The organism is Petralouisia sp. (genome assembly GCF_056822245.1).
Genome location: NZ_JBQIOP010000007.1, coordinates 1 through 57,671, shown reverse-complemented (window position 1 = coordinate 57,671; position 57,671 = coordinate 1). Strand labels below are relative to the sequence as shown.

Annotated in this window: 52 protein-coding genes and 2 pseudogenes (1 of these 54 running past the window's edge); 10 read left to right on the top strand and 44 right to left on the bottom strand. The window is 46.5% G+C overall.

What is annotated here, in order from left to right:
* The 22 genes from ACTO17_RS04365 to ACTO17_RS04260 all read right to left on the bottom strand — a co-directional run.
* A protein-coding gene (locus ACTO17_RS04365; RefSeq protein WP_172537990.1) for a rod shape-determining protein crosses the window boundary here: on the bottom strand, positions 1-799 show its 5' portion. It extends 221 nt beyond the left edge of the window; the window shows 799 of its 1,020 coding nt (coding positions 1-799); the start codon lies at positions 797-799; its stop codon lies off the left edge, out of view.
* Positions 800-816: 17 nt separating this feature from the next.
* Positions 817-1,509 (bottom strand): RadC family protein, encoded by a 693-nt coding sequence (gene radC / locus ACTO17_RS04360; RefSeq protein ID WP_172537991.1) that lies wholly within the window; start codon positions 1,507-1,509, stop codon positions 817-819.
* 260 nt (positions 1,510-1,769) lie between these two features.
* A complete protein-coding gene (locus ACTO17_RS04355) occupies positions 1,770-3,044 on the bottom strand; it encodes a methionine gamma-lyase family protein (protein WP_482557026.1) in 1,275 nt (424 codons plus the stop codon).
* An 18-nt stretch (positions 3,045-3,062) separates the two neighbouring features.
* Complete coding sequence (miaA, locus tag ACTO17_RS04350; protein WP_172538201.1) at positions 3,063-4,007, bottom strand: tRNA (adenosine(37)-N6)-dimethylallyltransferase MiaA; 945 nt, start codon at positions 4,005-4,007, stop codon at positions 3,063-3,065.
* Positions 4,007-5,953 carry a DNA mismatch repair endonuclease MutL gene (gene mutL / locus ACTO17_RS04345; RefSeq protein WP_482557025.1) on the bottom strand — a complete coding sequence of 649 codons (1,947 nt, stop codon included), beginning with the start codon at positions 5,951-5,953 and terminating at the stop codon, positions 4,007-4,009. The genes miaA and mutL overlap by 1 nt, the downstream gene beginning before the upstream one ends.
* 56 nt (positions 5,954-6,009) lie before the next feature.
* The gene (gene mutS, locus ACTO17_RS04340; RefSeq protein ID WP_482557024.1) at positions 6,010-8,655 is read right to left on the bottom strand and encodes a DNA mismatch repair protein MutS; all 2,646 of its coding nucleotides are present in this window, start codon (positions 8,653-8,655) and stop codon (positions 6,010-6,012) included.
* Positions 8,656-8,670: 15 nt separating this feature from the next.
* A complete protein-coding gene (locus ACTO17_RS04335; protein ID WP_482557023.1) occupies positions 8,671-10,266 on the bottom strand; it encodes an NAD(P)/FAD-dependent oxidoreductase in 1,596 nt (531 codons plus the stop codon).
* Entirely contained in the window at positions 10,263-11,561 is a 1,299-nt protein-coding gene (locus ACTO17_RS04330; protein ID WP_482557022.1) for a BaiN/RdsA family NAD(P)/FAD-dependent oxidoreductase, read from the bottom strand. The genes ACTO17_RS04335 and ACTO17_RS04330 overlap by 4 nt, the downstream gene beginning before the upstream one ends.
* A gap of 55 nt (positions 11,562-11,616) precedes the next feature.
* Complete coding sequence (locus ACTO17_RS04325) at positions 11,617-12,024, bottom strand: hypothetical protein (protein ID WP_172538205.1); 408 nt, start codon at positions 12,022-12,024, stop codon at positions 11,617-11,619.
* Positions 12,025-12,080: 56 nt separating this feature from the next.
* Positions 12,081-13,736 (bottom strand): putative polysaccharide biosynthesis protein, encoded by a 1,656-nt coding sequence (locus ACTO17_RS04320; protein WP_172538206.1) that lies wholly within the window; start codon positions 13,734-13,736, stop codon positions 12,081-12,083.
* Between the two features lie 62 nt (positions 13,737-13,798).
* Entirely contained in the window at positions 13,799-14,932 is a 1,134-nt protein-coding gene (locus ACTO17_RS04315; RefSeq protein ID WP_482557021.1) for a DUF3048 domain-containing protein, read from the bottom strand.
* Positions 14,933-15,039: 107 nt separating this feature from the next.
* Entirely contained in the window at positions 15,040-15,573 is a 534-nt protein-coding gene (ybeY, locus tag ACTO17_RS04310) for an rRNA maturation RNase YbeY (protein ID WP_172538207.1), read from the bottom strand.
* On the bottom strand, positions 15,570-16,811 hold the full coding sequence (locus ACTO17_RS04305) for a hypothetical protein (RefSeq protein WP_172538208.1): 1,242 nt from the start codon (positions 16,809-16,811) through the stop codon (positions 15,570-15,572). Before ACTO17_RS04305 ends, ybeY begins: the two co-directional genes overlap by 4 nt.
* Positions 16,812-16,820: 9 nt before the next feature.
* Entirely contained in the window at positions 16,821-17,834 is a 1,014-nt protein-coding gene (locus ACTO17_RS04300; RefSeq protein ID WP_482557020.1) for a PhoH family protein, read from the bottom strand.
* Positions 17,835-18,016: 182 nt separating this feature from the next.
* A complete protein-coding gene (gene yqfD, locus ACTO17_RS04295; protein WP_482557019.1) occupies positions 18,017-19,285 on the bottom strand; it encodes a sporulation protein YqfD in 1,269 nt (422 codons plus the stop codon).
* A gap of 12 nt (positions 19,286-19,297) precedes the next feature.
* Positions 19,298-19,600 carry a YabP/YqfC family sporulation protein gene (locus tag ACTO17_RS04290; RefSeq protein WP_172538210.1) on the bottom strand — a complete coding sequence of 101 codons (303 nt, stop codon included), beginning with the start codon at positions 19,598-19,600 and terminating at the stop codon, positions 19,298-19,300.
* A gap of 131 nt (positions 19,601-19,731) precedes the next feature.
* Positions 19,732-21,036 carry a pyrimidine-nucleoside phosphorylase gene (locus ACTO17_RS04285; RefSeq protein WP_482557018.1) on the bottom strand — a complete coding sequence of 435 codons (1,305 nt, stop codon included), beginning with the start codon at positions 21,034-21,036 and terminating at the stop codon, positions 19,732-19,734.
* A gap of 18 nt (positions 21,037-21,054) precedes the next feature.
* The gene (locus tag ACTO17_RS04280) at positions 21,055-22,872 is read right to left on the bottom strand and encodes an HSP90 family protein (RefSeq protein ID WP_172538212.1); all 1,818 of its coding nucleotides are present in this window, start codon (positions 22,870-22,872) and stop codon (positions 21,055-21,057) included.
* Positions 22,853-23,860, bottom strand: coding sequence for a tRNA dihydrouridine synthase (locus ACTO17_RS04275; protein WP_482557017.1), 1,008 nt, complete (start codon positions 23,858-23,860; stop codon positions 22,853-22,855). The genes ACTO17_RS04280 and ACTO17_RS04275 overlap by 20 nt, the downstream gene beginning before the upstream one ends.
* 41 nt (positions 23,861-23,901) lie before the next feature.
* A complete protein-coding gene (locus tag ACTO17_RS04270) occupies positions 23,902-24,678 on the bottom strand; it encodes a response regulator (RefSeq protein WP_482557016.1) in 777 nt (258 codons plus the stop codon).
* 15 nt (positions 24,679-24,693) lie between these two features.
* Positions 24,694-27,777, bottom strand: a complete 3,084-nt coding sequence (locus ACTO17_RS04265) for a response regulator (RefSeq protein WP_482557054.1) — start codon at positions 27,775-27,777, stop codon at positions 24,694-24,696.
* A 25-nt stretch (positions 27,778-27,802) separates the two neighbouring features.
* Positions 27,803-28,021, bottom strand: a complete 219-nt coding sequence (locus ACTO17_RS04260; protein ID WP_172538199.1) for a hypothetical protein — start codon at positions 28,019-28,021, stop codon at positions 27,803-27,805.
* A 66-nt stretch (positions 28,022-28,087) separates the two neighbouring features.
* Here ACTO17_RS04260 and ACTO17_RS04255 point away from each other — a divergent pair, with 66 nt between their 5' ends.
* Genes ACTO17_RS04255 through ACTO17_RS04245 form a run of 3 tightly spaced genes read left to right on the top strand, consistent with a single transcriptional unit; the run spans position 28,088 to position 29,384 of the window.
* The gene (locus ACTO17_RS04255) at positions 28,088-28,546 is read left to right on the top strand and encodes a spore coat associated protein CotJA (protein ID WP_482557015.1); all 459 of its coding nucleotides are present in this window, start codon (positions 28,088-28,090) and stop codon (positions 28,544-28,546) included.
* A complete protein-coding gene (locus ACTO17_RS04250; RefSeq protein WP_172538217.1) occupies positions 28,543-28,809 on the top strand; it encodes a spore coat protein CotJB in 267 nt (88 codons plus the stop codon). Before ACTO17_RS04255 ends, ACTO17_RS04250 begins: the two co-directional genes overlap by 4 nt.
* Positions 28,809-29,384 carry a manganese catalase family protein gene (locus ACTO17_RS04245; protein WP_482557014.1) on the top strand — a complete coding sequence of 192 codons (576 nt, stop codon included), beginning with the start codon at positions 28,809-28,811 and terminating at the stop codon, positions 29,382-29,384. Before ACTO17_RS04250 ends, ACTO17_RS04245 begins: the two co-directional genes overlap by 1 nt.
* Positions 29,385-29,465: 81 nt before the next feature.
* Here the strand turns inward: ACTO17_RS04245 and ACTO17_RS04240 are convergent, their stop codons facing one another.
* From ACTO17_RS04240 to ACTO17_RS04220, 5 genes are all read right to left on the bottom strand, one after another.
* The gene (locus ACTO17_RS04240; RefSeq protein ID WP_016286628.1) at positions 29,466-30,128 is read right to left on the bottom strand and encodes a FlxA-like family protein; all 663 of its coding nucleotides are present in this window, start codon (positions 30,126-30,128) and stop codon (positions 29,466-29,468) included.
* A gap of 48 nt (positions 30,129-30,176) precedes the next feature.
* Positions 30,177-30,962: a DUF6033 family protein gene (locus tag ACTO17_RS04235; RefSeq protein ID WP_482557013.1), complete on the bottom strand. Its 786-nt coding sequence runs from the start codon at positions 30,960-30,962 to the stop codon at positions 30,177-30,179.
* Positions 30,963-31,015: 53 nt separating this feature from the next.
* A complete protein-coding gene (locus ACTO17_RS04230) occupies positions 31,016-32,269 on the bottom strand; it encodes a M56 family metallopeptidase (RefSeq protein WP_482557012.1) in 1,254 nt (417 codons plus the stop codon).
* The gene (locus tag ACTO17_RS04225; RefSeq protein ID WP_172535996.1) at positions 32,266-32,673 is read right to left on the bottom strand and encodes a BlaI/MecI/CopY family transcriptional regulator; all 408 of its coding nucleotides are present in this window, start codon (positions 32,671-32,673) and stop codon (positions 32,266-32,268) included. The genes ACTO17_RS04230 and ACTO17_RS04225 overlap by 4 nt, the downstream gene beginning before the upstream one ends.
* 99 nt (positions 32,674-32,772) lie before the next feature.
* Positions 32,773-32,982 carry a hypothetical protein gene (locus ACTO17_RS04220; RefSeq protein ID WP_482557011.1) on the bottom strand — a complete coding sequence of 70 codons (210 nt, stop codon included), beginning with the start codon at positions 32,980-32,982 and terminating at the stop codon, positions 32,773-32,775.
* 290 nt (positions 32,983-33,272) lie between these two features.
* Between ACTO17_RS04220 and ACTO17_RS04215 the strand changes: the two genes are divergently transcribed.
* The 5 genes and pseudogenes from ACTO17_RS04215 to ACTO17_RS04195 form a co-directional block, all read left to right on the top strand.
* The gene (locus tag ACTO17_RS04215; protein ID WP_172535997.1) at positions 33,273-33,452 is read left to right on the top strand and encodes a hypothetical protein; all 180 of its coding nucleotides are present in this window, start codon (positions 33,273-33,275) and stop codon (positions 33,450-33,452) included.
* 79 nt (positions 33,453-33,531) lie between these two features.
* Positions 33,532-35,040, top strand: coding sequence for a recombinase family protein (locus ACTO17_RS04210; RefSeq protein WP_482557010.1), 1,509 nt, complete (start codon positions 33,532-33,534; stop codon positions 35,038-35,040).
* 131 nt (positions 35,041-35,171) lie between these two features.
* Positions 35,172-35,342, top strand: coding sequence for a hypothetical protein (locus tag ACTO17_RS04205; protein WP_172535999.1), 171 nt, complete (start codon positions 35,172-35,174; stop codon positions 35,340-35,342).
* Positions 35,342-35,683: a type II toxin-antitoxin system RelE/ParE family toxin gene (locus ACTO17_RS04200; RefSeq protein WP_172536000.1), complete on the top strand. Its 342-nt coding sequence runs from the start codon at positions 35,342-35,344 to the stop codon at positions 35,681-35,683. Before ACTO17_RS04205 ends, ACTO17_RS04200 begins: the two co-directional genes overlap by 1 nt.
* Positions 35,684-35,697: 14 nt before the next feature.
* Positions 35,698-35,790 (top strand): annotated as a pseudogene (locus tag ACTO17_RS04195) (manganese catalase family protein); the annotation flags it as partial.
* 90 nt (positions 35,791-35,880) lie between these two features.
* On the opposite strand, the gene ACTO17_RS04190 reads toward ACTO17_RS04195, so the two are convergent.
* From ACTO17_RS04190 to ACTO17_RS04120, 15 genes and pseudogenes are all read right to left on the bottom strand, one after another.
* Positions 35,881-36,345 carry a cyclic nucleotide-binding domain-containing protein gene (locus ACTO17_RS04190; RefSeq protein ID WP_172536001.1) on the bottom strand — a complete coding sequence of 155 codons (465 nt, stop codon included), beginning with the start codon at positions 36,343-36,345 and terminating at the stop codon, positions 35,881-35,883.
* 399 nt (positions 36,346-36,744) lie between these two features.
* Positions 36,745-37,452 (bottom strand): annotated as a pseudogene (locus ACTO17_RS04185) (amino acid ABC transporter ATP-binding protein); the annotation flags it as partial.
* A gap of 56 nt (positions 37,453-37,508) precedes the next feature.
* Positions 37,509-38,519 carry an ABC transporter substrate-binding protein/permease gene (locus tag ACTO17_RS04180; RefSeq protein ID WP_482557053.1) on the bottom strand — a complete coding sequence of 337 codons (1,011 nt, stop codon included), beginning with the start codon at positions 38,517-38,519 and terminating at the stop codon, positions 37,509-37,511.
* Between the two features lie 7 nt (positions 38,520-38,526).
* Positions 38,527-39,408 (bottom strand): substrate-binding periplasmic protein, encoded by an 882-nt coding sequence (locus ACTO17_RS04175; RefSeq protein ID WP_482557052.1) that lies wholly within the window; start codon positions 39,406-39,408, stop codon positions 38,527-38,529.
* A complete protein-coding gene (locus tag ACTO17_RS04170; RefSeq protein ID WP_482557009.1) occupies positions 39,372-39,761 on the bottom strand; it encodes a hypothetical protein in 390 nt (129 codons plus the stop codon). Before ACTO17_RS04170 ends, ACTO17_RS04175 begins: the two co-directional genes overlap by 37 nt.
* A gap of 510 nt (positions 39,762-40,271) precedes the next feature.
* The gene (locus tag ACTO17_RS04165) at positions 40,272-41,036 is read right to left on the bottom strand and encodes a nucleoside phosphorylase (protein WP_172536003.1); all 765 of its coding nucleotides are present in this window, start codon (positions 41,034-41,036) and stop codon (positions 40,272-40,274) included.
* Positions 41,002-41,622 (bottom strand): TetR/AcrR family transcriptional regulator, encoded by a 621-nt coding sequence (locus ACTO17_RS04160; protein WP_482557008.1) that lies wholly within the window; start codon positions 41,620-41,622, stop codon positions 41,002-41,004. The genes ACTO17_RS04165 and ACTO17_RS04160 overlap by 35 nt, the downstream gene beginning before the upstream one ends.
* Before the next feature lie 67 nt (positions 41,623-41,689).
* Entirely contained in the window at positions 41,690-41,908 is a 219-nt protein-coding gene (locus tag ACTO17_RS04155; RefSeq protein WP_482557007.1) for a hypothetical protein, read from the bottom strand.
* Entirely contained in the window at positions 41,905-43,302 is a 1,398-nt protein-coding gene (locus ACTO17_RS04150; RefSeq protein ID WP_482557006.1) for a radical SAM protein, read from the bottom strand. The genes ACTO17_RS04155 and ACTO17_RS04150 overlap by 4 nt, the downstream gene beginning before the upstream one ends.
* A gap of 332 nt (positions 43,303-43,634) precedes the next feature.
* The gene (locus tag ACTO17_RS04145) at positions 43,635-43,841 is read right to left on the bottom strand and encodes a Nif11 family protein (RefSeq protein ID WP_482557005.1); all 207 of its coding nucleotides are present in this window, start codon (positions 43,839-43,841) and stop codon (positions 43,635-43,637) included.
* A 143-nt stretch (positions 43,842-43,984) separates the two neighbouring features.
* Positions 43,985-46,186, bottom strand: coding sequence for an NHLP bacteriocin export ABC transporter permease/ATPase subunit (locus ACTO17_RS04140; protein ID WP_482557004.1), 2,202 nt, complete (start codon positions 46,184-46,186; stop codon positions 43,985-43,987).
* Positions 46,187-46,204: 18 nt separating this feature from the next.
* Complete coding sequence (locus tag ACTO17_RS04135) at positions 46,205-48,385, bottom strand: NHLP family bacteriocin export ABC transporter peptidase/permease/ATPase subunit (RefSeq protein WP_482557003.1); 2,181 nt, start codon at positions 48,383-48,385, stop codon at positions 46,205-46,207.
* 15 nt (positions 48,386-48,400) lie between these two features.
* Complete coding sequence (locus tag ACTO17_RS04130; RefSeq protein ID WP_482557002.1) at positions 48,401-48,883, bottom strand: hypothetical protein; 483 nt, start codon at positions 48,881-48,883, stop codon at positions 48,401-48,403.
* Positions 48,884-49,264: 381 nt separating this feature from the next.
* The gene (locus ACTO17_RS04125) at positions 49,265-49,948 is read right to left on the bottom strand and encodes a DUF2461 domain-containing protein (protein WP_172535458.1); all 684 of its coding nucleotides are present in this window, start codon (positions 49,946-49,948) and stop codon (positions 49,265-49,267) included.
* 16 nt (positions 49,949-49,964) lie between these two features.
* A complete protein-coding gene (locus ACTO17_RS04120; protein WP_172535461.1) occupies positions 49,965-50,816 on the bottom strand; it encodes an RNA polymerase sigma factor in 852 nt (283 codons plus the stop codon).
* A 260-nt stretch (positions 50,817-51,076) separates the two neighbouring features.
* Between ACTO17_RS04120 and ACTO17_RS04115 the strand changes: the two genes are divergently transcribed.
* Positions 51,077-51,463: a BlaI/MecI/CopY family transcriptional regulator gene (locus ACTO17_RS04115; protein ID WP_172535459.1), complete on the top strand. Its 387-nt coding sequence runs from the start codon at positions 51,077-51,079 to the stop codon at positions 51,461-51,463.
* 1 nt (position 51,464) lies between these two features.
* Positions 51,465-53,252, top strand: a complete 1,788-nt coding sequence (locus ACTO17_RS04110) for a BlaR1 family beta-lactam sensor/signal transducer (protein ID WP_482557001.1) — start codon at positions 51,465-51,467, stop codon at positions 53,250-53,252.
* A 253-nt stretch (positions 53,253-53,505) separates the two neighbouring features.
* Here ACTO17_RS04110 and ACTO17_RS04105 read toward each other — a convergent pair whose 3' ends face one another.
* A complete protein-coding gene (locus tag ACTO17_RS04105) occupies positions 53,506-54,528 on the bottom strand; it encodes a penicillin-binding transpeptidase domain-containing protein (RefSeq protein WP_482557000.1) in 1,023 nt (340 codons plus the stop codon).
* A gap of 65 nt (positions 54,529-54,593) precedes the next feature.
* The gene (locus tag ACTO17_RS04100) at positions 54,594-57,476 is read right to left on the bottom strand and encodes a penicillin-binding transpeptidase domain-containing protein (RefSeq protein ID WP_482556999.1); all 2,883 of its coding nucleotides are present in this window, start codon (positions 57,474-57,476) and stop codon (positions 54,594-54,596) included.
* Positions 57,477-57,671 lie beyond the last annotated feature (195 nt).

Genomic DNA, 57,671 nt, shown 5'->3' with positions numbered 1-57,671 from the left:
GCGTCTTTTCCAAAATCATCTTAATGGAATTGCAGATGGAATTCAGATTGTCCTTGATGGCCTCGTATATCACAGGAGATGAAATTTCCATCTCAATGGGCAGACCGCTGACCACATCCCGCCCCACAATCACTGCGCTGGTCTCCTCTTCCTCCGGCAGCGCGCAGCCGAGGGTCTCTTTGAGATACATGGCGGTTTTCTGGCCGATAACCAGTCCAAAATTGCGTTTTAAATGGTTGATGATGGATTCATCAATACGTTTTCCGCCGAAATGAAGCAAATCGCTCAATACCAGTCCTCCCAGAGAAATCACAGAGATCTCCGTGGTGTCCGCGCCGATATTTACAATCATAAATCCGGTGGGAGAATTCACATCCAGATCCAGGCCCACTGCGTCTGCAATGGGTTTTTCACAGAGCAGCACGCTCTTTGGCTTAAACCGGCTTTTGTAAAACAGGTCAAAAAACGCCTTTTTCTCCACTTCCGTAATATCCGTAGGCACGGCAACGATAAATTCCGCTCCCTTGATATGGTTTTTCACATGCTTGTCCAGCACTTCGCCGATCATATTCTGCATATTATTGTAATCTGCAATCACTCCATTTACCACTGGAAATGATACTTTGATGGAATCCGGCGCCTTCTCATACATGGCATATGCATCATTTCCGAATGCATAAAGCTGGTTCTTGTTCACAATCGCAATGGTATTCTTCTCATTGATTACTTTACCGGTTCCTTTGCAAAATACTTTTAAATTGCAGGTACCCAAATCAATTCCATAAACATTTGTTGACATAATCTACGTTCCTTTCCTCAACCTAAAAGGCCATTTTCTCTAAAGCTGATATATCTGTTATCGCCGATGATAATGTGATCCGCAAGAACAATCTCCAGAATCCTTCCGCCCTCCGCCACACGCCTGGTTACGGCAAGATCTGCTTCGCTGGGCGTCGGGTCTCCGCTGGGGTGGTTATGGAGAAGCACAATATGGGCCGCTCTGTACTCCATGGCTATCATAAAGATCTCCCTTGGAGAAACCAGGGAATTGGTCACTGTCCCCACGGATATGGTTTCTTCCCCCAACAGATGGCTTTTGGCGTCAAACATCGCTAACAACAGATTTTCTTTTGTCTTGTGCCGAAGAGATTCCATGTAATAGCCTGCGACGCTGGCTGGTTCATTCAATCTTACGTCCCTCAGCCTGCTGGTTTTGGCAATGCGTTCTGCCAGTTCTGCAATGCACTTCAATTGTGCCGCTTTTACCTGTCCGATTCCCGGAATTTCTTTCATCTCCTCCGGCCGCATATTCACCAGGTTCAGAAGATTCTTCTCTTTCCGGGACAGAAAAAACTGGGCAAGCTGCAGCGCTGTCAGATTCCTTGTGCCTGTTTTCAGTATCACTGCCAGCAGCTCCGCATCCGAAAGGGCCCTGGCTCCGTAGCGGATGCATTTCTCCAAAGGCTGCTCAGATTCCGGCATTTCTTTCATCGTAATATGTGTTTTCATAATCTTCCTTCCGCTCTCTCAAAGCAAAGGAAAAAGTTTTACGTTTTATTTTAGCACAAATATATGGTTGTGTATACTAATTTATTGTTAAAAATTCATAAACATTGCCGTAATAATTTACAAAAGCCCCGCCAGGCCGGCTGTTTCTGAGTACCAGGAGGTATATTTTTCATTGTAAACCCTCATCATGCTCAGCCTGCCGTCCGGCGGGCCGCATGGCCATCCATACTATGGAAGCCAAAGGCTTTCATGGTAAACTGTTAAAGTTCCACCAGGCCGGCCTCATACAGTTTCTGCAAAGACATTAAAATTCCCAGCTTGCCATGGTACCAGGTCAGCCCGCCCTGAAAATAAACGGCATAAGGCTCCCGCAGAGGCCCGTCTGCGCTCAGTTCGATGGAAGAACCCTGGACAAAGGCGCCTGCCGCCATAATAACTTCATCGTCATACCCGGGCATTGCCCAGGGTTCCGGAGTTACATGGCTGTCCACCGGCGCCGCCGCCTGAATGCCCCGGCAGAATGCAATCAGCGCTTCTTTTGAGTTCAAAGTCACCGCCTGAATAATGTCGTGACGGCTTTCGCTGCCGTCTGGTATCACCGGAAAGCCCAGGCTTTCATAGATATTTGCGGCAAAAACTGCGCTTTTTAACGCGGCGGCTGTTACCGTTGGGGCCAGAAACAACCCCTGATACAAGGACTGAATCACCCCCAGGGAAGCGCCCACCTCTTTGCCCAGTCCCGGAGAAGTCAGCCGATAAGCCGCCTGTTCAATGCATGTTCTTTTTCCGACAATGTATCCGCCGATGGGGGCAAGGCCGCCGCCGGGATTTTTAATCAGGGAACCTACAATCATATCCGCCCCTGCTTCCAGAGGCTCCTTCTCTTCCACAAATTCCCCGTAGCAGTTGTCCACCATGCAGATCACCTCCGGTTTTATCTGTTTGATAAAAGAAATCAGCTCTCCAATCTGCTGTACCGAAAAACTGGGCCGGGTCTGATATCCCTTGGAGCGCTGAATCGTTACCAGTTTGGTGCGCTCTGTCAGGGCTTTTTTGATAGATTCATAATCAAAAGTTCCATCGGCGCACAGATCCACCTGCCGGTAGGTAATTCCGTATTCTGCCAAAGAGCCTTTGGACTTGCGTATGCCGATGACTTCCTCTAACGTGTCATAGGGTTTTCCCACCGGGGACAGCAGCTCGTCTCCCGGCCGGAGATTGGACATAAGGGCCAGCGCCAGCGCATGGGTGCCGCAGGTAATCTGAGGACGCACCAATGCCGCTTCGCCCCGAAAACACTCTGCATACACTTCTTCTAACGTGTCCCTTCCCAAATCATTATACCCATATCCATTGCTTCCCATGAAACATTCTGCGCTGACTTTTTTTGACTGCATGGCTTTTATCACTTTTAACTGGTTGTATTCCGCTATGCGGTCAATTTCCTCAAAACGCTCTTTTAATTTTTTTTCCTGCTTCTGGCCGAAATCCAGGACTTTTTCTCCGATTCCAAGCCTTTGATACATTTCCTTCATCGTTTTTTCCTCTTTTTGTCAAATCATTTGCTTTTCTTTCAGAATTTTCTGCATATATTGCAGCATTCTGTCGTTATTGTAATCAAACTCCGGCTTGTGAATCCAGATGACCTCCCGTTCCCGCCGGAACCAGGTCAGCTGACGCTTGGCAAAATGCCTGGTGTCCCGTTTGATCCGATAGACGGCCTCCTCCAGAGTGCAGTCTCCTTCCAGATAGTCCAGAATCTCTTTATACCCTAAGCCCTGCATGGATACCATCTCCCGTCTGCAGCCAAGTTCCCGCAGCTGCTTCACTTCTTCCACCAGCCCCTCTTCCATCATTTGTTCCACCCGCCGTTCAATCCGTTCATAGAGACAGCTCCTGTCGTCATTCAGCACAAAATAGGCAGACTGATAAGGGGAACTGCGCATCCGCTCCCGCTCATTGTGTTCTGAGATTTTCCTGCCGGTGAGATGATGAAATTCCAGTGCGCGTATCACACGCTTTATATTATTTTCGTGAATGGTTTCCGCAGACTTTTCATCTACCTGAGCCAGCATTTCATGCAGCTTTCCGGGTCCCATACTTTCTGCAATCTGTTCCAGCTCCTTCCGGTAGGCTTTGTCCTCCGGCTGTTCTGTGAAATCAATTCCGTACAGCAATGCCTGAATATAGAATCCGGTGCCGCCTGCAACAATGGGAATCTGCCCCTGTTCATAGATTTTTTCCATGGCGGCTTTTGCATATTCCTGAAACCGCACCACATGAAATTCTTCCTCCGGCTCTAAGATATCCACCAGATAATGGGGAATCCCCTGCATTTCTTTTGGTTTTATTTTGGCAGAGCCGATATCCATATGCCGGTATACCTGCATGGAATCTGCGGAAATCACCGCGCCGTTTACCAGTTTGGCCAGGCCAATGGACAATTCTGTTTTTCCAACTGCCGTAGGCCCTGTTAAAATGATCAATGGCTTCTTCATCACAACACCCGCTTAAATTTCTTTTCCAGTTCGTATTTTGTCATGGAAATAATGGTTGGCCGTCCGTGGGGACAGTGATAGGGATTCTCAAGGGTCAAAAGTTCTCCGATTAAGGCTTCCACCTCCGGCCTGGAAATGTTCTGATTTCCCTTTACCGCTGCTTTGCAGGACATGGAGGCTATTTTTTCTGTAATCATCTGAGGCGTTTCCTTTCCGTGGAAATCAGCCAGGCTGTCTAAAATTTCAATCACCAGTTCCTGCCCGTTCAGCCCAAACAGGTTGGCTGGAACAGCGGTAACGGAGTATTCCTTTCCCCCAAAATGCTCGATTTCATAGCCTAGCTTCTGAAAATAGCCCATATATTTCTTAAGCAGAGATTCCTCCTGCAGATTCAGCGTCAGCAGAATGGGCGGATAAATCACCTGGGAAGTGAATTCTTTGTTCTTAAGCCCTGCCAGCGTCCGTTCATACAGAACTTTTTCGTGGGCCGCATGCTGATCGATAATATAGAGCTGATTGTCAAATTCCACCAGCCAGTAAGTGTCAAACAGCTGACCGATGATTTTGTGGGCCGGGCGGGAGGCTTCTTCTAAGAGCTTTCGCGGCTGTTCTCCCGTTTCTTCGGAAGGGCCCGTTCCCTGTAATTCTTCCAAAAAGTCCTGTTGTTTTGCCGTTTCCGGCTCCTGCCGGGACTGGGAATCCAGTGTTCCATAGGTGATTTCTTCCGCTACAACGGCATGCTGACTTTCAGACTTGTCCCGGCGGGATGTTGCCGCAGTTTTCTCATATTTCGGCTCATAGGGGCTGTCCTTTCGGATCGCCGCCTTTACCGCCTCCAGCCGTTTTGTCTCAAAAGGCTCCGGGGCTTTGCGGCCAGACCCCATCCGTTCTTTTTTCTCCTGGGCCTGTCTTGCCTTTTCTTCCCGCTCCTGTTCCAGACTCACCTGATAGACCAGCTCATTCTGGTTGATGGCGTCCCGGATTAACTGTGTCAGGTATTGGTAAATTTCCTCTCCATTGCTGAACCGCAGCTCCATTTTGGTGGGATGGACATTGACATCCAACAGACTGCCGTTGATGGAAATATGCAGAACGGTAAAGGGATATTTGTGCTGCATGACAAAGGATTTATAGCCCTCCTCAATGCTTTTGGCAATCAGGCTGCTTTTAATATACCGCCCGTTGATAAAATAATTCTCAAAATTCCGGTTCCCTCTGGAAATCAGCGGCTTGCCGATAAAGCCCTGAATGGAAAACCATTCATTTTCTCCCTGAAGCTCCAACAGGTTTGCAGCAATGTCACGCCCGTAAATATGGTAAATCACTTCTTTCAGGTTGGAATTGCCGGAGGTGTGCAGCTTGGGCTGATTATTTACGATCAGCTTAAAAGAAATCTCCGGGTGGGACAGGGCCAGGCGTTCCAGTAAATCTCCGATATATCCGGCTTCTGTCTGGGCTGTCTTTAAGAATTTTTTCCTGGCAGGGGTATTGTAAAATAAGTTGCGCACCAGAAAAGTGGTGCCCTCCGGCGCGCCGATTTCCTCCGAGGACTTCTCCTTTCCCCCTTCAATGACATACCGGGTGCCGCTGAACTGGGAAATAGTTTTGGTAATCAATTCCACCTGGGCCACCGCCGCAATACTGGATAACGCCTCTCCCCGGAATCCCAGAGAGGATACGGTCAGCAAATCCTCCACATTGCGGATTTTACTGGTGGAATGGCGCAGAAACGCCAGGGGAACCTGCTCTCTTTCGATTCCGCACCCATTGTCTGTAATGCGGATGAAGGAGATGCCCCCTTCTTTGATTTCCACGGTTATGGCGCTGGCCTTGGCGTCTATGGCATTTTCCACCAGCTCCTTCACCACGGAAGAGGGACGCTCAATCACCTCGCCCGCTGCAATTTTGTCTATGGTCTGTTGGTCTAAAATCTCTATATTCGGCATAAGCGCTCTCCTTTGGTTCTGAATCCGGCCGCCGGTTCTGTGTCAGGAAAAGCAGGCTACCACCGGTTCTTTATTTTGCTCTGAAGCTGATACAGTTTATTCAACGCATCAATAGGCGTCAGATTTCCCAAATCCAGCTCCCTCACTTCTTTAATGATATCATCATCTTTCACTGTATCAAAGAGAGACATCTGTGTCAAATCCACTTCATCCAGTTTTTCTTTCTTTTTCCGGGGCTTATGGTGTTCCGCAATGAGATTTCCGGTCAGCTCTGCTATATCATGGGCGCTCAGCTCCTCTGAGATTTCTTTGGCCCGTTCAATGACGCTCTCCGGCACCCCGGCAAGTTTGGCCACCTGGATGCCGTAGCTTTTATCTGCGCCGCCGGGGACAATTTTCCGCAAAAATACAACATCGTCTCCATTTTCCTTGACAGCAATGCAGTAATTATTTACGTTATTCAGCTTGCCCTCTAATTCCGTCAGCTCATGGTAATGGGTGGCAAACAAGGTTTTGGCTCCCAGAAGTTTTGGATTGCTGATATGCTCCACCACAGCCCAGGCAATGCTCAGCCCGTCAAAGGTACTGGTTCCCCGGCCGATTTCATCCAGCACCAGAAGGCTGTTACTGGTGGCGTTACGGAGAATATTGGCAACTTCTGTCATTTCCACCATAAACGTGCTCTGGCCGCTGGCCAGATCGTCGGAAGCCCCTACTCTTGTAAATATCCGGTCCACAATTCCGATTTTCGCCTGTTCCGCCGGAACAAAGCTGCCGATCTGGGCCATCAAAACAATCAGAGCCGTCTGACGCATATAAGTGGATTTTCCGGCCATATTGGGGCCGGTGATAATGGAAATGCGTTTTTTGCTGTTATCCAGATAGGTGTCGTTGGAGATAAACATATCATTGTTTATCATCTGCTCCACCACCGGGTGACGGCCGCTTTTAATATCAATCACACCGGTTTCATTGATGGAGGGCCGGCAGTAATTATTCCGTTCCGCCACCAGGGACAGGGCGGACAGCACATCGATTTTTGCAACTGCCTTGGCGGTCTTTTGAATCCGCAGCACCTCATCTGCGATTTTATCCCGGATTGTCCGGAAGGTTTCGTATTCCAACGTTACCAGTTTATCTTCCGCTCCCAGAATAATGTCCTCCAGCTCCTTCAGTTCTGCCGTAATATAACGCTCTGCGTTGGCAAGGGTCTGTTTTCTGGTATAATAATCCGGCACAAGGTTCTGGTAAGAATTGGTTACTTCCAGATAATAGCCGAAAATCTTATTGTATTTAATTCTCAGGTTCTTAATGCCTGTTTTCTCCCGCTCCCTGGTTTCCAGTTCCATCAGCCAGGTTTTTCCTTCTGTCTTGGCCTGGCGGAGCTTGTCAATCTCTTCGTCATATCCCTCCTTGATCATGCCGCCGTCCCGGATGGAAATGGGAGGATCTTCTTTGATGGAAGCGTCAATCAACTGATAAATATCTTCCAGAATATCCAGTTCCGCCCGTGTTTCCTCCAACATGGGCGTATCAAATTCTCCCAGGAGGCTGTGAATATGGGGAAGCATTTCAAGGGAACTTTTAAATGCGGTCAAATCCCTGGGATTGGCGGTCTGATAGGTGACCCGGCTGATCAGACGCTCTAAATCATAAACCGGATTCAGATATTCCCGGATTTCTTCCCGGAGCATGGCATTCTGGTTGAATGCTTCCACTGCATCCAACCGCTTTTCGATTTCTCCTTTATTGATTAAAGGCTGCTCCACAAAGCTTCGAAGCATCCTTGCTCCCATAGCCGTTTTTGTCTTATCCAGCACCCACAGAAGGGAGCCCCGCTTCTGCTTTTCCCGTAAAGTCTCCACCAGTTCTAAATTTCGCCTGGTGGAGCTGTCAATAATCATATATTTTCCTGTAATGTAAAGCTGCAGCGAGGTCATGTTGGCCAGGGAATTTTTCTGTGTTTCATACAAATACCGCAGAAGGGCGCCTGACGCAATGGTGCCGCATTCATAATCCTGAATGCCAAGGCCCGAAAGGTCTGAGATTTTAAAATGCTCCAACAATGTAGTTCTGGCTGTCTCATCACTGAAATACCAGGAATCCAGCGCATATACCGCAATGGAGAGACGCTGTTTTAAATCTTCAAAATCCATCCCCGTCATATAAAAGGCTTCGTTGCAGATAATCTCAGAAGGCGCAAATTTATGTATTTCATCCATCAGCTTCTGTTCCTGATCCACCTCTGTTACAAAATAATCCCCGGTGGTCACATCGGCAATGGAGACGCCGTACCGATCCTCCATATAAACCACGCACATAATATAATTATTTTTGGTTTCATCCAGTGCCTGAGTGTCCAGATTGGTTCCGGGGGTGACAATCCGCACCACCTCCCGGCGGACTAAGCCCCTTGACATCTTAGGGTCCTCCACCTGTTCGCAGATGGCCACTTTGTACCCCTTGGCCACCAAACGGTTCAGATAAGCTTCCACTGAATGATAGGGCACGCCGCACATGGGCGCCTTCTCCTCCTGGCCGCAGTTTTTTCCGGTCAGCGTAATTTCAAGCTCTTTGGAGGCTGTTTTGGCGTCCTCAAAAAACATCTCATAGAAATCACCCAGACGGTAAAAAAGAATACAGTCCTTATAATCCTTTTTGGTATCAATATATTGCTGCATCATTGGCGTATATTCCGACACGATACTACTTTCCTCCTAAATTCTTTTGTACTGTTTTCCAATTGCCTCTGCAATTTTCATTCCGTCCATGGCTGCAGACATAATGCCTCCGGCATATCCCGCACCTTCTCCGCAGGGATATACCCCCTTTTTATTGCTCTCAAAATGCTCATCTCTTATGATCCGCACCGGAGAGGAAGTTCTGCTTTCCACACCGGACAAAATCGTATCCGGACGGTCAAATCCTGGGATATACCGGGAAAACTGGTGCATGCCCCGACAGAAAGAATCCCGGATTTCTTCTGAAAATAACTGGTGCAGATTCCCGAATGCCCGCTGTCCTTTCACGGCGGAGTCAAATCCGCCGTAGGCAGAAGAAACTGTACCCTGTTCAAAATCCCCAAACAATTGCTGCGGCACCTTTCCTTTTCCCAGCCGGTACGCCTGCTCCTCCAGTCTGCGCTGAAAGGCTACGCCGCTTAGTGGCCCGGAACCGAAATCTCCGGGGGTTACCGTTACAATAATGGCGCTGTTGGCGTTTTGGCCGTCCCTTTTACTGTAACTCATTCCGTTGACTGCAAGCCGCCCCGGTTCTGAAGAGGCATTTACCACATAACCGCCCGGGCACATGCAGAAGGAATACACGCCTCTGTGATTTTCCAGGTTTGCCGTTACCTTGTAAGGCGCCGCCGGAAGTTTCCCGGCCGCCGCTTCTCCGTACTGGCTTTGATTGATCATGGACTGGGGATGTTCTGCCCGAAGTCCCACTGCAAAAGATTTTGCCTCCATCTGAAATCCCAGATGATACAGCATTTCAAAGGTATCCCTGGCGCTGTGTCCGATGGCCAGTACAGCCAGTTCCGTATCAATCCGCACCGTTTCCCCGTTTCGCTGGCAGGTTACTCCTGTCAGCCTGTCCCCATGAAATTCCATTCCGGTGACGCAGGTTTCAAACAGACAGGTTCCGCCCCAGTCCTGGATTTGACGGCGCATATTTTTAACCACATTTTTTAAAATATCCGTTCCAATGTGAGGTTTGCTCTGATATCCGATTTCCTCCGGCGCGCCGTGGCGGATAAAAATATCCAGCGCCGCCTGATTTCTTCCCTGGGCATCCTTTACCAGTGTATTCAGCTTTCCGTCGGAAAAAGTACCGGCGCCGCCTTCGCCGAACTGTACATTTGAGTCGGGATTTAAACAGTTATCCTTCCAGAACTGTTCCACATCCCGGACGCGCTGATCTACGGTTCTGCCCCGTTCCAGTAAAATGGGAGAAAAGCCGTGCCGGGCCAGAAGATAGGCGCAAAACAGCCCTGCCGGGCCGCTGCCGATAATTACAGGAGAAGATTTCAGCTTCTTTGTTCCGCCGGCGGGAAACTGATACTGCACATCCTTCGCCTGCACAATCCGGCTGCTTTTTGCCCGGCGCAGCACATGGGATTCCTGCTTTACCTGCACGTCAATGGTATAGACGTAGGAAATCTGGCTTTTTTTCCTGGCATCTATGGACTGTCTGCGTATCTGATAAGTCTGAATTGCTTCCGGCCCGGTTTTCAGTTCCCTGGCAATTTTCTGCAGCAATTGCTCCTTTGTATGGGAAATGGGAAGTTTTAACTGCTGTATCCTGATCATGTTCTGCCTCTTTTCTTCTGCTGCAATCCATCTGAATGCTTCATGCCTGTACACATGGCGGCAAAATCCGCAGCCCCTTTCCCGGCCGCAGCGCCGCTGCTCCATGCCCACTGGAGATTATATCCGCCGCACATTCCGTCAATGTCCATCACCTCTCCGGCAAAAAACAGCCCCGGCACTAATTTGGATTCCATGGTATCCGGACAGATTTCATCCGTATCCACTCCGCCGGCTGTCACCTGCCCATGGTCAAATCCTTTGGTTCCAGTGATTTCAGATTCCAAATGCTGTATAAGATATGACAGGCCTTCCAGTTCCTTTTTCCGGCAGGACTGGGCCTGTTTCTCTGGCCAAATCCCGCTTTCTTTGAGAAAAACCAAATTCAGTTTCCGGGGAAACAGACCGATCATGGCTTCCTCTGCCGTTTTCCCCTCTCCATATACAAGAAACTGCTTCTGTATCAGCTCTTTTGCCTGTTCCCGGGAAAACCCCGGAAGAAAATTCATGCTGACCCGGACGTTTTTCCCTTCCAACAGCCCATAAGCGGCATATCGGCTCACCTGAAAGGCAGGAATGCCAGATACCCCGAAATCCGTCAGCTGAAGCTCGCCCCAGTCTTTTGCTGCTTTCTCATGTTCTATGTACAAGGTCAGACAACATTCTGCACGAATTCCTGCAATCGTTTTAAAAAATGACTGTTTTCCCTGCAACTGAACCAAAGCAGGCGCAAGCTCTGTCAGCTTATGCCCAAAACCCATAACATAAGGGATTCCGCTGCCGTCGCTTCCTGTCTTTTTGGCCGCTTTCCCTCCGGTGGCAATGACGCATGTCCTGCTGTAAAACTTCCCCTGTTTGGTATCAAAACAGAAGCTCCCGTTTTCCTTCCCAATGGAACGGATGCCCACTTCATATAAAACGCTGACCTTCTGCCGCCTGCATTCCATCAGCAATACTTCCAGAACAGAAGAAGCCTGGCCGCTGGCAGGGTAATAGTAGCCGTCCCGCCTGCTGACCGGGCGGACGCCCAGCTCCCGAAAAAAGTCCAGGGTCTCTTCCAGTCCGAACTGTTCCAGCGCAGGCAAGACAAAGGCAGGGTTCTTGCCTCTGTAATACGCAATGCCCTGCTTTTCATTGGTAAAATTACATTTTCCGTTTCCTGTGGCCAGAATCTTTTTTCCGGCCCGATCCATATGTTCTAAAATCAGCACCGCTGCGCCGTGTCTTGCTGCCTGTATTCCCGCCATAAGACCTGACGCACCGGCCCCTGCCACAATCACATCAAATCTCTGCTTCATCCTATCACTCCAAATTTCCAGTTTGCGCCTCTTAGAACCCCTGCGGTTTCTGTAGCTAACTTGTGTAATTTTCCAGAAAATTATAAAGCTGTTCCTCATCCCGGATGGATTTCCCCTGGCTGATTTCTGCCTGCAAATCCTCAGGGAGCCCATCCATCCGGATATCCGTCACCGCATATAATGTTTTTTCGTCTGCATAATAAACGGCCACATATCCTTCCTCTGCCAGAAGAATATAGGCGCAGGGCTCCAGCAGATTCATGCTTTCAGCAAGTTCTGCCCGCGCCTCCGCTTCTTTCTGCATGGTCAGCAGATTCTCATTCTGCTGCTTTAAGAGAACGATGCGTTCTTCATATATTTTCTGTGTCCTGTGATTTCCTGCAAAAAAACCAATACAGAGACAAAGAGCCGCGCTGATTGAGACTCCGGACAAAAATAAGCGAATACTACATTTCTTTTCCATGTCAAACTCCTTTTTCTGGTAGTATCTGCTATTTTTGTTATTTTATACAACTGTATTTACATCAGATGCAGCTTCTTTGCAATTTTAATAATCAGATTCCCCATGGGAAAACTGCGCAGCTCATTTTCTTTCAGTCCGCGCATCACAAGCAGCAGAATTCCATAGACGCACACCCCTGCCGCAATGGAAATTCCCGTGGAAACTGCATTGATTTTTATTGTTTTCATCAGAAAATAATAAATGCCGTAAACTGCCAGGCCCATCACAGCGGCGGCCAGGCTTGGAATTACAAAGGTGCGCAGAATCTCCTGCCGGTATTTTAAATATTTCCGGATTGCCATTCCATTTAAAATACACATCAGAAATGAAAAGAACATATTCGCCCAGACAACGGCATAAATATTCAAATCCATTCCATACATCAGCGCCGCCAGTACGCCGATATGTAACACAAGGGCAATCACCGCATTTTTCACAGGAACATTCATGCGGTTAATCCCCTGCAAAATCCCGTTGCTTAAAGTGGACAGGGAATAAAACACAATGGTCACTGCACCAATCTGCATCATCCTTGCAGTCATGATTCTGTCATCCTGAAAAAGAAGCTGCAGAATCGGAGAGGCCAAAACTCCCATTCCTACGGCGCATGGAATTGCAATCACCATAATAAACCGTATGGAATACGCCACCTTCCGCTTCACATGGGAAATGTCCTTCGCCGCAAAAGCAGTGGAGATGCTTGGCACACTGGAAGCTGATATGGAAGAAGCAATGGCAATGGGCACATTGACGAGCACTTTATATTCTCCCGCATAAACGCCCCACATGGTACTGACGTCCTTTGCCTGATACCCCTGAAGGGCGGCAATATGCTTAAACACGCCCATATCCAGAAAAGATGTAATATTATATATGGTAGTGCTTAAAAGCACAGGGATAATGGTCAGTATCAGGACACGGAAAATCGTCCCGTAGCTCTCGGTCTTTTTCCCTCTGTCCTTCTGAGCCATTCTCTGAAATCTGGGCCGGTAAATAGCCAGTACAAACAGCGTAAACAGCAGTGCGGCAATGGCTCCCGCACCGGTTCCGATGGTTCCGCCTGCTGCGCCGTATGCTTCCGCATAGGTGGCAGGATTCCCCAAAACAGCCCCGATCCTGGTTCCATACCGGTACAGCATGTAAGCAGTCCACACGCTGATCACTGCATTGATAATCTGCTCAATTAATTGGGATACTGCGCTGGGCATCATCGTACCCATTCCCTGGAAAAACCCGCGGATTACCCCAAGGACTGCCACTGCCAAAAGGGTAGGCGCCAATACCTGCAGGGCAAAAATACTTAAAGGCGTCCGCACAATATAAGTTGTGATGACACCTGCGCCGAAAAAAACAATCAGGCCGGCAGCCGTCCCGGAAATCAGGGCAAAAATCAGCGCGCCTTTGAAAAGTCTATATGCATTTTTCCGCTGTCCCTTTGCCATTCTGGTGGAAACCAGTTTGGAAACAGCCAATGGCAGGCTGTAGGAAGATATCAGCAGCAAAATACTGTATATCTCCATAGCCGTGCTATAATAATCATTTCCAATATCACCGATAATGGATTTTAAAGGAATCCGGTACAGCAATCCTATAATTCGGCTGATGATGGAAGCTGCCGCCAGAATGGAACCCTGTACCAGAAAATTGGATTCACTTCTTTTCTTTTTACTCATATAAATTCCTCAAATACTGCCTTCCCATGCATGCCAGATACGCTTCCTTGGCCATAATTTTCCTATTCTTCCGTTGCCCTGGCCTGTGACAATTCCTCCTGGGTTGCATAAACGCCGAACCGATCCTGATAATCTTTTCTTGCAATACATACCCAGGTTTTTCCCTGATTCAGAGTAATCTCTTCCCCTGCCTCATTATAGTAGCGGGCCGGAGAATCCTCATTGTCCTTACTCCATGTGACACGCTCCATCTTGCCGTTGGTAATATAGATTCCCGCTCCGCCGGATGTGGTATTAATGTCCATATAACCATTTTCATCCAGTTTCGACCAGTCACAGTACTGGATCAGGATATTTTTTGCGGTGAGCTGTCCTTCAGTGCCCCCGTCAATCTGCTTATCTTTAAATTCATACCGGTAATAAAGTCCGTCCTCGCTGTTGTATACAAACCACGGCTTGTTGACAAAATATCCCGGGCTTACCACAATTGCATCTTCTCCGGAAGGAGTCACTTCTGCATCGTCTTCTGCGAATTTGTAATGTCCGCTGTAAGTGTCTGCCAGTTCTGTGCGGTAACCCTTCTTCTCAAGACCAGCCTGAATGCCCTCTGCACTGGTAAACGCATTGTGGGGCGCCTTCCGGTTGGTATCACGGTAGAACATAATTGTCTCAATGGCGGAATCCATTCCGCTTAAGTTGTGTACATCTTCCCGTTCCAGTACCGGTTCCGCATAGGCTGCCTGGCCGTAATGGGTATAAATTGCATCAAACTCTCTTGCAAAATAAATAAAATAGTGACGGCAGCTTCGTACGGAACCTATTTTCTCCAGTCCTGAATAATCCTGGAAAATTGCCATCAGACGGGTATAAGACCCCTCCACCGGCACCTCGTAGATAATATCTGCAGAAGAAATTCCGTACTGGGGCAGCGCGTCCGAAGTATTGCCGATCATAATGGCAATGGGCCGCTTTTTCGCCAGTTCTCCGTCAATCCACTCACCGGTCAGATAACTTCTGGCCATTCCTTCCGGAACCTCCGGCGTCGGCTCCGGAGTAGGCGTTGCAGGCTCCGGGGTAGGCGTCTCTTCCTCCACCACCGGCTCTTCTTCCGGTTCTTCTTCTTTCTTGCCGCAGCCGGCAAACATGCTCAATATGAGAGCGGCCAGCAACAGCCATGCGATACGTTTTTTCATCATTCATTCCTCCAAATTTTCTTTGTAGCTGCAGACAGCAACATTCTTCCTGGCTGCAGAATTTATACTCAAGAGTTGCTTCATTGCCAAATAACTGCCGTTCTTTTCCACTAATGAGGGCCTGCGGGCAAATTATCCGGCGCAGAAGCATCTCTCAAAATTCCCATCTGCTCCAGGATCTTTCTCTGTTTTTCTTCCATTACAGCGGCGTCCTCTTTCGTCATGTGGTCATATCCCAGCAAATGCAGCATACTGTGCAGGATTAAAAAGGCATATTCCCGTTCCTTACTGTGGCCGTATTCTTTTGCCTGTTCACAGACTTTGTCCGCACACAGTACAATATCTCCAAGCATTGCCTCCCCGGTATCCGGATTGAAATTGCTTTCCTCCTGTTCCAGTGACGCAAAATCCCCCGGCGACTCATAGGCGATCAGCGGAAAAGAAAGCACGTCCGTAGGCGCGTCCATTCCCCGGTGCTCCCGGTTCAGTTCCTGGATTTCCTCTAAAGACACCAAGAAAAGACTCACCTCCGCTTCAAAGGGAAATTTCTCTGCTTTTAACGCAGCGTCTATGACTTTCTTTGCCAGTTCTTTCTGATCAAAGGAAAAAAACACCTCTGTTTCTTCTTCCAGTGTCACAGTCAAAACAATTCCGCCTCCTTTATTAAATAATCTCTGATTTTTAAAAACATATTCATGCTGAAGCCTGATTGATCATACAGCCCCGAAGCGGAATTTTCATTTAATGTCTGATACACCAGCATATCCTGATTCCAGGAGCTGGAAAGAGTCGCCCGATCCAGTACGTCAAACTTTGCCACCACACTGTCCACAATATGCACAATGGCGGACTCCAATGTGGAGGGAAGCTGCTGCTCCCCATTATACTCTCTTAAAATTCCCACGATTTCTCTGGGCAGATGGTTGCTCCTTGCAAGAGCCACCCCATTTTCCACATAAGGCTCCCCTTCCATTCTTCCGATGCGGTAATAAAAGCCCCCGGCTGCAGCCACATCCGGATCTGCCCCCACAAGGGCGGCGCAATTTCTGGCAATCTCAGACACCTTTCTTCCATGGTTGTAATCCGCCTGGGAAAAATGCGACACTGCCTGCACCAGTCCGAACTCTGATTTTAAAATCCGCTCCAGCTCCTGTTTTCTGGAATTCTGCAGATATCGGTACAGGGTCTGATACAACAGCCATGCCCCCGCAGCGGAAACCGCCCCGTTGCAGGCGCCAAACAACAGCACATTCCAGTTCAGCTGGCCGGTTCGGATAAATGAAAAGATCAAAATACAGTCAAAGACATAGAGAAACAGGAAAATAATTCCCCACCGCCGGTTTCTGATCTCTTTAAAAAAAGTAACCGCTATGCATCCTCCTGCCAGAAGGAATATATCGCAGAGCAGCATGTAAGCATTCTCCTGACCGCAGACGGCAAATACTGCCACGTGAAAAATCCCTGACAGCATCCCGAAAAATGAATTGGAAACAATCGCCCCTCCTGCCGCTAACAGCAGCACCGGCCTTGTATATTCCGGCAGATATTCAAATAAAACCGCCGCCGTACAGGAAACTGCATACCAGCCTGCAATATACCTGTAATCCCTTGCCTTTTCATAAAACCAGTCCTTTTGTATCCGGTACAGTTCCATCCCTGCAAGAAATGTCACAGAATACAAAATTCCCAAAAAAATCAAAACAGCCATCTGATACGGTTCCCGGTTCCTTATAATTCCCGAGAAAACACACTCCAGAATCCCGCATAATGCCATGCCTGAAAATATCAGATTCCTGCGCCCTCTGCTGCTGTCCTTTACACTTGCGTGTGTTTCTGTCTTTGTTGCGTTCTCTTTTGTCGTTTCCGGAGCCTTTTCTTTCATGTTTTCAAACTATCCCTGCCGTTTCTTTCTTCTCTGGTAATCAGGAACCTGACTGACCTTCTTCTCTGCTTCTGCTTTTTCAAATGCCTTCACAATATCCTTCACAATCTTATTGCGGACCACATCCCGGTTATTCAAATGAATCACGGACACGCCCTCAATCGGGCCCACAATGGCAGCGCACTTCTCCAGTCCTGAATCTGTCTTATGGGGCAGATCAATCTGGGTCACATCTCCGGTCAGCACCATTTTGGAGCCCTCCCCTAACCGGGTCAGCGCCATCTTAATTGTATAAATGGATGCATTCTGGCTCTCGTCTATCAGCACTTTAGCCCTGTTTAACGTCCTGCCCCGCATATACGCCAAAGGCGCAATCTCAATGGTTCCCCGTTCCCGCAGCCGTTCCGCCTTGTCCGCGCCGAAGATGTCATACAATGCGTCGTTCAAAGGACGCAGGTATGGATCTACCTTCTGAGACAAATCACCGGGCAGAAATCCCAGACGCTCTTCTCCCGCTTCAATGGCAGGCCGGCTCATAATGATCCGGTCGATATCCCCTCTCTTCAGCTCCTCCGCCGCCTGGGCTACTGCAAGATAAGTTTTCCCCGTTCCTGCTGGTCCAATACAGATGGTGATAGTATTTTCTTTCATCGCCTGAATATAATTCTTCTGTCCTGGAGTTTTGCACTTAATAGGGGCGCCGCGGTTGGTCAGGGTCACAATATTTTCCATGGCTTCTATCGTCTCTTCCAAAGCCCCTTCTGTGGCCTCGTCAATCAGACGGTAAATCATGCCGTCATTGATGGCGTCCCCCTCCCCCTGGTCATAAATCTGCTGCAATGACTGCAAAACAGACACCGCATTGGACACGCCGGTCAGATCTTCTCCCTTTACTTCCACTTTAGACTCCCGCAGTCCTATCAGCACCGAGAAAGCCTTCTCGATCATCCGCGCAAAACGATCCTGACAGCCGAATACGGCCTGCTGTTCTGCGGTGCTCATCTCTATATATTCTATCTGCAACTAAAGATACCTCACTTTCTCAGGGAAATATACACATACTGAAATTCATTATATCAAAAACTTTTCTCATTTTCAAGATTTCACAAAAAAATCCTTGACAAGCCTAAAAAACAGGGAAATAATCTGAAAAATCAGCTATTTCCCTGTTTAACTGCTTCTTTGCCGCGTTACGGATTCTCTTCCTAATTCTCTCGGGAAGCGTCTGTATTCGCCGCCTCTTCACGGTTTTCTCCCGGAGTGTCTGCAATTTCCGTCTCTTTCCGGCTTCCGATAGGCTCAATCACCTGTATTGTGCCGAAAGCCCTGCAGTTTTTGCTGTCTGCCGAAATGGCAACCCGGTTTTCCACAATCTGAATTCCCTGTTCCGTCAGTTCCTTGCAGAACTGGTTTAATTTCTCCTGGGCCGTCTGTCTGGCCTCTTTCTCGGTGTATTTCTTTTTCTCTGTCCGATACTCCCTGTGAATTTCTTTGGTCAATACCAGAGGCAGATAAAAGCTGTCGCCGATTTTCACATCATATTCATCGGTAATTCTGTCATAATCCGTAAATTTCCGGGACAGATACGGCAGCCGGATCTGCAGGTTAAACAGCCGAATCCCGTATGTTGCCCGCTCTTTCCCGGTATAGCTCCGATCCTCATACCACATGGAAAACTGCTCTTCATAGGCATATTCCGTAATGCCCAGAATATCTGCGTCTGCAACGCAATACTGCCAGGAAGCAATTTCTTCACTGTCATTGTACACCGGGTTCTTCCCTTCCACCAGCATATCCCCGGGATGGACTTCCATGCCTTTTTCCACATAAGGCGTTCCCTGTCTAGTCAGGATACTGTAAATTACCGCGTCTTTGTCCGCCACCAGGTCTCCGGGAAGCTTCTGCTCCTCTCCCTTGGCAGCCGCCTGCTGATTGGTGGCGAGATTTTCCTGGACATCAATAATCAGCATGGTTCCCTCCAGCTTTGCAGAAGCCCAGATAATATCCTCATAACCGGCTCTTAACTTCTCCTCTATTTCCTCACAGTCTATTTTGCTTTTCAGCAATCCGTGGCGCACTTTATTTTCTTCCAGGAATTTAATAATATTGCTGTCGGTTTCATGGAGATTTCCGTTAACTTCAATTTTCCACACAAACAGCGACATGGTATACAGCAGCCCGCAGCACAGGACAATTCCTGCGAAAAACAGCTTGCGCTTCCGGTACCTGCGCATTACAAAGGGAAGTCCCACACGCTCCAGGATCACGAATGTTGTCCTTGTTTTTTTCAGGATAGGCTTCAGCCGTTTCAAGCCCCTGACGCTGATGCAGAATACGTAATGGTCTTCTTCGTATTCCAGATTCCAAATCAGTATATCATGATTGCTGCACAGATTCAGAAAACGCTCCGGCGCATATCCGGTAAGCCTGATTTTAACATATCCCTGCAAATACTTTAACTTATCAATTAACAAATGTCCTACCCCTTATGAGTCATATAATATTCCCTGAATACATCCGGTAATTTTCATTTCCTCATTGGTGTAGTATTCCACAAGCAGCCCTTTGCCCTGGATGGTCACCTGGCATGTTTTGGTCTGCAGGCGGATCTTCTCTCTGGTATATTCAATAATACCTTTATAATTTTCCACCAGAACCTGACCGCGGCCCATGGCGGTAACAATTACCGCTCCGTATACAATGTCCGCAGGCAGTTCCAGAGATTCCACAATATTTGATTTTACGTTTTCCCTGACTTGCTCCAGTCTTGTTCGTTTTCCTTTTCTCATATTCCACTATATGAAAAAAAAGGGATATTTATTACTTTAAAAGCTTTTGGTTTTCTCAGATACAGCCTGCCAATGGAAGGCTTGATCTTTGAGAACGGACAAAAGCCCTTTAATGGGCAAACCTGGCTGCATCAGTGCAGAATGCCTTTAATCATCGGCAATTCTTCCGGAGCCTCTGGCAGAATGGAATAAGCCCTTACAATTTTCCCATAGGCTTTTTTGGCTTTTTCCATATCGTTGGCATAGACAGTGGCAAGGGCCTCTCCCGGCTGCACCGCCTGGCCTCTTTTTTTATGTAAGAGAATACCCACGGACAAATCAATGGGACTGTCCTTCGTCACGCGTCCGCCGCCTAAAATCAGGCTTGCCAGTCCGATTTCTTCAGCCTGGATGCCTCCCACATACCCTGTTTCCGTATTGATGACCTTCATCTGAATGCCTGCAGCCGGCAGAAGTTCCGGCTGATAGACATACCGCCGCTCCCCGCCCTGGGCCTCTACAAACTCTGCCAGTTTATCCAGCGCCGTTTTCTTCTGGATGGTCTGTTTCAGCAGTTCTTCTGCGCCTTCTTTCGTGTCCGCCTTCCCTGTCGCCAGAACCATTTCTGCGCCCAGGGCATAGACCACCTCCATCAAATCTTTGGGCCCAAGCCCGTTTAAGGCGAGGATTGCTTCTTTGACTTCCAGAGAATTCCCCACGGCGTTTCCCAGGGGCTGATCCATGTCTGTGATCACCGCAGACATTTTCTTTCCGGCGCTCTTACCGATTTCAACCATCTCTTCTGCAAGGGCAAAGGCGTCTTTTTCTTCCTTCATAAAGGCTCCGTTTCCCGTCTTTACATCCAGAACCACAGCGTCCGCCCCTGCCGCCAGCTTTTTGCTCATGATACTGGCGGCAATCAGAGAAAGCTGATCCACGGTAGCCGTCACATCCCGCAGGGCGTACAGCTTCTTATCTGCCGGGGCTAAATCAGCCGTCTGCCCCATAATCGCCATATTCATCCGGTTTACGTTCCGGCAGAACTGTTCCCTTGTCAGCGCTGTGGAAAATCCCGGAAAGCACTCCAGTTTATCAATGGTTCCTCCCGTATGTCCCAGCCCTCTGCCGGACATTTTAGCCACAGGAATCCCAAGAGCGGCTGTCATCGGCGCCAGTACCAGAGAGGTTTTATCTCCCACCCCGCCGGTACTGTGCTTATCCACCTTGATTCCCTGGATTCCTGATAAGTCCAGAACCTCTCCGCTGTCACGCATTGCCAGCGTCAGCGCCAGGGTTTCTTCCTTCGTCATGCCCTGAAAGCACACTGCCATCAGCAGGGCGGACATTTGGTAATCCGGGATTTCCCCTTTGACATAGCCCTCTGTCATAAAGCGGATTTCGTCTCCGGTAAGGGCATTGCCTTTCTTTTTCTTTTGGATGATATCATACATTCTCATATCAGCTTTCCTCCAGACTCAGTTTTCTTTTTCTACCAGATCTCTTTCCATCAGCAGCAGTATATTTTGGTTCAGGGTGCTCATATCATTCTTGCGCAGCGGGAACCCGCCGATCTGCAATGCCTGGATATAGATGATCTCTACAAAAATTCTCAGTGCGTCCTCTTCCTTGATTTTGATTAAATTATTTACGATTGGGTTATTGTAATTGAGATAAAGTACCGAGATGGCGTCTTCTCCCTTCAATTCCCCTGAAATCATGCTCAGCATTTTGGTAAATATGGAATTGGCTTTGTTCTTGGAGGATGCAATCTGCCGGTTCAGCACCGCTTCCTCATCCATCAGGAAAAATGCCGGCTGACTCTCGGGCTGAAAGCACTTTAACTCCGCCTTGCAGTCTCGTTCTTTTAGAATTTTATTTGCTTTCTCCAGAAATTCTAGTCCAGCCTCCTGCTCCTCCTCTTCCAGTTCCTCCATCAAGTCCTCGATTTCCTCTTCTTCTACTTCGCTGACCCGGATGCCGTACAGATGCCCCAGGCCCTCTAACAGTTCCAGGGCATGGACATAGGTCACGTTGATCAAAAGCTGATCCTGTGCAAAAAATAACTGGGACAATTGCTTATACCGCTCCCTGTTGGGCGCATAGATGAGATCCTCTCCGCACATCCGCAAATCGTACCCTGTAAGAGTTCCTCTGGTGGTTTCAAATTCAAAATAGTCAATCAGCGTCCGAAACAGCTTGGGATTGGACAGCGCCAATTCCATCAGCGTAAGCTGATGCACCCGGAAAAATTTTCCAAACAGTTCCGGCTGATCGTCCGCCATGGTGTCTATGTACGCAATGATCCTGTTTTCTATGGTTTCCCTTACAGCGTCTAAGGTCTCGTCCTCGTAAAACCCTTCTCTGGAAGCCGTGGGCTTTAAATCAGAAGCATGGACAATGCATTTGGTAAATACTGCCCAGTCCGGCAGCAGGCCGTCCCCTTTTTCGGTCAGCATCATGTGCTTCAGATAAATCCGGTGCTCCGGTCTTGCAGTAGGAAGCACCGTATAATTTAAGATATAGATAACTCCTGTCACATTTCCTTCTCTGGCGGAAAAAGTGATGCAGTCTAAAAACAGCTCTCCGAACAACATCTGGCCAAACAGCAGAAGCTCCTGCTTATTGGTAGTTCTGCCTTCCCAGGGCAGGTAAACCGGGTTAATCTGTTTTTCTTTTCCGCCCTGGCGGATAAGCACTGGAAAAGGCAGCAAAAGCCCATAATAGGAAACCAGTTCTTCTATGGATTCTCTGGTAAAATACTCTTCCATCCCCTCTTTGGCAAGGAGCACAATTTTGGTTCCCGGCCCATCCAACGTTTCCCGGTTTTCCGTGGAGGGAGTTAACGTCTCTATAGTATAAGTTCCGTCCGGTTTTCCCCGCCATTCCAGCACCGGAGCGTCCTTGCTGCGGCAGGATTTGGTAATCAGGCAGATTTCATCTGAAACCATAAAGCAGGACAGCAGGCCGATGCCGAACTGCCCGATGTAATCCCGGCGTACGCTTCTGTCCTCTAATTCCCGTTTGGAGGATTCACCGATAATTGCCAGAAATCTGTGAATTTCTTCTTCCGTAAGTCCCTGGCCGTTGTCAGTAAACACCAGCTTTTCTTCCTCTTCTATCTCCAGGATAATGGAGCCTTCCAGTTCCTCATCCTCTATTTCCCTTCTTCCTGTAATGGCGTCCGCCGCATTCTGGAGAAGCTCCCGGATAAAAACATCCGGGCTGCTGTAAAGATGATCTGACAAAATCTCAATCATGCCGCCCAAATTCACTTTAAAACGATAATCTTCCATTGCTGATAACCCCCTGTTCCCGGAACAGCGCATGCACTGCCGCTTCGTACTCCCGAAGCGTTTCCGATTTTCTAATGTTCTTTGCATAAGCTTCGTAATCTGAAAATGACTGTATCATATAAGACCAGATTTCTTTCATTTTAAACAGTACATTCCGTTCTCCGGATAAAAGCTCCTGATACTCCCTGTATATTCTGTCATGGAACCTTCGGTACAGTTCCTTTTTCTCCGCCTCCCGGCTTTCAGGCTTACCTGCGGTAAAACCGGAGGTCTCAGAGGAAGCTGCGTCCGCCATGCATTCCCTGCAGAGATCTGGATTGGCAATCACTCCCCGTCCAATCATCACAGAGGAAAGCCTTGGAAATTTGCCCCGGAGTTTTCTGAAATCCTGCGCTGAAAAAATATTTCCATTGTAACACACCGGATTGACGCTGTTTTGCAATGCCTCTGCAAATACCGCTTCATCCGGCAGATTGCTGTAGAAATCTTCCCTCACTCTGGGATGGATAATCAGTTCTACTAACGGATACTGATTAAAGAGCTTCAGAAGTGTTTCAAATTCATCCGGATCTTCCATGCCGATCCGGGTTTTGATAGAAATGCGTATCGTAAGTTTTGAAAAAATCTCATCCAAAAAACGGTTCAGTTCTGTGGGATGAGCCAAAAATCCCGCCCCTTTTCCCTTTGCGGTTACCGTACCGGAAGGACAGCCCAGGTTCAGGTTGATTTCTTCATACCCATACTCCCCAAGGACGCCCGCCGTCCGGATAAAATCTTCCGGCCGGTTGGTCAAAAGCTGAGGAACCAGAAAAAGCCCCTGATTGTGCTCCGGAAGAACATCATTTTTCTCCCGGCTGCTTAAGCCTTTTTTCTGCTTCGGCACCAGAAAAGGGGTAAAGTACTTATCCACAGGGGTGAAAATGCTGTGGTATGCATTCCGGTAAATATAAGTAGTAATGCCCTCTAACGGGGCAAGATAATAGTTCATGGTCTGCTCCCTGCTGATTTTCCTAATTCAATCGAAAATGCTTATTCTTTGTTTAATATCCGGTCAAGTTCTGTAATCAGCTTATCCTTCACGGCCGGTTTCAGAAAATAACCCGCCGGTTTTAATTTCAGCACCGCTTCAATATTGGCCCGGTCATTAACTGCCGTCAGAAATACCACGGGAATGTCTTTCATCTCCTCGTCGGCGCGGATCATTTCCAGTGTCATTTTTCCGTCGCAGACCGGCATTTCATAGTCCAGAAGAATCAAATCCGGCCGCTGTTTTCCAATGGAAGTCATAGCCTGGGCTCCGGAAATTGCAATGGCAACTTCATAACGCTCTTCCAGCATGGCCTTCATTGTCCGCAGGGTAGTGCCGTTATCATCTACCACCAGTACGCGTTTTCTGCCTCCGGCTGCTTTCTTTTCTTCTGCCGCTCCTGCCACTACCTGCTCCTTATTCAGCCCAAGCTTTCTGCAGGCCGCATTCAGAATGGTTGTGTTTTCCACCGGACGGATCAGATTTTCAAACTGGCTTTCTTCATAGTATTTGAAAAATTCCCTGCTCTCCTCCTCTGTTCCAATGGTCAGAACCGGCGTATCTTTATACTGGCTGCTCAGCAAAAAAAACATGGATGTGTCAATGCCGTATGCCCCAATCAGACTGATGACAACCAGATCGGGATTTACAATTTTCATCATCCCCTCCATAACCCCTGCATTTTCTGAACAAAGCTGTACATGGAAATATTGGGACAAAAATGTATTTGTCTCTTTCACCACACTATTCAATTTCCCTACCAGCAAAATTTTCTTCATGTTTCCTCCTCCAATCTATCTTCCCATCTGCCCGATCAGCAAATCTGCAAGACGGTCTGCCTCATCCGGGTCCAAATTCGTAACTGCTTCTGCAAGCTTTTGAATATTTTGTCCCATATCCTCTGGATATTCATAGGACTGAAGCTGGCTCATAAGCTGATCCGCCTGATCAATGTCCATCTGCTCCATGCTGACCCTTACCATCTCCACCAACGCCTGCATGACGGAATAATCTGTCACTGCTTCTTTGGCCTTGTCTTCTATACCGAAAACGCCCTGCAATTTCTGATGGTAACTGCGCCATTCTTCCAAAAACGCCCCCGTCATGGCATGGATTACATCTATTTTACCACCTTTTGCCGCATATTCCAATACCTTTGCAACCCCTGCCAGGGGAACAATTCCCACAGTAGCCGCCAGACTCTTCATGGCATGAACCTGAATCCGGTACCGGTCTGCCTGCTCCGGCTCATTCAGCCGGTCATAGGCTTCCTCCAGACGGTCTGCCGCCGAATCAATCTGGCTGTAGAATTCTTTGACAGTATATTGAAGCAGCTCCATATCCGGCAGATGCAGCCAGGCGTAATTCCAGTCCAGGCCGTCCACCTGGGGAAGCTCTTCCAGGGAAATCTCCGGCTGCTTCCCGGCGGCTGTCTCATCTTCGCTCCCGTTTTCCGGCGCCTCCTTGAGAAGCTCCCTGGGCAGCATTCTTTTCAGCATATCTTCCAGCTTCTCCGGCACAATAGGTTTCGAAAGAAAATCATCAAATCCTTCCGCCAGATATTTTTCCCGGGCCCCTGCCACCGCATTGGCCGTCAGCACGACAATCGGCGTATCCTTACAGGGAAATTCCGTAAATTCTTTGATACAGTGCAGCGTTTCTACTCCGTCCAGTTCCGGCATCATGTGATCCAGGAAAATCAAATCATACGGATATTTCTGAACCAGCTCCAGACATTCTGTCCCGCCCTCTGCCTCTGTCACCTGAATCTGAGTTTCCTTCAACAGGCTTCGGAATACCTTGCGGTTGACTGCATTATCGTCCACCACCAGTACTTTGGCCTCCGGAGCCAGAAACTTTGTGCCGTAACTGTAATTTTCCGCAAGCTGACGCGCCCTGGCTTCAAAATCCCCGATGGGCGTTGCATCCACAACCTTCTGCTCCAGTTCAAAATAAAACTTTGATCCTACCCCATAGACGCTTTTCACCTGAAGCTTGCTGCCCATTAACGTAAGAAGCTGAATGGTAATATTCATGCCAAGGCCGGTGCCTTCGATATTTCGGTTCCTGTCCTCTTCAATCCGTTCAAATTCCGCAGACAATTTGGGCAGATCTTCCTCCCGGATTCCAATGCCGGTGTCCTCCACTTCAAACCACAGATTTACCATTCCCGGCTTTGTCTCCCAGCTTCTGAGCCGCAGCCAGACAGAGCCTTCCAGGGTATATTTTACAGCATTGGTCAGAATATTGGTCAGCACCTGTCTCAGCCGCACATCATCTCCAAACAGCCTGGAGGGCACTCCCGGATCGATTTCCACTTCCAGTTTAATATCCTTATCCTTTGCCCGCTGAGCCGTCATATTGGCCAGATCGTGAATCAGGCTGCTCATGTCATATTCCACCGGTACAATTTCCAGTTTGCCGGAATCGATCTTGGAAAAATCTAAAATATCATTAATTAAGGATAATAACGTCTGGCCTGCCGTATAAATATCCATGGCATAGTCTTTGATCTGCTGTTCTTTGGCTTCACGCAGAATCATCTCGTCCATGCCGAGCACTGCATTGATGGGCGTGCGGATCTCATGGGACATCCGGGCCAGAAACTTGCCTTTCGCTTCATTGGCGGCCATTGCTTCATGCCTTGCCTCATCTGCATCTTTCTTGGCCTGGGCAAGCTGAAGATTCTGCTGCTGGGCCGCTTTTACTTTTTCACTCAGCATCCGGGCGCTCTCTTCCGCACTGAACCGGTATTCTTTGGAAAGCTGCAGGGTATGCATAGCCGCCATCAGAACGCTGAATACCACCATACTGTACTGCCCCGCTGTATTGCCGTAGGGATTCTGAAAAACCGTGTTCATGATTACATTGGCAATTCCGCCTGACAAAAGCACTACCACTGCCAGTATCGCAAGCAACGCCTGATAAATCTTTTTCTGATATTCCAGCTGGATCAGGCTTGCGATTGCAACCACACAAATCAGTCCTATAATTACAGCCGAAATATTTGTCATTGCCGCCAGATGCACAAGCCCGGTTAGTTCCAGAATAATCTGTGCCACCGCATGGATGCTGGCAATCCACAACAGCCCGGAAAAACGCCGGGGAAACAAGGTGTGCAGGCTTTTTTCAAAATACAGCGCCAGAAACAGAGGAATCAGAAGAATCAGATACTCCTGCATCTCATAGGCTTCGTGCATATTATAAAACAGACTCAGCGTATCTGTTCTAATGAAGCAATAAATTCCTGACGCTAACCCAACAAGCCCCAAAAACACTTCTCCCCGGGCCGGCTGACAGGTGTACAGCCGTATCATTGCCAGTACGAACATGATAATCGCCACAATCATGATTAACAGACAGCAGCCAATGTCTGCCACATTGTTCCCTATAACTCCGATTACCATTGTGTCACGGGTTTCCATTTTGACTTCACTCACCGTTGCCGCCGCATCTGGTTCCCGGGAAGAGAAAACAAGCCATATTTCCCCTTCTTCCGCCGTATGAGGAATATCCACATAATTTTCCATATCTTCCAGGCGCTCTTGGGAAATATGATTTTCAGAATTGTCTTGCTCGCCGATACCATACTGATAAATCATCTTTCCGTCCAAAAAAACCATGACACTGGATTTTTTGGAGAAAAAACTCAAAGTCAGCCCTTCATAATCCGCCGGAAGAATATTTTTTAACACCACTATATCACCGGGATTGCTTGTTCCTTTCCAGGGCAGCTCCACACTCTGAAACATTTCCGGTTTCAAAGTATCTTTCAGCAGCTTTTTCACTTCATCCGGGCTTTGTTCCTCCACATTCGGCATATTCGCACCATCCAATACCGCTGCCGTCCAGCCCTCATCGTATAAATGTTCCACCATCTGCGGCAAAAAAGAGAATTCCTCCTCACTTTGAAAGCGAAACAGTGCAATTACCATAAAAACGAGGGTAAAAAGAACAGAAATCCCAGCTATTTTTCGCAAATATTTCATATGTACTACCTTCCGCTGCATAGACCTGACAAAACTTTCCCTGCAGGCCCTGTAAAACGCCTTCCCAAACATATTTTTCCAATTCATAAAGCAGTATAACATTTCCTGTACCATAAAGCAATATTCCAATCACTGCACCATTTTTCCATTTCTTTCATATTGTATAAAAAGTAAATCAATAAAGAGAGGAATAACCATTATGGCTAATTATCATACACCATCTGACTGCGGCTGCAGCCAGAACACGTCACAATGTCCAATGCCCGAAAAACCCTGTCCCCTTCCTTCGCCGGGGCGGCCCATGATGCAGCGGCCCTGCCCTGCGGATATGCCGAAACGCCCCATACAGAGGCCCTGTCCCGCTCCCATGCCGGGACGGCCCGTAATGCAGCGGCCCTGCCCTGCGGATATGCCGAAACGTCCCATGCCAAAACCCTGCCCGGCTGACATGCCAGGCCCTAGCATGCCGGACTGCCCGTCAATGCCGGGAGCATGTCCCTGCTCCTCTGATCCGTTGGCAGGCATGCCGGTTGGAATGGCGTACGTTCCGTGGCAGTGCTTCCATGAGACATTTGAAGTAGATAAAGCGCTGCAGTGCGGAACGATTTTCCCGGAATTAAGCAAACCCTTTGCAGGGAAAGGAGGCTGCCCCAAATGAAAGGAAACCAAATGGAACAGATGAAATTATTTCAGTGGATTAATATGGTAAGCTTCGCGGTAAACGATATTGTGCTCTACCTTGACACTCATCCAATGGATCAGGAGGCAATCGCTTACTTTAATCATTTCCGCGAAGTGCGCATGAACGCTTTAAAAGAATATGAGAACTGCTACGGCCCCCTGACCATTGACACGGCAAAACCAGATCAGAAATGGCTGTGGGCAATGCAGCCCATGCCCTGGGAAGGAGGAATCTGCTAATGTGGAATTATGAGAAAAGATTACAGTACCCGGTAAATATCACCCAGACAAACCCGCAGATTGCCCAGGTAATCATCAGTCAGTTCGGCGGGCCTGACGGGGAACTGGCTGCTTCTATGCGGTATCTGTCCCAACGGTATACCATGCCATACCGGGAAGTTGCGGGGCTGTTAACCGATATTGGTACAGAAGAACTGGCCCATATGGAAATGATTTGCGCCATAATTTATCAGTTAACGAAAGATTTATCTCCGGAAGAAATCAAATCCTCCGGTTTTGACAAATATTATGTGGATCACACATTGGCGCTTTGGCCCCAGGCGGCAGGCGGAATTCCATTCAATGCCTGTGAATTCCAGTCCAAAGGCGATCCCATTACCGATTTGACGGAAGATTTGGCCGCAGAACAGAAAGCCCGCAGCACCTATGACAACATTCTGCGTCTGGTGAAAGATCCGGAGGTTGCTGACCCAATCCGGTTCCTGCGCGCCCGGGAGATCGTTCATTTCCAACGGTTCGGTGAAGCAAACCGGGAAGATTGCAGTAAATCAAAACACACAAAATACAATCACTAAGACGCATACCCACACGCCCTCAAAGCTGTGGACTTCGGTTTTCACACTAAAAGAAAGGACAGCCAGTTTGACTGTTTCTTATTATTCTTTTTGCAGCTCAACATCTGTATTCGCACTTTCCGCAGACTTGACCTTAACACTACCTTTTTCTTCTTCCGAACCAACATTTGTTTCGTTCTCTTTTTCATCTTCTTTCTTATCCAGTGTCTTATCTGCTTTATCCTGTTCAGCCTTTTGATAATCCGATATGGTGTCTTGTGTTTCTTTTACCTTGTTTCCTATATTTTGGGTAATGTTGTCAATCTTTTCCTGCAAGTCTGCTTTTTCCTCCTCCGTTTGAGCAGTACGCAATTTCCCCTGCAAGTCTGTCCGCACTTTCTTCATGCCTGCAATTTGCTCTTTTGTCGTTGAAAGGGAAATAATCACTCCCGTATCTGCTGCGCCTGTTTTCTGGTTTCCGCCAATCATATCATCAAAGGAAGATTGTTTCTGCTGTTTCTCTCTGCGCTGTTCAGTCTGGTGTTGTCTTAACTGCATATTCAAGTCACTAATCTGCTGCTGTAATTCCTGCCGCTTCGTCATTTTTTCTTCCTGCGTCATATCTTTGTTGGAAGAAAGCTCCTGCAACTGCTTTTGTGCATTGGCAATCTGGTTCTGGATATTCCGGCTGTAAGAATCTGTTGCTTGATTTATTCCCATTTGCCGCACTTGTGCATTTGCTCCATTGATACTGCTAATTTCCATTTTCCTTTTCCTCCTTGACCTTAAATAAAATTGGAAATGCTTTTCCCGTTAAACCTTTAAGTCCAAATTTGCACCGACCCCCGCCTGCTGTTTTGAATTTGCTCTGCCTGCATTATCTTCTTTGGCTGCTTCAATAATTGTCCGAATATCTGTATCATTCAGATAAATCATGCCGTCTTTGGAAGCTGCCAATTTTTCATTTAGAAGCTGTTCCGCTTTGTTTGGAGTTGATTTTTCTTCAATCTTTCCATCTGCGCTATCTTCTTTTACTTCTTTCTTTTCTTCTAATGTTTCAGACAATTCTTTTTCCTTTTCAGCCGCCTTTTCTTTTGTCTTTTCAAGCAGTTTCTCAGAATTTTTCTTCCTTTCTTCTCGGAGCTTATCGCTCAATTTTAACATACCATCGTTTCTGCCCTGCATTCTGCAATGATAATTTCCATTCTCATCAATATAACTATGCTGATACACGATCGTCCAGCCACTGGCTTTTGCCATGCTTTCTGCCAATTTAGACATAGACTCAACGCCTTTTATCATGTCTTTCATATCCTTCTCTTTTTCGGGGTCATTCTGCATTTTTTCCAAAAGTTTTGGATTAACAGTCAATGACTTGCCGTTTTTGGCTGATGAACAGGCATTTCCAACCTTAAAATCTACACTTGGAACAAGTTTTGCTAGTCCATTTGCATAATCAGTTGTCCTTTTTCCCTTATTACTTTCCACTGTTTCCGTTGTTTTTTCTGTTTCCTTTTTCTTTGCGCTGTTCGCTGTACTGCTTTCTGCTACGCTCTGCGCTGCGTAGCTGCTGTAATTGTTTGTAATCTCCATTGCCATGATTTTGTCCTCCTTGATAAAAACTTTATTTGAAATCCATTTCTATGTTGCACTTATAGTATTTTAAGCAATTTTACCCGCCAATCGGTCAAGGGATTTTCATAAGGGATTTTGACTACCTGCTCCTTTGAATCAAATTCATAAAAACAGTGACACCCAATCCCTCCAACGCCGGGAAGTTTATAAAAACCTCCAAAAACAATAATAATCTCCCCCTTTGCATTATTTTCCTGCAAATAACTTTCAAATGTTTTCCTGTCTACATAAACGAAATTGTCATCATAAGAAATCATTTGTTGCAATTCATCATTGGTATCTTGGAATGTAACATTTTTACCGTCAAATCCATATGTATAGATAGCGCTATTTGCAATATTTCTGTCATAAGAAATATGATTTATCCATATACCCGTTGCTGCTATGCACAATACCGCAGCAATCAATGTACTAACTGCCACAATCCGTCTATATGGTTTATACCGGGCAATCCTTGTTACTCTCTGCCGGATATTTTGATATTCTTTATCTCCTGTAAAGGTAGCATACATATTGAAATCTTCACTTTCTGCCTGCAATATCCTCATGCTTTTTAATAATAGCTGCCCGTATGTATATGCTTTTCTTTGGCTTCTTTGGATTGTTACAAAGTCGCAGATTTCCTCCATATCCTCCCGAAAATATCTTGTACCTATGGTAAGAAATGGATTGAGCCATAATATAACCCGCAATATATCCCACAAAAAATAAAACAGCAAATGCCCTAACTGGATATGCGTCTTTTCATGGAGCAGAATTGTCTGTAAATCCTTTTGGTCATATTCTTTCAGTATAACTTCCGGCATGATTATCTTTGGTCTGAATATTCCTATGGTGGACGGTGTAACAGGCATTTTGGTAACATAGATACAAGTACCCTCAACTTCTCTTTTTTCCATACCTGCAACCAGTTTTTTCAACTTTCTTTTTTTATAAAATAACCGGGCGGCGTATAAAAATACGCCGCATAAGTAAACCCAATTTATCCATACATGGATTTGGCAAATTCTAGCCCACCAAGAAAACAATATTGCACCGATTGTATCTTCATAAAAAAATTTTATCTTCCCTACAAATAAGACTGGAAGAAACAAACTCCATAATGTACCTTTTAGGAATACCTTGTTTTTCAACAGAGTTTTCCGCAGGAGAAACACAAATGCAAATATCACGAAAGAAATCTGAACACACTTTAAAATCTGAATGACATAATAAATAGCCGCAAGGTTCAAAAAACTTATCCCACTATTCCAAATTTCCTGTACCGTCATTCTTTATCATTATCCTTGTCTTTGCATTTATCCAAGATTTCTTCCAATTCTTGAAGCTGTTCTTCCGTTAGCTTTGCACTCTGCAAAAGAGCCGCCATTGCGTTCTTCCGGCTGCCCTCAAAATAGCTCTCTACAAACTTCCGGCTTTTCTCCCTTTGGCATTCCTCTTTTGACTTTTCAACGGTATAGTGGTAAACCCTTAAATCATGTTCATCTACGGTATAGCTTAAAACGCCTTTCTGCCATAAACGGTTCAGCAGGACACGCACCATTCTAGGCGACATATCTGACCTGCCCTGCATTTTCTTGATAACTTCCTTTGCGGTCATGGTAGGCGTATCATTCGCCCAAAACACTTCCATAATCAGCCATTCGCTCTGACTGGGAGTAGTTTCTCTTTCCATGCTGTTTAGCCTCCTTTTTATTATTCTTATATCTATATCGGACAAAATTCGATTTTTGTTAATGTTTGTTCCAAATATTTGTTAATGTTTGTTGATTTTTTATCTTTGCGTTTGCCTGTCCCGCTGTTGCTGCTTCGCCTGCCGCAAAATACTGTCTACGTTCTGCTTGATTGTATCATACTGCTTTACTTTCTTTTTCAGTTTCCCGTACTCTTGATACAGCTTGTCTTTCTTCTCCGTAAGCTCCTTGTACTCCGTATGCAGCGTTTTGAAGTCGGGCAGCTTCCCGCCGTTCCTTGCCGCCTGCAACGTCTTAGCGGCGGCTTCGTGAATGATAATGCTGCTCTCATTGCCACGCAGGAACTTTTCTTTGTCCTTTGCCTTTTTGTACTGCGTATAAATCGCCTTTGAGGGATTGGGTACTCAATCCCTATGCTTGCTATTCCGCTATTCTAAACTTTTTATAAAATTTTCAAAATACTTTGCCATTTTATACCTCCCGTACGTAGTAAGTAGTAAAGGGGAAGTTTACGCTATTCCCGTATAGTGTACTTGCCGCTTCTCATAAAATTTAGGGAAACCGTCAAAGGAGAAAGTCTATGCCAAAAACGAATAACTCTCCTACACCCGATACCCCAATACGAATGGAAAATCTTTCCATAGACAAAATGAGGCTGACCGTTACCAACATCTACCCCGCCTTCCAGAAAAAATCAGAGCAGGAAACCCGGCAGGAAGTCGGGGCACGGCTCTATCAGATTTTTAAAAAATATGCGTAAGTCCCTTGCAAAACAATCATGGAAACGATATGATTGTTTTGTGGATATGCGTCTTACGTTTTAGGGGGGGGTAGATAAAATGTACGACGCATTATATGCAAGACAGTCAATCGAAAAAAAGGACAGCATATCCGTGGAAAGCCAGCTTGAGTATTGCAGATACGAAACCCACGGGGAAGCCTGCATTGAATATACGGACAAAGGTTTTTCGGGCAAGGACACCAACCGTCCCGGCTTTGAAAATATGATGAATGATATTCGTGCAGGAAAAATCAAACGGGTTATTGTCTACAAACTCGACCGTATCAGCCGTTCCATTTTAGATTTTGCAAACATGATGGAGATTTTTCAGAAATACCATGTGGAGTTTGTTTCTTCCACGGAAAAATTTGACACGTCCACACCGATCGGCAGGGCGATGTTAAATATCTGTATCGTGTTCGCCCAACTGGAACGGGAAACGATACAGAAACGTGTAACGGACGCTTATTATGCACGGTGCAAGCGCGGCTTCTACATGGGCGGACGTATTCCCTACGGCTACCGTCTGACAAACACGGTCATTGACAATATCCGCACTTCCATGTACGAGGAAGTCCCGGAGGAAAGCGAACAACTAAAGCTGATTTACTCCATGTATGCGGACACGGACAATTCACTTGGGGATATTGTACGGTACTTGAACGAACACCAGATTAAAAATCTGCGCGGCGCGAACTGGAATACCGCCCGTATCAGTGAAATGCTCCGCAATCCCGTGTATGTGGAAGCGGATATTGGCGTGTACCAGTTTTTCCAAAGTCAAGGCGCGAACATTTATAACCCGGCAAGTGATTTTACGGGCTATAATGCCTGCTATCTCTATAAGGGTACGGTTTCCACTTCAAGAAAGCAAAGTGACCTGTCCGACAAAGAGATTGTGCTTGCGCCGCATAAGGGTTTTATCCCCTCTAAGACATGGTTAGCCTGCCGCATACGGTGTTTAAATAACCGACAATCTACAAAAACCTGTAAACCCAAAAACTCATGGCTTGTAGGCAAGGTAAAATGCGGCAACTGCGGTTATGCGCTGACAATCCGCAAGGCAAAAACAAAGTGGGGACGTTACTTTGTTTGCAGCCAGTCGGGAAGCCGTGGGAGCAACTGCACCGGGGCGGGCTGTACGGTTTATGCAGACGTTTTAGAGGAATATATGCTTGACGCAATCAAGGAAAGACTGTCGGAATTTCAGAAACTTTCCTGTCTATCTGAAACAGGAGAAGAACAAACAAATATCACGAAAAAAATCCGTCTGACACAGATTGAGGAAGAAATCGAAGAACTTCTCTCCAAAGTGTCCGGGGCAAGCGGCGTTCTGATGAAGTACATAAACGAAAAAGTATCAAAACTGGACGCAGAGCGGAAAACCTTGCAGGAAGAAATCGTTACGGCAAATGTCACAGACACAGAAGGCAGATTGAAACAGATAACCAATCATGTAAAAGCCTGGGAAATGCTCTCTTTCGAGGACAGACAGGCGGTAGTCGATACGCTTATCAAAGTTATTCGCATTGCAGACGGTAACATCGAAATCACTTGGAACATTTAACAAAAAACATGAAAGTCTAGCCACACAGTTTTGAGAACAATTTAATAAAAATCTGTTGATAAGCCAATACTAAATACCGTATAATAATGAAAAAGAACATTCATAGAAAACAGCCGAAAGGAAGTGATACTATGGCACCTGCAGCACAGGCAATCAGAAATCAGGAAATCCTAAAAACTGAATATTCCGAAAAAGCAGCCATAGGCGCATTATATGACGAACTCTCCAAAGGAATAGAAAGTCTGAAAAAAGGCGATGTTTATACGATTGATGAAGCATGGGAGGAAATTGACAAAATATAATGCCGGATAAACCTAAAAAATACAAAATTGTGATTTCCAAAGATGCTCTCTTGGATATTAAATCAACAAAAAAGTATATTCTTGACACCTTCAAATATCGGGAATATGCGGAAAACTTTTCAAAGAAGATAAAGAAGGCAATCAAAGAGCTGGATTCCTTCCCCAAAGGCTATGAAGCTACGGGATATGTGATTGAAGGATTTAGCGTCTATTTCAAGCCTTACAGTACATATTTAATTTTCTTTGTTGTGAAGGATTCCACCATTACGGTAATCCGGGTCTTGAAAGACCGCATGTATTGGCAGTCCATTATCAAAAAGATGCAGAAAATCAACAGATAAATTTACTTCAATCCTCCCGTTTCGGTGAAGGACTGCGTATTGTTCAGGAACACCTGGATTCCAAAAACTTCTATGCGGCCAATCCTGCTTTTGACTGCAGGAAATAGCCTCAGCCTGAAAATATATTTACAGCAGACAGCCGGGAGGCCAAAGGGTTCCCGGCTGTCTGCTGTAATTAATTTTCTTGTTCATCTTTTTCATCCTTCCAATAGATTAAAACCGTTTATACTGTACCGTTTAATCTTGTTTTTTATTTCTTCTGTTCTTCTCTTATTGATATCCTGCTTTTCATAAATATCATCCAGCAGTAAGTCAATATTTTTCTGCATCAGCATATTGCTATGTACCATATTTTCCATAATATCAATTGCATTTCTGGGATTATTTCTAATGAACTCTTCCAGGGAATCCTTTGTAATACGCATCAATAATACATCGTCATAAGCAACTGCTGTATAAATACTGGGCTGGCTGGAAAGCACATTTGGCTCACCGAAACATTTGGGCTTGGAATAAATCCCAATCAAATGCTCTTCTTTTTCTCCATACCGAATATATACTGCCACAGAGCCAGATATAATTTTGTACATTTCCTCATAAATTTCGCTCTCTTTCATAATAATATCGTCTGCATGAAATTTCAGCATTGCTGCCTTCTCCATTTAATTTTTGCTCCTTCTTTTTTATATACTTATTACAAAATGATTTACCCCATCCTCAAACTTATGCTCCATCCCTTTGGATACCCCTTTTATCATCCTGCAGGACAAATCTTCTTCACTGCCAAAAGGATAAAAAGAAGACCCGCTGTAAGAAAACCGCATCTGCACCAGATTTTCCCGATCACTGTATTCCACATCCAAAGAAATATCCACTCTGCCTTCTTTTTCTGTTGCAGGCAGGAGTTTCATCATTAGTACTTCCTCTGCCGCAAGCTGCATAGCATAAATCTGCTTCTGGGAAAGCTGCTGTTTCCGCCCAAATTCCTCAAGCTGGGTGATAAAGGCCGGAAAGTCAAAATCACATGAGATTTTATCCACATGGAGCACTTTAAGCTGCCGGATAAATATTCGGGTCCTCTCCCTCTTTGGATGTTCAAAAATCCGTTCCGGCGTCCCATCCTCATAGATTTCGCCCTGATCCATATAAAATATCCTTGTGGATACATCCTTTGCAAACTTCATTTCATGAGTCACAATCATCATGGTCATTCCCTGGCTGGCCAGCCTGCGGATAACCGAAAGAACTTCCCCCACCATAGTAGGGTCCAGTGCAGACGTCGGTTCATCAAAGAGAATGATTTCCGGCTCCATAGCCACCGTCCTGGCAATCGCCGCACGCTGTTTCTGTCCTCCTGAAAGTTCATCTGGATACGCAAGCGCTTTATCTGCAAGCCCTATGGTGCGAAGCAGTTCCATTCCTTTGTCATAGGCTTCCTGGCGGCTTCTTCCAAGAAGGTCAATCTGTCCCATCATGACATTTTCAATAATGGTCTTGTGGGCAAACAAGTTAAAAGACTGAAATACCATGCCCATCTTTTGCCTTACCAGATTCACCTTACATTTCTTATCTGTCGTTACCACGCCGTCAACTGTAATCTCACCTTTTGTCGGTTTCTCTAAAAGGTTCATGCAGCGCAGCAAAGTTGATTTCCCAGTACCGGAAGGCCCTATAATGGAAATCACCTCCCCTCTTTTAATCTCCACACTTACATCCCGCAGGGGAATTACATTCGGATACTCCTTGCACAAGTGCCGGATAGATATCATACTTGTTTCCACACCAGCTTCGGGATAAACCTTCTGATTATTATGCATATCTGCCATTACATGCACACCCCCTTTATCCTGCGTTTATTCCGCTTTGGCGCTGCTTTTCGCTCTGCCAGGGACAGAGCCACCGTCATGATATTTGCAACGGCAAAATATATCACTGCCGTCATTATCAGCGGGAAGAACGCCTCCATAGTCCGTGAACGGATAATATCTGATACTTTCGTCAAATCCTGTACGGCAATATACCCTACCACAGAAGTCATCTTTACCATCGAAATAAATTCGCCTTTCAGTACAGGTATAAAATTCCTGGCCGCCTGTGGAAATACAATCTTAAAAAATGTCTGGCTTTTCGTATAACCCATGGCAAGAGCTGCCTCACTCTGTCCTTTATCCACTGTTTCTATTCCCGTCCGCATCATTTCTGATGAATAAGCTGCAAAATTGATAGAAAAACCAATCACTGCAACCAGAATTTCAGAAATGTCCACTGAACCGAAAATCCCATAATATAAAATCATCAGAAAAACTACAATGGGCATCCCCTGAACCACACGGACAAAAACCGCCCCTACTAACTGAATTGACTTATAACCTGTCCTCCGCAGCATACATATTAAAAAGCCAAGGCACAAGCCGAAAATTCCCGACAAAACAGAAATCAGTATGGTAACGCCAAGCCCTTGTAAAATCAGCCGCCATCTTCCCTCCACGATAAAGGTGCTTCGGAAGCTATCCTTCAAACCAGACCAGAAACCTTCCTGCTGCACTTTACTGTCTAAGTCACGCACCAAAAGCACCATAGCCGACTCATAGTGGGTATCCGCAAAATCTATCCGCTCCTTTCTCTCTTCTGTAATAGACATGCTTCCGCTGGCCACATCTGCCTTCCCGCTCTCTAAAGCAGCAATTAACGAAGCAAATTCACATGTTGTCATCTCTACCTTCATATCCAGTTCACGGGCAATCAAAAGCATCAGGTCTATCTCAAGCCCCAAAGGCTCACCGCCGCTTCCCACATACGTCATAGGCTCATGGGTGCTGTCATAGTAATATCGGATGGTTCCTTTATTCCCCCGGCCAGTCCTGCCCTGTTAATTCTTTCACGCTTTCATCTGCCCCAAGCCATTTTTCCTTCAAAGATGCAATGGTTCCATTCTCTTTAAACTTTTTGATTGCTGCATTAAACTGTTCCCGCAAAGGGCTTCCCTTGGGAAAAGCATATCCGTATTCATCTAAGACAACAGGCTCCTCAAAGATTTTCAAGCCTTCATTCTTCGCCACTGCAAGCTGTGCCAGCGGCTCATCCAGCGTACCTGCATCCACACGGCCTGCCTTGAGGGCCGCAACGATATCAGGAACCGAATTGTAATAAGAAAAATTCTCCGCACCTGCAATCACTTCCTGCAAAAGCTTATCATAAACTCCTCCGCTTAATGCGGCAAACCTCGCCCCGGCAAAATCAGAAAGCTCCTTATAAGTTTCTCTGTTCTGCCCTTCCTGTCCTGACCGTACCATAACGGCAGTCTCTGAAGGATACACACAATCTGAAAATTCAATATGCTTCCGTCTTTCTTCGGTGGCGTTTAAGTTCGCCATAATACAGTCTATGTCACCAGCCTCGGCTGCCGCAATAATCCCATCATAGTCATAAATTTTAATTTCTACTTCCGCATTTAACCATGCGCCAAAACGGTAGATCAGCTCCACATCATATCCCGTAAGCTCCGTCCCCTCATAGTAACTAAAAGGCTGAACCGTCCCTGTAGTTCCAACTTTAATCTTACAATCCGGCGCCTGGGGCACAGGTATTTCCGGCATGGTTTTCTCCGCCTTGCTTACCCAGCGATCGTACATATCATCCAAAGTCCCCTCTGCCTTTGCATCTGCAAGAAACAGGTTCACCTTATCCTTTAAATTACTAATCTGGCTCTTGGGTGAAATCCCCACAGCCAAACCATGCTCTCTCCCAAATTTTCCTCTAAAAGCTCCACATCCTCAAGTCCGCTGGCAATGGCAAATTCCATCATTACACGGTCATATACAAAGCCGTCCAGCTTTCCCTGAGAAATAGCAAGATACCCCGATGTGTTGCCGGAAAATGTTTTGTGCTCTGCTTTCGGAAGATATTTCTCCGCCATATACATGCCTGCCCCGCCTTCTGGGACACCAATCGTACAGGCAGGTTCGTTAAGCTGCTCTATAGAGGTGATTTTTTCATTCTCCTGCTTTTTGCATCCTCCCAAACAAACTATCACAAAGAGGATAACTGTCAAAAACAATGTTCTTTTTTGCAATGCCATTTTTCCCTCGCTTTCCGTCTGCCATAATCTCTCTGTCCTATATAGCTTCCGCTATGTCATTTCCATAGCCAAATTATTATACCAAATATTATTTTTGATTTAAGCTGTATGGAATGGTTCGTATTTTTTTCAGTACAATTTGCTATTTTTTTCCGTATAAATGTCCATCTGCTTCGTTAAAAGGGGCAGGTTCACTTTGGAAGGGGTGTACGGACTTCGTATACTGCCCGAAACCCAATGATCTGTTAAAACAAAACAGGCTCTCCAAGTGGATTTTCCCACTTGAAAAGCCTGTTTTACACTATTTACTGTTTTGTCACCCTGTTAAATTGTATTAATCCATAGTTCTGCATCCCGTTCCTGGTTTAAGAGTTCGTATCTGTTCATTGCCATCCTTCTTGCTCCGGCTTAATCTCAGCCGCTTCTCAAGTTCAAGCAAACAGCGTTCCCACCGAGATGAAGTCAGCAGATTTCTTATGCGGCAGCCCATTAAAATTTTCTATCCTTTCTTTAAAAAGCGCTTCCGCATTCTAGAGCTATTGTCATATACTTATCATTCAGACTTAAACCAAAATCTGCCAAATCTCGTATTTCCCACTTCTCGGAATCTAAGTTGTCCGCCCCATAGAAAAACTGCAGCAGGGAAATATTCCTGAATTTTGCAACCGCCAGACATGCGGAGCATTCCATTTCAACGGCGATGCAGCCCTGCTTTTTACGTTCCTCCACGGCCTCTTTGGTTTCTCTGTAAAGGGCGTCGGTTGTCCAGATTTTCCCCACTACATATGGGATCTTCTGCTTTTTCAAATACTGCACCGCTATGTCATTGGAGGAGCTGTCCGCGCTGATTTCCTCGCTTCCCGGAATGTAATGGTAGCTTGTTCCCTCATCTCTGACAGCTGAGGAGGGAATAATTATTTTGCCATCTGCATCGGCCTGATTTAATATGCCGCAGCATCCAAACTGTACCACTTTCTTTGCTCCTAAAGCTATGACCTCCTCTAAACCGGCAGCGCAGGCGGGCGCTCCCACTCTTGAAAGGAACAGTCCCATTTTTTTATCCGCATATTCTATTTCATAGATCGGTATGTTTCCATTTGCAGAATATAAATGCGCAATCACGTTGGCTGTATGTTTCTCCACAAAGTCTTTGATGGCGATTTCTGAAAATGTTGTGATGCATACTTCCGGAAAACCGGGAAGCGGTTCTGTAACGTCACAGGGATTAATAAATGCATTTTTATTCTCGTAAAAACGATGAAATATGGTTGTCATTGCAATCACTCCTTACTAAAATTTTTCTGATTTGTCTCGCGATTCTGAAAGGAATTTCTTCATTAATGGGCATCAGCTTACTGTACATTCTCACCCCCTGATAGGAAAATACAATCAAATCAAAGACAGCGTCAATATCCACCTCATGAAACTCCTGCCTGGCAATTCCATACTCCATCAGCTTTTTCCATGTATTGGCAGTGATTAAATATTGTTCATATAATGTGTTCTTTTGGCGCGCAATATCATGAATGCTGAAATACTCATAGATTGCCACGCTTAATGAAGATTGGCTGTCAACCATTTCCTTCTCATATTTATATAAAATATCATTCAGTATTGTTACAGCCGATTGATTCTGTTTTATTTTTAAATCAACTTCATTTTCCTGCTGCCCTGTCATATCATCAATAATCTCCTGAAAAATTTGACACGTGCTTTCATAATGGCCATACAAACCGCCGCGGCTTAATTGTGCAGCTTCACAAATATCCTTCATTGTCACCTGTTTAAAGCCTTTTTCGGCAAATAATGAACATGCGCATTTTTTAATATGTTTCCTTGTTTCCCGTCCTCTCTTATTCATGTGCAACCCAACTTTCCGACATATGTGTCTGAAAGTATTATACGACACATATGTCGGAAAGTCAATATCAAAAGTTAAACCCAACGGCTGTATACCTTATCATTTTACCTGTCTGCTGATCCACTTTCCATACATTGAATATTACAGAAGCAATGTGTACAAACATAGAGCTGCCAATGAACGGCAGCTCTATGTTTGCTATTTCTGATATATTATTTTTCTGATGGCATTCACCTGTTCCAGTTCTCCATCTGACAGCGCCTCGCCGTAATTTCTCCTCCATCATTCGCCCTCCATAGGCGCCACATTTTTCCAACCCCGCAGCGTTTCCTCGATTTTCCTGTGCCAACCTTTTTGGAAAAATAGACACTTTGCAGGATCAATGCCAAATTTATCACCTGTAATCGCCAGTGCCAGCGCGCGGCAGCCACCCCCGCAGTGTTTGAAATAAGAACACACCGCGCAGGTTTCATTGTTCTCTGACAATTGCCCCAGTGTAGTGCAGACCTCGCTCAGATATCTTCCTTTTTGCAGAATTGTCTGCAATCCCTCTTTTTTAACATTGCCCAGGAAATTGTTCTTCGCGCTAAAATACCCTGACATCTGCATACAAGGGTAGACATTTCCGTCTGCTGCAACCGCAGCCATCCCCCTGTTTCCACGGCATACGGGCATACTGTCCCGGTACTCTCCTGCAATGTATTCAACGGGGCGCAGGCGGTAAGATTCTGTTCGTGGAAACACCGTAAGAAACTGCCAGATATCTATTGTCATATTGTGACTCTTTTTGCAATATCTGTCGGCAAATTCCAACATTCTTTCGTAATATTCCTCAACCTCTAAGCAGGAACCATCTGCATTTTCCTTCCAGCGCGGCGATTCTGAAGTGCGGATCACCCTCATTTCGTCCACACCCATTTCGTCTAACATTTCCGCTGTAGGCAACATGGATTCGATATTGAGCCGATGAACGTTCGTCTGCACTTTTACACGAAACCCCTTCTCCACGCACAGGCGAATTGCCCGAAGCGCGTCCGTCTCCGCCCCCTTGCGGTTTCTGAGCCAGTCGTGATGCCCGATTCCATCAAAGGATATTTTAATCAGCGGATTACAGCCGATTTTCCTAAATTGCTCCAATGCTGTCTGGTCAAGAAAAGAACCGTTCGTGTTCAGATCCTCAAGGTACATTCCGTGTGCATAAATACTCTCCACAATCTCAAAAAAATTCTTATGGAGCATAGGCTCGCCGCCTGTAATTGTAAAAGCATTGATTCCACACTTTTGCGCCTGCGCAATCAGCCTATTTGCTTCCTCAAGCGTCCACTCACTCATTATGGGAGCGTTATCGGCAGCGTTGAAGCAGTGCAGGCAGTTATAATTGCATTTCCCTGTTATCATCCAGCTCATTGCAGGAAAATAGCGGTTGTCACAGTCGAGGTGTTTTTGCCATTCAGACAGGTTACTCTCATCCTTTGCAGGAGCAATAAATCCCATATCCAAAAATTTTTCCGCAAGCGGCAGTTCTCCCTCAAGCTCCGTTTTACCGTCGCACTTCAAGAGGAATTCAAACTCTTCCTTTTTCAATCCTTTCGCGTAACGGACGCCCTTTCTGTAATACGCATACGGCACCAGCCGCCATGAGCGCAGGGCGATGTCTGGATTTAATATGTACCGGCTCATCTCAATTCACTCCTTATCATTATTTGCGGAAACTGCCGCAAAATACGGATATTACCTAGTACATCGAATAATTAATAACTGCCATTTTCACTTGTCTATACTTCCGATAGCACAGGACAAAAAGCCTCAACGTAGCCCGCTACGCCTGCGTTTTTTGTCCTGCACTCTCGAAAGCATATCCTGCGTGAATATAGCAGTTATTTAATTTTCGATGTACTAGAAATTCCCCCACTGGCCGCAGTGTGGGCAAATCAAATCTGGAGGATAACGCTTTACTTTGACGGCGTCAAGGTCACCTCCGCAGAATTTACAACGATTGCATCCGCCTCCTGCTACATTGTCAAGCTCATCATCCGATAACTCGCCCATCTTGTGAAACTTTTATTTGAAAACTCTGCCTCCTTCTCATTCACCGGATAACCATTTTCCTTTGCGAGAGCCATAAGCTCTTCGACAGAGTTTGCCTGTTTTGCCTTTGCAATAAATTCTTCGTCAAATTCTGTCTGTGTTGCCTTTGCAATAAGGTCTTTTTTTTCCATAGCGCTTTCCTCCTAATATTAAGTTACCTTTACATTTTGTTACAGATTACAGTATAAAAACTGATAATCATAGACGTGATTCGCGCCTTTGTTCTTTTATACGAATCAAAACCGCCGAGAGCCAATAAATTTCCAAAAAATTTTCAGGCCCTCAATTCTGCGGTATCGTCAACCCTTTGTCTGTCCACTAGTTCTGCGAAAAAACCTCCCCTTTGTATCAACTTTTCATATGTCCCGTCTTCGATAATCTTTCCTTTATCAAGCACCAGAATCCTGTCGCACTGTTTGATGGTAGAGAGCCTGTGCGCGATAACAATCCTCGTGCATTTCAGACTGTCCAGCGATTCCGAAACCGTTTTCTGCGTGAGATTATCAAGAGCTGAAGTCGCCTCGTCAAACATCAGTACTTTCGGTTTCGGCGCAATGGCACGGGCAATCATCAGCCGCTGCCGCTGCCCGCCCGAAATTCCGCCGCTGCCCTCGGAAATCATTGTGTGCATCCCCATCGGCATACGGCGAATATCCTCTGCAATGCCTGACAATTCGGCGGCATGCCAGGCATCATCCATAGTAAGCCACGGTGCAGATATGATAATATTCGAGAAAATATCTCCCGTAAACAACTTGCCATTTTGCATTACCACGCCGATATTTCTCCTGAAAGACTTTAAGTCCACCGCCGCAATATCCTTACCATCAACGTAAACGGCGCCCTTCTGCGGCGACTCAAAGCCCAGCATAAGCCGCAAAAGCGTGGATTTCCCGCACCCGGTTGCGCCCACGATTGCCACATACTGCCCCGGGCGGATTTTCAGCGACAGATCGTCAATCACAAGGGGCATATTTTCGTTGTAACGAAAGGAAACGTTATTCAGCTCAATGCTGCCCGAAAGCCGCGTAATCATCTGCTTTCCCTCGGAAATTTCGGGAACTGCCTTCAAAATCGGCTCTACCATATCCATAATTGGCTTAATCTGCGCTACAGTCAACGCAATTCCCGCAAGCGAGAGAAACGCCCCCGAAACCATTCCGTAAGCGGTATTGAATGCATAGTAGTCCGCTACGGACACTCCTGACGATACTGCAATCCAATACATCATAATCGTTCCTGCAAGCGAGATGGCGCTTGAAATAACACTGTTTATCTTCAGGAACATCGGAGGGTTGTAGGCAAGCCGCGCTTCTTCGGCATAAAGGTTCCCCCACCGTGCGAACGCACGCATTTCCGCTCCCGAAAGCTTAATCTTCTGCACGCCCGATATCAGTGCATAGGACATTCCGCTCTCTTTTGAGGACAGCTCCATCTTTTTTTTGCTGACCTTCATCTGTACCAATGCCGATATCACTGTAAACGCCACGGTAGCAAGCATTATGAAAAGCGACGGTATCACCAACGCGGGCGCGTACACAAAGATCTGCGATATATATACAAGTGAAAATACAGTCGTAAGCCCTGTCGTCAGCACTGCAGACGCCAGCATCTGGCACAGCGAATTGATGCACTGCGCCCGCGCCGATAATTCTCCCGAACTATAATTCTTGAAAAACCCTGCGGGCAGCGACATTAAGCGGGACATGATTGCAGCCTGAACCGAAATACCCATTTTGGTATTTATCCGCGCTATAATCAGCGACTTCACGCCGTTTATCAGCAGGGAACTGAGCGTCACGCAAACCATAAACACCGTAATCGCAAGCAAAACCTGTGTGCTGCCGTCCTCAATAACACGTGAAAACAGCAGGTTATTAAGCTTCGGCGATAACATTCCAATCAACGCCACCGCCAGCGCTGACGCGCCTGTCATCACAAAATCAGCGGGGGAAAGCGTTCCCAGAATATACCGCATCAAATCCGAAATTCCAAGCGCTTTCAGCGGCAGCGGCTTGTAAAAAGCTATCGCTTCTTCCTCGAAAAGCTCCTGGTTTTTGCCGTTTATTTTCACAAGTTTTCCTGTTTCCATATCCCTGTAACGATAACCTGAAAATCCCGTGGGGATAAGCGCCACAACCATCCCATCGCTTTTACGAATTCCCAACATTACTCCGATTGCATCTTTGTACCAGCCTTTCGAGAGCATTACCCTGCGGCGCATGATTCCATGGGGGCGAAGCAGGTATTCAAGCTGTTCATTTCTGTCCGTGATATTGTCGGGAATATCTTTCGTATTTATATGATAAAATCTTAATATCTCGTCAAAAGCGTTTTTCGTCTGCTGCCGCTCGTCATTCAGCGCGGCTGAAACATGACTGCCCACCACTGCGCCGGCAATGTTGATAAAGGCATCTGTAAAAACGTCCTGATCGTTTTGTTTCCGCTGCTTTATCTGTTCGTCAAACCATCCCATTCTCCTTTTCCACCCCCTTTATTCGTTTGTTACAAGCTGTGTGTAAACGCCGCCTCTTTCGTACAGCTCATCATGTGTTCCGCGCTCTACAGCTTCCCCGTTATCAAGCACGATGATTTCATCGCAGTCGCGTATGGTCGATAATCTATGGGCCACAACAATACAGGTAATCCCACGGTCTTTTATGGAGCTTACAACCTCAAATTCCGTTTTTGCATCCAGCGCAGAGGTGGCCTCGTCAAGAATGATGATGGTCGGATCCTGGGCTAACACACGGGCAATCTCCATTCGCTGCCGCTGGCCGCCCGAAAAATCCTTGCCGCCCTCGGTGATTTTGTAACTGTAGCCGCCGTCACGCCGCATAATATCCTCATGGAGCTGCGCATCCCGGGCCGCCATGATTACCTCAAAATCCTCTATCGAATCATCCCACATTTTGATATTGTTTGCGATTGTATCTTCAAACAAAATAATATCCTGATCCACCACCGCCAACGATCCGGTAAAAACACTTCTGTCGATTTTTTCTATGGGCTTTCCGTCAAATAAGATTTCGCCTTCCCAGGGTTTGTAAAGACCCGAAATCAGCTTTGACATCGTGGATTTTCCGCAGCCTGATGTGCCCACAAAGGCCACGCGGCTTCCGGTTTTAAGGGTCAAATTAAAGTTCCTGATCAAAGGCTTGGCAAGACGCGAATAACCAAACGTGACGTTTTTAAGTTCAACGCTGCCCGATAATTTGCTGTACTTTGCATCCTCTGAAATCCCATCTCTGCTGCAATTCACATCCGTTGGGTATTCCATCACATCCTCCACACGCTCCATCTGCGCGCGCATTTCCTGGAACGTCTGTCCCGCCGAAATCAACGTCTGCGCGGGTTCGGTAAAAGAACCTAAAAAGCCCTGAAACGCCATGATCATGCCCACTGTAAATTTCCCATCTATTGTAAAATAAACTCCGAGTATCAGTACGGCGATATTGGCCAGTGACGACACAAGCTCAGGGATCATGCCAAGATACTGATTAAGACGTTCAAAACGCACCTGCTGGGTATTCACGCTGGCCTGATAGCCCGCCCACTTTTCAAAAAATCCATTCTCTGCGCCGCTGGCCTTGATGGTTTCCACCATTTCAATCCCCGCCACGGTAGCTCCTGCGAGTTTTCCCGCATCACGCATCTGTACCCGGGTAATGTTCATGCGCTTATTGGATATAATCCTCGAGACCACAAAATTGATTACGATGGAGGCCACCCCCACCAACGTCAGAATCGGGTTGTAGCGAAGCATCACAGCAAAATAAAACACCAGCATAACCGTGTTTAACGCCAACGGCGCAAAAGTCTCTGCCAATGACTGGGCAACCGAAGCATTCATTCTCTGCCTCTGCTGAATATCCCCCGCCATACGCTGGGAGAAAAATTCCATCGGCATCCGAAGAACCTTCCACATATAATCGGTGCTTCCCACCGCCGAAAGCTGACCGTTTATCTTCAGCGAATACACAGCTTTGATCCATTCCACAATAAGCTGTATCACGCTTATTCCTCCAAGCGCGAAAATAAACGGCAAAAACCATTCCGGGTTTTCACCGGTAAGCAGCCTATCCAGGAAAACCCGTGAGAATGCCGGGGTGATAATCCCCAACAGAGCGGTAATCAGCGTTGTCAGCGCCACAAACACCATTGCTGTTTTAGCCTCTTTCAGCCGTTTTTTCGCAAATTTCAGTATGCTTTTGGGGGCTCCGCCCGGCTCGAAACTCTCCGCAGGCTCGAACATCAGGCAAATCCCCGTAAAAGACTTGTCAAATAGTTCCATGGCCACGGAATAACTCCCTTTTGCAGGGTCGTTCAGGTATGCCTTGCTGCCCTTGAAGCCGTCCAACACTACAAAATGATTGAAATTCCAATGAATGATACAGGGAAATTTTCCATTCTCTTTTAAACCCTCCGGCTCATAGCGATAGCCCTTTGCTGCCAGCCCATAGCTGCGTGCTGCTTTTAGGATATTTTTTGCGTTGGAACCGTCGCGCGATACGCCGCAGTCGGCGCGTACCTGCTCAAGGGGTATCCATTTCCCATAATATGCAAGGATCATCGTAAGAGAAGCTGCGCCGCATTCCAGTGTTTCCATCTGCATTACCACAGGAACTTTCACCTTGCCGGTTCTGACAGGCTGCTTTATCTTTTTCGTACCCATCTTCAGACTCACCTCTCAATTCAGTATAAACGACATCGGCGATACGCTTTCTGTAACGATTTCAGTCTTGTATGTACCGTCTGGAATATCCACATCTGCAAATATCTCATACCTCCACTCACCCTCGGAAAAACCTCCGAGATGCATCAAATAGGGATCCATATCCGCGTTTACGGCAATCGGCCTTTCGGCAATTTCAGAAACAGCGAAATCATTCCCGCTTACCCTTACCAGCATTCCCGTTTTAATCTTAGCGGCGTCTTTCTCCGTAACATAGCAGATAAAAATGCCGTTTTCGCATGTCCCCGCGGAGAGGATCTTGCTTTCGAGACGCCCGAACACTCCCCAGACGCATACTCCCGCCACCAAAACAATCACTGCCGCCAGCATCACCCATACGCTCGGATTGGATACGCGGATATAATCATTTAGCTGCTCGTGAGAAGAAACGCGGTCAATACTTGATTTACGAAAAATTTGTTTATTATTATACTTCATGTGAACCTCCAGCTATATTTTAATACAATTATTAAACAATTTAAATCAAACTTCAAAAAAAGCAGATTAACTGCCAAAAATAGCATTAATCTGCCAAAATTTCATGGAAACGTTATAAATTTGCAGTTACTAGCGCTACAGCAAACGTTTTATATCTGGATACGAAGAGATTCATGCGGCGTTGCCGGAAGCCAGGAATTCATGAAATACGCCGAACTCCTGACGGCCTTCAATCATAAAAAGGGGTTGTCCCATTAAATATTACTCCGGCAAAGACAGATACATTTTGCCTCCTGACATCCTATATCCGGCCCAGAATATCTCAATGGGACAGCCCCACAAAACCATATCAGCAGAAACAGACTAAAAGATGTGTATCACTTAACGCTTCGGCATCTGAAATCCCGTAAGCGCCTGATTCAAATAATCGTTAAAGGGTTTCATGATCCGGAATATTTCTGCCGCCTTTGCAAGCAATGCTTCGGCGTCCTTTAATTCCTCATCCTGCAGCGGATATTCCAGATACCAGCTTTTAAATTTCAGGTACTCCGCCTGGGGATGTTCTTTCTCATATCCTGCCGGAACATTTTTCAATGCAGTACCCTGCACCGTGAAATGTTTTTTAAACTCCGGCTCATGTATGATTTTTTCCCATTCCCGGCCATGGTCCGTGATGTAATCCCGCACCATCTTTGTGGCGTCCTTGAACATATCCGCAAATAAGCCGCCGCCTAAAAAAGACTGATTGCCGGGCTTTATCATAAGATAATAACCCACAGGAACCGGCAATTTGCCCTTAGAGGAAATATGAGCGCGGAAGGCGGGATTATAAGGGGATTTATCATGGCTGAAACGGGTATCCCTGACAATCTTAAAGGTAAGATCTTTAGGATTGTTATGCAGGATACTGCTGTCAAACGTTCCGATTTCCTGTATCAGCGCCTGCAGGAATGCTTCAAATTCTGCATTTGCCATTTTAAATCTGTCTTTGTTGGCATGATAAAATTCACGGTTGTTATTCATGCTTAATTCCGATAAATAATCTATAATTGCCTGTGTATTCATTCTTCTGTCCTCTCCTTTATGAGTTCCGGATAACGGAAAGCTGCGTGGAATCTAAAAATTCCTGTATCAGATGCCTGGTGCGCTGGGGAGACTGATAAGGCTTACAGAAGGAAAAATCCTGTGATAAATCATCAATTTCTTCCATGGCGTTTTTCACATCCCTCATGGTCTGAACGGGAATTTCCGTGGCTGTCACATAGTCTAACTGCATCGGGTTAATCCGATGATTTTGTATGGCATAATTGATCCTGTCCCTGCATTTACAGCTTCCACGGCCGTATTCTCCGCAATATTTTCCAAGAAAATCCGCCATTTTTCTGCGTATGCGGGAAAGCCGCTGACGGTAGGCTTCCGGAGTCATTTCCAGTATCTCTCCTGCCATGCGGCTGTCAATCTGAAACATCGTGCCCAAGATAAAGATACATCTGCTTTCCGCATCAAGACACTGGAGCATAACATTGGTGCAGGACATTTTCAGTTCCTCCGCCAGAAGCTCCTTCTCCACATTCTGGGTCAAATCCGGCACATCCTGGATATTTCCGTTTTCTATATCGTCTCCGTAATATTCAAAGCTGGGCGCAAAACGGGCAAACATGTGCTTTTTGTAACTTTTCAGGTGATTCACGGCTATGCGGAACACCCAGGTTGTAAAGGCGCTGTCTCCCCGGAACGACGACAGATGCGTTATCATTTTCAGCAGAATATCCTGTGCGGCGTCCTCCGCGTCTGAGAATGTGCCGAGCATCCGCAGGGATAAATTAAATACCATGTCCTGAACCTCCGTCACCAGAGCTTCAAGGGCTTTTTTATCCCCTGCGGTGGCTTTCTTTACTAAATCCTGTAATTCTTCCTTGTTTTTGTTCTTCATCATTTTACCTCCTACCTGATTAGACACGTTTTCTTTGGCTGTGTGACAAAAATTTTCAAAAAAATTTATATAATCTGCAAAGTACTGCGATATTTAACCGCCGGAGTAATATGTTCCCGCCGCAATAATCATATACGGCAAAGCAGAAAAAAGCAACCCTTCCGTCCGGCTGCCCCGGCGCATGTAAAAATCCATTGACATAATTTTTTTGCTGCTTTATAATATTTTTATTACATCCGTAAGATTAGGAGGGATTTATCTTGAAAAAACTGCCTCAGATTTCCGAAGCTGAATTTGAAGTTATGAAAATTGTCTGGAAAGAATCTCCCATCAGCACCAATGAGATCACAGACCGACTGGTGAGAACCACATCCTGGAGCCCGAAAACCATCCAGACGCTCATCAAGCGTTTGGTGACGAAAGGCGCCCTGACCTATGAAAAGCACAGCAGAATGTTTGTCTATACTCCTCTGGTCAGTGAGGACGAGTACATTGGCCAGGAAAGCAGCTCTTTCCTGAAACGGTTCTACAACGGCAACATTTCCGCCATGCTCTCGGCCTATCTTGAGCATGACAGGCTCTCAGAAACAGAACTAAGCGCGCTGCGCTCTCTTCTGGACAAAAATTCTCCAAAAGGGGGAAACTGACATGGAAGCTTTCATCATCCGTTTTCTTATCTGCAATATTTTTATCAGTATCATCGCCGGAGCGCTTCTGACAGCCAAATTCCTGCTGCGCAAAAGCCTTACCAGCCGTATGCAGTATAATCTTGGGTTTCTTCTGCTTATCCTGCTGACAGTCCCCTTCCTGCCTGCCGGGCAATTGGGAAATCTGCAGGTTTTTTCCTGGTTCAGCCAGACTTCCGCCTCCCCCGACACAGCTTCCGCAGAAAACACCGCCCCGATTCCTCAGACAGCCCAGACAGACTGGATGAATGATTTCAGTATCACCGTCAGCAGAAACACTCCCTCCGCCGTGGGGCTCCTGCTGTGGATTTTATGGATTGCAGGGATGTTCGCCATGGGCCTGTTTCTTTTAACATCCGCCCTTCGTTTCCGGGCCCTGAAAAAATCCGCCCTTCCACTGCAGAACCCCAAACTGCGCAGCCTGTATCATTGCTGCCTGGAAGAAATGAACATCACAAGAAAGATTCCCATTTACAGTACGGCATTTTTGAAATCCCCGGTGATTGCAGGACTTTTCCGTCCCCGCATTTACCTGCCGATTTTTCTGATTTCCGGCTGCAGCCGTAAAGACCTGCGGTATATGCTGCTTCACGAGCTTTCCCATTACCGGCACAGAGACGCCCTTGCAAACCTTCTGATGAATCTCGCCTGCGTATTCTATTGGTTTAACCCTTTTGTGCGGTATGCCCTGAAAGAAATGAAAAACGACGGGGAACTGGCCTGCGACGCTTCCGTTTTAAGGATGCTGAGAAAAGAGGATTATGCCGACTACGGAACCACATTGATTAATTTTGCCGAAAAAATATCATGTTCCCCCTTCCCTTTTGTTTCCGGTATGGGCGGAAGCATGGCGCAGATGAAAAAACGGGTGCTTCACATTGCAACTTTTCAGAAAGCCTCCCGCCGAAAAATTTTCCGGGGATTTCTTATCTGCGGGCTGCTGACCCTTCTGTGCGCTGCTTTTCTCCCGCTTCTGTCTCTGCAGGCAGGAAATCAGAGCCGCTGCCTCTTTTCTGAACAGGGAAAGAACGTTACATACCTTGACTTAACTGCTTCTTTCGGCGAATATGACGGCAGTTTCGTTCTGTATGATTCTGCAAATGACGCATGGCAGATTTACAATAAAGAGCAGGCTCAGACACGCCTTACGCCTGTTTCCACCTACAAAATCTACAGTGCGCTGCTGGGCTTGGAAGCCGGCATTATTTCCCCGGAGCACTCCCGAATCGCCTGGGACGGCAAGCCTTACCCATTTGACTCCTGGAATGGTGACCAGACGCTGGACTCTGCCATGGAGCATTCCGTAACCTGGTACTTCCAGTCCATCGACCGGCAGGCAGGCAAACCGTTAATCCGGGATTTTATTCAGAAAATAGGCTATGGCAGCCAGACTGTTACCGGAGATATATCCACTTACTGGACAGATTCCACTTTAAGCATCTCTCCCATTGAACAGGTGGAGCTGCTGCAAAAATTTCAGAAAAACCAATTTGGCTTCTCACCGGAAAATGTCAATGCCGTAAAAGAATCCATTCACCTGTATGCCGCAGACGGCGGGGACGTCTACGGAAAAACCGGAACCAGAGGAGAACAGGGCCGCAATACCCTTGGATGGTTTATCGGCTATCTTGAGGCAAACGGCAATACCTATTTCTTCGCCACAAACATTCAGCATGAAACCTCTGCTGCCGGGTCTGACGCCGCAGAACTGACTTTTTCCATTCTCTCTGAGTTGGAAATCTGGCAGTAATTTGTCTGACACTGTAGTACTACAGCGAACTTTTTATATTTGGATACGGACGGAACTACCGGATTGCCCTTTGACACGCAAACCGGGCAGCGTTCCGGCGAACTAACTGCCAACTGCGGCTAAGGAAGTCAGGAAAGCCTTCCTTCCTAAGTCTCCGTAAGCAGTGGATTTCGCTTCCACACAATACGCCCATGAATGGTTTGCTTAGCCAAAGGGCAATCCGGCAGTTCCTGTGTATCGAAATATAGATTGTTCATTCTATTTCATATTGTACCAGGCGGACTGCAATTTCCCTGGCCACTGCACTGGATACCTCCATGCCATCCGTCCTGCCCAGATACACGCAAAAATAAACGTTCCCCTGAGGGGTTTCGGCAAATCCGGTAAACCAGGCGTCCGCAACTATCCCCTGGACTTTGCCCATTCCGGTTTTTCCATATATGGAAAAGCCGGTTTCCTGTGATTCTTCCAACAACATTACTTCTTTCAGCGCATTCTTTGTTTCTTCTGAATACACAGAGTCTTTTCCAAATATACGCTCCATGACCTCTGTCTGCTCTTTGGGAGAAATCGCCAGCGACGATTCGATCCAGAACCCGGTCAAAGCACGGTTATTGTTATTGGTATTCAGCTGCCCTTCCCAATCGGAGCTATCGCAGTTTCCATAGGAAAGTCTGTCTAATTCTTCCTGCATCCGCTCCTGGCCGATCTCATCTGTCAGTTCCCTGAAATACCAGACGCAGGAATCGCGGAAAGCCCCCCTGAAATCCTTATCCTGATTCCAGTTTTCATTCCAGAACATTTCCCCGCTCCATTGACGCAGGGAATCGTCCGGATCAAGCAGCCCATGTTCTAAAGCGGTCAGGGATGAAATAATCTTAAAAGTAGAGCATGGAGACCGTCTTGCTGCAGCAAGCTCCTGGTTATATATCTTAAACTGCCGGTTCAACGGATCGTATAGAACTGCAGCCCCATGAAGGCCGCCGAAATATTCTGACCAGTCCTCTTCTGTTTCTGCCGCCTCTGAAAGTTCCTGATTTTCATTTTCACTTTCTGAAAGTTCCTGATTTTCATTTTCACGCTCGGAAGATTTCTGGTTTTCTTTGTTTTCACTCTCTGAGGATTCCTGTTCCTCCTCTTTTCCCTCCTCAAAGGCTTCTGTTTCTGATTCTGCCGATTTTTTTTCATCACTGAAATTTTCAGAACAGCCGCTAAAAATAAGTATGAACATGATTACACATCCCAATAATTTTACAAAATGATTCTGTTTTTTCATAAATGCCTCCTGTTTCATTTCTGTGAATTCACTGGCAGTTCCTCTGTCCTGCCGCGATTTTACCATTAATCCGTTCTGGTATTCAACGCCTGAGACGCCTCGCCGGTAATGATTTTGTCCTGACTCTCCAGGCCGAAATAATAATTCAGAATATTTTTTCCCACGGCTGTGGCATTGGAGGAGCCATATCCGTTGGCAATCCGCACTGCCATGGTGATTTGCGGCTGTTCTGCCGGCGCATAGCCTATAAACAGGGCATGATCCGGCCTGTTTTTCGCTTCCTGGGCAGTTCCCGTTTTTCCGGCAACGTCAATTTTCATATCCTTTAAGACTGCGTTATTCTCTGCAAACTTAAGCATTCCGGACTGAACCGTATGCCACACAGAATCCGGCAGTTCTATTTTTTCTTCAATGACGGTTTCCTTGGGTGCAAATTCCCCTGCAACATCTGTTTCCCCTTCAATCAGTGACAGGGAAAAAACATTTCCCTTAGAAGCAATGGCGCTTACATATCTTGCCAGCTGAATAGTTGCATAGTTATGGGTGCCCTGTCCGATGGCGGAAGGAATGCCGTAAGCGTCTGTTACGTGAGGTTTAGACTCTGCGATCTCAATTCCGGACTTTTTATCCAGACAGAACAGCTCTGAGTACTCCCGCAGCCGCTTCAGCGCCAGGCTGTCCGCATATTCCGGGTTCTTTGCTGTTCCCATCTGATAGGCGATTTCACACATATAATCATTACAGGAAAACTGCAGCGCCTCCGGCGCGTTCGCCACAGTTCCATGTCCGGAATGCTTCCAACATTTCAAACTGGGCTCCACCTTGTCAAATACCCCGTCGCAGAATACGGAAGAATCAGCCCCTATGACTCCTTCCTGCAGTCCGGCCGCAATGGTAACCGGCTTAAAAGTAGAACCAGGAGCCGTAAGCTGCTGCGTGGCCCGGTTATATAAGGGCAGAGACTTATCCTTCAAAAGCTTCTGATAGTAGGCGGAATCCATCTGATTTGCCAGACGGCTGTTGTCATACCCCGGATAAGAAACCAGCGCCAGTACTTTTCCTGTTTCCGGCTGTACCACAACCGCCGACGCAGAGCAGGGGTCTAAGGCCAGCTGCCCGGGCGTCAGCTCCAGATGCTCTATCTTTTCTTTGATAAATGCAAAAGGCTCTTTGGCATTTGACATCAGCTGTCCGTATTCTTTGTCTGTATCTGACAATATTTCCTGTTCATACAGCAACAGGCACAAATCTCTTTCTGAAATCTTGTCCTCAAATACCAGCCGCCGAAACAGTATTTTTTCAAATTCACTGTCATGTTCCAGTTTTTCGGTGATGGCCTCCGCCAACAGACGATACCTCTCATCTATGGTAAAATACCCCTGTTTCCGGGTCACAAACCCTTCTGTCACCCACCCCTGTTCGATGGCATGGCTGAAAAATTCTTTTACACTGATTTCTTTTTTGCTGTTCCACCGCTGATATATCTCATCTTCTTTGTCGATGGCTTCTTCATTCAGCATACCTGTTTTCTCTGCAATGTAGAAAAGATATTCCTGCAGCTCTTCCGACCGCTGACTGCACGCGGTATCTTCTGACAACAATTCTGCCTGCAGCATTTTTATTGTCTCTTCTTTTTTGTCCGCCAACAGCTCCGCCATGTTCCGCTCTAATTCCGATGCATCTGAATCTTTTAGCTTTTCCAGGGAAATCACTTCATTTTCAATCAATGCCCGGTACACGTCATAAATTGGGATACGGATTTCTGTGGCGTCTGAAATTGCGGATTTGTCAAATTCCTTCTCATCAATCAGATTTCCCGCCAGAATTCCCGCCAGGTTCTGTTCCAGGATCTGATATACTGCAATCTGCAGTTCTTTATCAATGGAGAGATACACATCTCTGCCGCTTTCAGCTTCCCGGAGCACCTGCTGCTGTCCCACAATTTTTCCCACATTATTCACTATAATCCGGCGTTCTCCATCCCGGCCCTGAAGCTGTTCTTCCAGGTATTGTTCCATTCCCGCTTTCCCAACCACCGAATCTGCTGTATATTTCCCGTCCGAATCCCCGTATTTTTCCAGTTCTTCCGGTGAAATTTTCCCAGTGTATCCAAGAATATGGGAAAAAGCTTCCCCGCCCTCATACACCCGATTCCACTCCTCGCCAATGGAAATCCCAGGCAGGGAGGGCTGATTTTCATAGATATATGCCACGGTCCGTTCCGATACGTCCCTGGCAAGCACTACGGGCACATATTTTTTATAGGAATTTAAGGACAAAAGGTAGCGGATTCCAAGGATTGTCAAAATTTCCTTTTTGGAATAGGTCTTCGGCAAGCCGTATGCCTTTAATTCTTTTTGGGAGTAACTGTGGGTTCCCTCCCCGTACAGCGCAAATTTTTTATTTTCTGAAAGGTACTGAACCATCTCTTCTGCGCTCATCTTCTGCTGTTGCTCCGTCAGCTCCTCAGGATTGGCTTTGCCGAACACATCCGCCCGAAACCGCAGCAGTTCCACTCCCGTCACCGTATATTCGTAACTGCCGCCGGAACCCACGGTAATGCTTAATCCCTGTGTCAGCTCTTCCTGATTTTTCTCCAGTTTTTTCATTACATGGTAAATCATGCTGTTTAAGGCCAATTGATGCTCCCGCTGGGAACCATACACACCTTCATCTGTCATCGTAACCGTATAAACCAGTTCATTATATGCCAGAACCTCCCCATTGCGATCATAAATCATCCCTCTGGTATTGCAGTCTCTAACGGTTTTGGTGACTTTCAGTTCATAATCTCTGGCATATTTCTGCCCGTTTACAATCTGCAGCTCCCACAGGCGATGGAGCAGAAAAGAAAAAAGAACCGCAAATACGAGAATTAAGGCAAAAAGCCTGGTATTCTGACTTTTCTTAATACTGTGAAAAATCCTGGAGCTGAGGTTTTTTAACATTTGATCTATCCTTTCTGTTTTTTGTATGGGGTATGTATTTTCCGGAACGGATTTTTAATATTACAGTAGTAAGACTTTAATGCAAAAAAATAAATCTTACTGTTGTAATATTCTTTATAAAGATTACAACAGTAAGATTTAAAAGTCAAGGATTTTTTATGTTTGGATACGGACGGAACTGCAGAAGCCCCCTTT

What these genes read in the sequence shown, in the direction of transcription:
- ACTO17_RS04155 (WP_482557007.1), bottom strand. Translation starts at nt 41,908, where the DNA reads ATGATGGAGGAGAAATTACGGCGAGGCGCTGTCAGATGGAGAACTGGA.
- ACTO17_RS04225 (WP_172535996.1), bottom strand. Translation starts at nt 32,673, where the DNA reads ATGGAAAGAGAAACTACTCCCAGTCAGAGCGAATGGCTGATTATGGAA.
- ACTO17_RS04140 (WP_482557004.1), bottom strand. Translation starts at nt 46,186, where the DNA reads ATGGGATGGTTTGACGAACAGATAAAGCAGCGGAAACAAAACGATCAG.
- ACTO17_RS04215 (WP_172535997.1), top strand. Translation starts at nt 33,273, where the DNA reads ATGCCAAAAACGAATAACTCTCCTACACCCGATACCCCAATACGAATG.
- ACTO17_RS04170 (WP_482557009.1), bottom strand. Translation starts at nt 39,761, where the DNA reads ATGGCATTGCAAAAAAGAACATTGTTTTTGACAGTTATCCTCTTTGTG.
- radC (WP_172537991.1), bottom strand. Translation starts at nt 1,509, where the DNA reads ATGAAAACACATATTACGATGAAAGAAATGCCGGAATCTGAGCAGCCT.
- mutL (WP_482557025.1), bottom strand. Translation starts at nt 5,953, where the DNA reads ATGCCGAATATAGAGATTTTAGACCAACAGACCATAGACAAAATTGCA.
- ACTO17_RS04355 (WP_482557026.1), bottom strand. Translation starts at nt 3,044, where the DNA reads ATGAAGGAAATGTATCAAAGGCTTGGAATCGGAGAAAAAGTCCTGGAT.
- ACTO17_RS04145 (WP_482557005.1), bottom strand. Translation starts at nt 43,841, where the DNA reads ATGGAAAAAAAAGACCTTATTGCAAAGGCAACACAGACAGAATTTGAC.
- ACTO17_RS04330 (WP_482557022.1), bottom strand. Translation starts at nt 11,561, where the DNA reads ATGAAGCAGAGATTTGATGTGATTGTGGCAGGGGCCGGTGCGTCAGGT.
- ACTO17_RS04325 (WP_172538205.1), bottom strand. Translation starts at nt 12,024, where the DNA reads ATGGAAAAGAAATGTAGTATTCGCTTATTTTTGTCCGGAGTCTCAATC.
- ACTO17_RS04105 (WP_482557000.1), bottom strand. Translation starts at nt 54,528, where the DNA reads ATGAAAAAACAGAATCATTTTGTAAAATTATTGGGATGTGTAATCATG.
- ACTO17_RS04285 (WP_482557018.1), bottom strand. Translation starts at nt 21,036, where the DNA reads ATGAGAATGTATGATATCATCCAAAAGAAAAAGAAAGGCAATGCCCTT.
- ACTO17_RS04125 (WP_172535458.1), bottom strand. Translation starts at nt 49,948, where the DNA reads ATGAATACACAGGCAATTATAGATTATTTATCGGAATTAAGCATGAAT.
- ACTO17_RS04200 (WP_172536000.1), top strand. Translation starts at nt 35,342, where the DNA reads ATGCCGGATAAACCTAAAAAATACAAAATTGTGATTTCCAAAGATGCT.
- ACTO17_RS04290 (WP_172538210.1), bottom strand. Translation starts at nt 19,600, where the DNA reads ATGAGAAAAGGAAAACGAACAAGACTGGAGCAAGTCAGGGAAAACGTA.
- ACTO17_RS04165 (WP_172536003.1), bottom strand. Translation starts at nt 41,036, where the DNA reads ATGACAACCATATTTCATCGTTTTTACGAGAATAAAAATGCATTTATT.
- ACTO17_RS04270 (WP_482557016.1), bottom strand. Translation starts at nt 24,678, where the DNA reads ATGAAGAAAATTTTGCTGGTAGGGAAATTGAATAGTGTGGTGAAAGAG.
- ACTO17_RS04305 (WP_172538208.1), bottom strand. Translation starts at nt 16,811, where the DNA reads ATGAAAGAAAAGGCTCCGGAAACGACAAAAGAGAACGCAACAAAGACA.
- ACTO17_RS04240 (WP_016286628.1), bottom strand. Translation starts at nt 30,128, where the DNA reads ATGGAAATTAGCAGTATCAATGGAGCAAATGCACAAGTGCGGCAAATG.
- ACTO17_RS04160 (WP_482557008.1), bottom strand. Translation starts at nt 41,622, where the DNA reads ATGAATAAGAGAGGACGGGAAACAAGGAAACATATTAAAAAATGCGCA.
- ACTO17_RS04210 (WP_482557010.1), top strand. Translation starts at nt 33,532, where the DNA reads ATGTACGACGCATTATATGCAAGACAGTCAATCGAAAAAAAGGACAGC.
- ACTO17_RS04130 (WP_482557002.1), bottom strand. Translation starts at nt 48,883, where the DNA reads ATGAAGTATAATAATAAACAAATTTTTCGTAAATCAAGTATTGACCGC.
- ACTO17_RS04250 (WP_172538217.1), top strand. Translation starts at nt 28,543, where the DNA reads ATGAAAGGAAACCAAATGGAACAGATGAAATTATTTCAGTGGATTAAT.
- ACTO17_RS04255 (WP_482557015.1), top strand. Translation starts at nt 28,088, where the DNA reads ATGGCTAATTATCATACACCATCTGACTGCGGCTGCAGCCAGAACACG.
- ACTO17_RS04135 (WP_482557003.1), bottom strand. Translation starts at nt 48,385, where the DNA reads ATGGGTACGAAAAAGATAAAGCAGCCTGTCAGAACCGGCAAGGTGAAA.
- ACTO17_RS04275 (WP_482557017.1), bottom strand. Translation starts at nt 23,860, where the DNA reads ATGAACTATTATCTTGCCCCGTTAGAGGGCATTACTACTTATATTTAC.
- ACTO17_RS04190 (WP_172536001.1), bottom strand. Translation starts at nt 36,345, where the DNA reads ATGGAGAAGGCAGCAATGCTGAAATTTCATGCAGACGATATTATTATG.
- ACTO17_RS04280 (WP_172538212.1), bottom strand. Translation starts at nt 22,872, where the DNA reads ATGGAAGATTATCGTTTTAAAGTGAATTTGGGCGGCATGATTGAGATT.
- ACTO17_RS04100 (WP_482556999.1), bottom strand. Translation starts at nt 57,476, where the DNA reads ATGTTAAAAAACCTCAGCTCCAGGATTTTTCACAGTATTAAGAAAAGT.
- ACTO17_RS04315 (WP_482557021.1), bottom strand. Translation starts at nt 14,932, where the DNA reads ATGATGAAAAAACGTATCGCATGGCTGTTGCTGGCCGCTCTCATATTG.
- miaA (WP_172538201.1), bottom strand. Translation starts at nt 4,007, where the DNA reads ATGAAGAAGCCATTGATCATTTTAACAGGGCCTACGGCAGTTGGAAAA.
- ACTO17_RS04320 (WP_172538206.1), bottom strand. Translation starts at nt 13,736, where the DNA reads ATGAGTAAAAAGAAAAGAAGTGAATCCAATTTTCTGGTACAGGGTTCC.
- ACTO17_RS04120 (WP_172535461.1), bottom strand. Translation starts at nt 50,816, where the DNA reads ATGAAGAACAAAAACAAGGAAGAATTACAGGATTTAGTAAAGAAAGCC.
- ACTO17_RS04205 (WP_172535999.1), top strand. Translation starts at nt 35,172, where the DNA reads ATGGCACCTGCAGCACAGGCAATCAGAAATCAGGAAATCCTAAAAACT.
- ACTO17_RS04335 (WP_482557023.1), bottom strand. Translation starts at nt 10,266, where the DNA reads ATGATCAGGATACAGCAGTTAAAACTTCCCATTTCCCATACAAAGGAG.
- ACTO17_RS04230 (WP_482557012.1), bottom strand. Translation starts at nt 32,269, where the DNA reads ATGACGGTACAGGAAATTTGGAATAGTGGGATAAGTTTTTTGAACCTT.
- ACTO17_RS04265 (WP_482557054.1), bottom strand. Translation starts at nt 27,777, where the DNA reads ATGGTGGAACATTTATACGATGAGGGCTGGACGGCAGCGGTATTGGAT.
- ACTO17_RS04235 (WP_482557013.1), bottom strand. Translation starts at nt 30,962, where the DNA reads ATGGCAATGGAGATTACAAACAATTACAGCAGCTACGCAGCGCAGAGC.
- ACTO17_RS04110 (WP_482557001.1), top strand. Translation starts at nt 51,465, where the DNA reads ATGGAAGCTTTCATCATCCGTTTTCTTATCTGCAATATTTTTATCAGT.
- ACTO17_RS04150 (WP_482557006.1), bottom strand. Translation starts at nt 43,302, where the DNA reads ATGAGCCGGTACATATTAAATCCAGACATCGCCCTGCGCTCATGGCGG.
- ACTO17_RS04245 (WP_482557014.1), top strand. Translation starts at nt 28,809, where the DNA reads ATGTGGAATTATGAGAAAAGATTACAGTACCCGGTAAATATCACCCAG.